This window comes from Nonomuraea cypriaca, from assembly GCF_015645445.1.
Taxonomy (GTDB): Bacteria; Actinomycetota; Actinomycetes; order Streptosporangiales; family Streptosporangiaceae; genus Nonomuraea; species Nonomuraea cypriaca.
In genome coordinates, this window is sequence record NZ_JADOGI010000039.1 from 1 (window position 1) to 56781 (window position 56781).

The window sequence follows — 56781 nt, forward strand, 5'->3', positions numbered from 1 at the left end:
GCCCGCGACCGGGATGCTCTTCTCCGGCGCCGAGTTGTTCTCGCCCGCGGCGCAGCAGCAGCCGGGCTCCAGCAGGCCCTCACCGAACATCTACGGCCTCCTGACCGTCTTCACGATCATGGACGGCGCGGGCGACGCGTTCGACCGGCTGGCCGAGGCCACCGTCGAGGCCGTACGCCGCGGCGAGCCCGACACCCTCGTGTACGCCTGCCACGCCGTCAAGTCGGCCCCCCTGCAGCGCATCGTCTACGAGCTCTACCGCGACGAGGTGGCCTACCGCGACCACCAGCGCCAGCCGCACGTCGAGCGATTCGTCAACGAGCGGCAGACCATGGTGCTGGCCACCAACGTGATCGAGCTCAACGTCAACGCCGCGAAGGTCGTGCCGCTGCCCTCGGCCGTTTTCTAGCGGCCAGTCGTGCCGGCTAGTCCTGCGGGCCGCTCAGCGCGGCGCGCAGGCGGCTCTCGTCCACCCGCCAGAAGTCGTGCTGCACACCGTCGATCAACGTCACCGGGATCATCTCCCAGTATTTCTCCGTGAGCTCCGCGGAGGACTCGATGCTGATCTCCTCCCACGGCACGCCCAGCTCGCCCGCGACCCTGGCGACGACCTCGCGCGCGTCCTCACACAAGTGACAGCCGGGCTTGCCGAGCAAGGTGATGCGATGCATACGACAACCGTACCGGCCGAGACTTTGTGCATCGGTTCACAAAGGGATTAACCTGAAAGGCGGTTCGATTCCGTTCACGCGGTTCCCAAGCCGCCCGTCCCCTGGAGCACCGGCACGTGAAGAGCCCGTCCCATCCCCGTGACCGCGGCATCCCCGAGGCGACGGTCGCCAGGCTTCCGTTGTACCTCAGGGCGCTGCACGGGATGGCCGAGCGGGGCGTCGCGACCGTGAGCTCGGAGGACCTGGCCACCGCCGCCGGAGTCAACTCCGCCAAACTCCGCAAGGATCTTTCGCACCTCGGCTCCTACGGCACACGCGGCGTAGGCTATGAGGTGGAGTATCTCGTCTATCAAATCTCCCGAGAGCTCGGTCTGACCCAAGACTGGGCGGTGGCGATCGTCGGAGTCGGTAACCTCGGCAGGGCGCTGGCCAACTACGGCGGCTTCGTCTCCAGGGGCTTCCGCGTGGCGGCCCTCGTCGACGCCGACCCCGAAGTCGTGGGCGACACCATCGCGGGGTTGAATGTGGAGCACATCGACGAACTGGAAGCCGTCATCAAGCGGCGTGGAGTCTCGATCGTGGTGCTGGCGACACCGGCGGCCGCGGCGCAGAAGGTCTGCGATCGCGTCATGGCGGTCGGCGTGACCAGCATCCTGAACTTCGCCCCGGTTGTGCTTTCCGTGCCGGACGGTGTCGATGTCCGTAAAGTCGACCTATCAATCGAACTGCAGATTCTCGCGTTCCACGAGCAACGCAAGGCTGGGGGGCCACTCATGGCGGTGGACGGTCAATGAGTGTTCTGGCTATCGGACTGAGCCACCGGACGGCGCCGGTGGCGCTGCTGGAGCGCGTTTCCGTGGCCGGCGACGCGCTGGCCAAACTACTGCACGACGTTCATGACGATCCCTGCGTGGCCGAGGCCATGGTGGTCTCGACGTGCAACAGGGTCGAGGTCTACGTCACCGTCGACCGCTTCCACGCCGCCGTCACCGCCATCAGCAGGCTCCTCGGCGTCCACTCGGGCGTCCCGGTGGAGGAGCTCACGCCGCACCTCTACGTGCACTACGAGGAGCGCGCCGTCGAGCACCTGTTCTCCGTGGTGTGCGGCCTCGACTCCATGGTCGTCGGCGAGGGCCAGATCCTCGGCCAGGTCCGCCAGGCGCTCAGGCTGGCGCAGCGCCAGGGCACGGTCGGCGCCACCCTCAACGACCTCGTCCAGCAGGCGCTGCGGGTCGGCAAGCGGGCCCACCACGAGACCGGCATCGACAAGGCCGGCCCCTCCCTCGTCTCCGCCGGGCTCGCCCTGGCGGGTGACCTCGCCGGGCGGCGGGCGCTGGTGATCGGCGCCGGCTCCATGAGCTCGCTGGCCGCCGCCACGCTGCGGCGCGCGGGCGTCACCGACATCGTCGTGGCCAACCGCACCTACGACCGCGGCGCCCGGCTGGCGGAGTCCGTCGGCGGGCGGGCGGTGGAGTTCTCCGCCGTGGCGGACGAGCTGGCCGGCGCGGACATCGTCATCACCTGCACGGGCGCGGGCCGTCACCTCATCACCCCTGAGATGATCACCAGGGGCGCGTTCCTGCTGGACCTGGCGTTGCCACATGACGTCGACCCTGAGGTACGCTCCGTGCCCGGGGTCACGCTGGTCGACCTGGAGACGATCCAGGAGTCCGGCATCGGCTCGCGCGAGGGTGACGGAACACGCGCGGTCGAGTCCGTACGCGCTCTGGTCGCCGGGGAGTTGCGCGCGTACCTCGACGCCGAACGTGCCGCCAAGGTCACTCCGACCGTGGTGGCGTTGCGCAGCAAGGCCGCGGGCGTGGTCGAGTCAGAGCTCGGCCGGCTCCTGATGAGGGTGCCCGACCTGGATGAGAAGGCGAGGGACGAGGTCGCCATGACCGTACAGCGGGTGGTGGACAAACTGCTTCACGAGCCGACTGTGCGTGTCAAGCAGCTCGCCACCTGCCCAGGAGGCGATCATTATGCGGAGGCGCTGCGCGAGTTGTTCAATCTTGATCCGACGATACCCGAGGCCGTGAGGGAGGTGGAGCTGTGAGGTTGGGAACCCGCCGCAGCCTGATGGCGACCACGCAGTCCCAGATGGTGGCCGACGCCTACACCAGGCGCACCGGGCGCGCGATCGAGCTCGTGGGCGTCACGACGTTCGGCGACGTGACCAAGGCTCACCTCGCCCAGCTCGGCGGCACGGGCGTGTTCGTCAGCGCGTTGCGCGACAAGCTCATCGAGGACGAGGTCGACTTCGCCGTACATTCGCTGAAGGACCTGCCGACCAAGCAGGACCCGCGTTTCACGCTCGCCGCCATCCCCGCACGGCACGACCACCGCGACGCGCTGGTCGGCCCGCACAAGTTCGCCGACCTGGCGCCGGGCGCCAGGGTCGGCACCGGCTCGCCGCGCCGGGTGGCCATGCTCAGCGCGCTGCGGCCCGACCTCGAATACGTCCCGATCCGCGGCAACGCGGACACCCGCATCGGCAAGGTCGCCTCAGGCGAGCTCGACGCGGTCGTGCTCGCCGCCGCCGGCCTGACCAGGATCGGCCGCGGCGCCGACGTCGCGCAGATCTTCGAGGTCGAGGAGCTGCTGCCCGCGCCCGGCCAGGGCGCACTCGCCGTGGAGTGCCGCGCCGACCGCGCCGACCTGATCGAGTTCCTCGGCGTGCTCGACGACCCGCGCACACGCGCCGCGGTCACCGCCGAGCGCGCCGTGCTCGCCGCGCTCGAGGCAGGTTGTGCCGCCCCCGTGGGTGCGTACGCGGCCGATGACGGGCACACTTTGGGGCACACTCTGAACCTGACCGCCGCTGTCGTCTCGATCGACGGACGCGAAGCGGTCCGCAAGTCCGCCGCCGGCTCTCCTTCGGAGGCTGCTAACCTGGGCCGCCTCCTAGCGGCCGAGATGATCGCCGAAGGAGCCGACAGATTGATGGGGGAGCATTCCCATTGAGCTCCGATAGTCCGACCTCCGGTTTCGTCGCGTTCGTGGGCGCGGGGCCCGGCGATCCCAACCTGCTCACCCTCCGCGCCGCCGAGCTGCTGGCCAAGGCCGACGCGGTGGTGCTCGGCGAGGCACCGCACGACTCGCCGCCGAGCCAATGCCGCGAAGGCGTCGAGGTCGTCGAGGGCGGCTTCGCGAGCGTCGTCAAGCGCGCGAAACGGGGTCAGCTCGTGGTGCGCCTGTGCGAGGGCGACCCCATGCTGTTCTCCTCGATCACCGAGGAGGTCGCGGCCTGCACCGCGGCGGAGGTGGACTTCGAGATCGTGCCCGGTGTGCCGCCCGCGACCGCCGTGCTCACCTACGCGGGCATCCCGCCTGCGGTGGGCGTGCCCGAGTTCAGGATCGTCGACGCCGCCCAGGACCAGGACTGGGCCGCCCACGCCGCCTGCCGCGGCACGCTGGTGATCTACCACGGCATCGGCGACGCCGTGGCCATCGGCAAGGCCCTCATCGCCGGCGGCAAGCCCGACACCACGCCCGTCGCGGTCAGCAGCGGTGGCACCACCACCGAGCAGTACACCGTCGTGTCCTCGCTGGGCAGGCTGCAGGCCGACCTGAAGCACGCGGGGTTCACCGAGCCCGCGCTGATCGTGGTCGGCGAGGCCGTGGGGATGCGCGACAAGCTGTCGTGGTTCGAGACCAAGCCGCTGTTCGGGTGGCGGGTGCTGGTGCCGCGTACCAAGGAGCAGTCGCGCAGTCTGTCCGAGCAGCTCATCGCGTACGGCGCGGTGCCCGAGGAGGTGCCGACCATCTCGGTCGAGCCGCCCCGCACCCCGCAGCAGATGGATCGCGCGATCAAGGGCCTGGTCACAGGGCGCTACGAGTGGGTGGCCTTCACCAGCGCCAACGCGGTCAAGGCGGTGCGCGAGAAGTTCGAGGAATACGGCCTCGACGCGCGGGCCTTCGCCGGGCTCAAGGTGGCGGCCGTGGGCGACGCGACCGCGCGGGCCCTGGTCGAGTTCGGGGTCAAGCCCGATCTGCTGCCCTCGGGCGAGCAGTCGTCCGAGGGGCTGGTGGCTGAGTGGCCGCCTTACGACTCGATGCTCGACCCGATCAACCGGGTGCTGCTGCCGCGGGCCGACATCTCCACCGACACGCTGGTGGCCGGGCTCACCGAGCTGGGCTGGGAGTGCGACGACGTCACCGCCTACCGCACCGTGCGGGCCGCGCCGCCGCCCGCGCCCATCCGCGAGGCGATCAAGGGCGGCGGGTTCGACGCGGTGCTCTTCACGTCGTCGTCGACCGTGCGCAACCTCGTGGGCATCGCGGGCAAGCCGCACAACGTCACCGTGATCGCGGTCATCGGGCCGCAGACGGCCAAGACGGCCGAGGAGTTCGGGCTCCGGGTCGACGTCATGGCCGACAAGCCGTCCGCGTCGGCCCTGGCCGCCGCGGTGGCCGAATACGGAGCCAAGCAGCGCCAGGCGGCCCTGGCGGCGGGCGACACCCCGCGCCGGCCCTCGCAGAACCGCCGGGGCGCCAGAAGAAGAGTCAGATGAGCGCCCGGCCGAGGACAGTCAGATGGGCTCGGCCGAAGGCATGTCGATGAGCACCGCACAGAGCCGTGCGGGTGCTCGGTTGAGGAGAGGCTGATGAGCGCGCGATTTCCCGTCGCCCGGCCCCGGCGGCTGCGCCGCGCCCCTGCCCTGCGGCGGATGGTCGCGGGCACCCGGCTGCACGCGGCCGACCTGATCCTGCCGATGTTCGTCAAGGAAGGCATCGGCGAGCCTCAGCCGGTCGTCTCGATGCCGGGTGTCGTCCAGCACACCCGCGACTCGCTGCGCAAGGCCGCGCACGAGGCGGCTGAGGCCGGTGTGGGCGGGCTGATACTGTTCGGCATCCCCGCCGTGAAGGACGCGCGCGGGTCGGCCGCCGACGATCCCGACGGGATTCTGCAGGTGGCGCTGCGCGACGTGAACGCCGAGGTCGGCGACTCCATCGTGGTGATGGCCGACACCTGCCTCGACGAGTTCACCGACAACGGGCACTGCGGCATCCTCACGCCGTCCGGCGACGTGGACAACGACGCCACCCTGGAGCGGTACGCCTCGATCGCGGTGGCCCAGGCCGCGGCGGGATCGCAGATGGTGGCCCCGAGCGGAATGATGGACGGCCAGGTCGGCGCGATCCGCGCCGCACTGGACGGCGCCGGTCACGGAGACGTCCCGATCCTGGCCTACTCCGCGAAGTACGCGTCCGCCTTCTACGGGCCGTTCCGCGACGCCGCCGAGTGCGCGCCGCAGTTCGGCGACCGCAGCACCCACCAGCAGGACCCCGCGGGGCCGCTGGAGGAGGCGCTGCGCGAGGTGCGCCTGGACCTGGCGGAGGGCGCCGACGCGGTCATGGTCAAGCCCGCGCTGGCCTACCTCGACGTCATCACCCGCTTCCGCGCAGAGGTGGACGTGCCGGTGGCCGCCTACCAGGTGAGCGGCGAATACGCCATGATCGAGGCCGCCGCGGCCAACGGCTGGGTGGACCGCGAGCGAATGATCATGGAATCGCTGGTCGCGATCAAGCGGGCAGGGGCCGACCTGATCCTCACGTACTGGGCCACCGAGGTGGCGCGAGGGCTCTAACCAAGGGGTTTCCCGTCAACTCATGTGACCGGTGCGTTAGAGTGCGATGAGAAGTGCTGGTGTGTCCCGCGTGTGCGACGGTGCAGACTCCGCTACCTGCCAGTGAGCCGCTGAACGCGGCCCACCGCAGGTGCCCGGAGCCGGGACCTCCTCAGGCGCGGACTCGACGGGAGACACCACATGGTGGGGGTACCACTGGCTCGGCGTACCAAAAAGCGGGCACAGAAGCGGCCGGCGCGCATCGGCTCCGTGCTGGAATACGCCGCGCTGGGCTGGCCTGTCGTGCCGGGGGCGTATGCACTGCCGCACGGGCCGAGGGCGTGCTCCTGTGACCGCGTCGGCTGTCCCGACCCCGGCGCCCATCCGCTCTCTCCCGCCTGGCACATGCAGGCCACGACCGACCCGGCGCTGCTCACCCGCTGGTGGCAGGCCGAGCCTGAGGCCAACGTGATCCTGCCCACGGGGCGCGTGTTCGACGTCTTCGACGTACCGCTCGCCGCCGGATTGGCGGCCCTCACCCGAATCGACGCCGCGGGAGCCCATCCCGGCCCGGTCGCCGCTCATGGCGACCGGGTCTTGTTTTATGTGGCGACGCGGGGCAACCCGGAGGACGAGGACGAGTGGTGGTCCTGTCATCTGGACTGCGATCCCGAGGCCATCGACGACACGCCGGGCCTGCGGTGGCACTGCCGTGACAGCTACGTACTCGCGCCGCCCTCGACCCTTCCAGGTGCCCGGACCGTCTCCTGGCTGCGGCCCCCGGACGGTCGGCCGCTGCCCGACCCGCTCCGCATCCTGGAGTGGCTCGCCGACTGACGGTGATGATGTGGATGAGCGCTTCCCGCCAGGGTCTGATCCACCGGCTGACCGTGCCGCCGGGGCCGGGGAGCGCCGGGGCTAACCTGGTCGGGTGAGCCGTACACAGAACTCCGAGGACCTGTTCGCCCGCGCCCGCGACATCGTGCCCGGGGGCGTCAACTCTCCCGTGCGCGCGTTCGGCGCGGTCGGCGGGACACCCCGCTTCATGGTCTCCGGCCAGGGCCCCTACATCACCGACGTGGACGGCAACCGCTACGTCGACCTGGTCTGCTCGTGGGGCCCCATGATCCTCGGGCATCGGCACCCCGCGGTCGTCGAGGCCGTGTCGGCGGCCGTCGCCAACGGGTTCTCCTACGGCACCGCGACCCCGGGCGAGGTCGAGCTGGCCGAGGAGATCGTCGCCAGGGTGGCGCCGGTCGAGAAGGTGCGGCTGGTCAGCTCGGGCACCGAGGCGACGATGAGCGCGGTACGGCTGGCCAGGGGGTTCACCGGGCGGTCCAAGGTGATCAAGTTCGCCGGGTGCTACCACGGGCACGTCGACGCGCTGCTGGCCTCGGCCGGGTCCGGGGTGGCGACGTTCGGGCTGCCTGACACGCCGGGCGTGACGGGGGCTGCGGCGGCGGACACGATCGTGTTGCCGTACAACTCGGTCGAGGCCGTCGAAGCGGCGTTCGCGGCGGCGGAGATCGCCTGCGTGATCATCGAGGCGTGCCCGGCCAACATGGGCGTGGTCCCGCCGCGCGAGGGGTTCAACGCACGGCTGCGGGAGCTGTGCACGGCCAACGGGGCGCTGCTCATCGTCGACGAGGTGCTGACGGGTTTCCGTGTCTCGCCCGCCGGCTGGTACGGCCTCGACCCCGTGGAGGCCGACCTCATGACGTTCGGGAAGGTCATGGGCGGCGGGATGCCGGCGGCGGCCTTCGGCGGCCGGGCCGACGTCATGGCCCGGCTCGCGCCCGAAGGACCCGTCTACCAGGCGGGCACCCTGTCCGGCAATCCGCTCGCGTGCGCGGCAGGACTGGCCACGCTGCGGGCCCTCGACGCCGACGCCTACGAGCGCGTGGACGCCGCCGCGCTCGCGGTGGGGCGGGCCGCCTCCGAAGCGCTGGCCGCGGCCGGGGTGCCGCACCGCCTGCAGCGGGCGGGGAGCCTGTTCTCGATCTTCTTCACGGAGGTCGAGGTGACGAGCTTCGCCGAGGCCAAGACGCAGAACACGACGGCGTTCACCGCGTTCTTCCACTCGATGCTCGACCAGGGCGTCTACCTGCCGCCTTCGGCGTACGAGGCGTGGTTCCTGTCGGCCGCGCACGACGACGAGGCGCTGAGCCGCGTCGCCGACGCCCTGCCGGCGGCGGCGAAGGCGGCCGCCGCCGTCCTCTAGCGACCCCGCTCGCCTGCTGCTCGCCGACCTGGCCGTGCTGGCGCTCGTCACGGCCACGGCGGCCGCTCACCTCGCGGGGTAGGCCGGGCACGAGGTGGCGGGGCTCACTCAGCGAGTGGGCTTGTCGTAACGGATGCGCAGCTCGCGAGTCTGCTCGGCCAGCACCTTGAGGTAGGAGATCGCGTCCGGCTGCTGCTTCTTCGTCTTACGGATTCTCATGCATCTATTTTCATTCACTACACAGTCAACGACAAGCGAGACTTCCTACGCTAAATGATTTAGTATGGCTTACATGTTGGACTTGAACCGGCTCAAGGCTCTTCACGCCGTTCACCTCTACGGTTCGGTCGGCGCGGCGGCCGAGGTCCTCATGGTCACGCCCTCGGCGGTGTCGCAGCAGATCGCGAAGCTGGAGCGGGAGACCGGGGCCAGGCTCATGGAGCGCAGCGGGCGCGGCGTCCGGCTGACCGACGCGGCCGGGCTGCTCGCCGAGCACGCCGAGCGCATCCTCTCCCTGGTCGAGACCGCGGAGGCGGACTTCGAGGCGCTGCGCGGCGAGGTCGTCGGCCGGATGACCGTCGCCGCCTTCCCCACCGCCGCCCGCGGCATCATGCCCGACGCGCTCGCCGCGCTCCACGATCGCTACCCCGACCTGAGGATCCAGCTCAACGAGCGCGAGCCTGAACGGGTGCTGCGCGAGGTCACCAGGGGCCAGCTGGACCTGGGCGTGATCCAGGACTGGCTCAACCGGCCCATGGCCATGCCCGAGGGCCTGTCCAGGGCCACGCTGATCGACGACATCGCCGACGTGGCGGTGCCGGCGAGCCATCCGCTGGCCGGCGACAAGGAGCTGGAGCTGGCCGACCTGCACGGCGAGCGCTGGATCAGCTCCTCGCCTGGCACCGTCTGCCACGACTGGCTGGTGTTCACGCTGCGCAACGCCTCGGTCGAGCCGGTGATCGGCTGCATGGCCGACGAGTACCCGACCCAGCTCGCCCTGGTGGCGGCCGGGCTGGGCTGCGCGATCGTGCCGCGGCTCGGCCGCGACTGCGTGCCGGACGGCGTACGGCTGGTGCCGATCAGGCCGCGCCAGTCGCGCCGGATCTACGCGGTGTGGCGTACGGACGAGGGGCGCCGACCCGCGATCAAGGCCATGGTCGACGCGCTGGCGGAGGCCAGCCGCAAGCAGGAGAACGCCTGGGCCGTCAACTGAGCGCGATGGCCACCACGCCGCCCAGGATCACGCCCGCCGCCAGCAGCCGGCGTAGCAGGTCGCCCTCGGCCAGCAGCCGGCCGCCCAGCACGACCGCGATCAGCACGCTGATCTCGCGCGCCGGCGCCACCACGCTCACCGGCGCCATCGTGAACGCGATCAGCACCAGCAGGTACGACACGAAGATCAGCACCGCGGCCCCCAGGACACGGAACCGGTGCTCGCGCCAGACCACCGCCACCAGCTCGCGCCGCGTCCCGAGCACGAACGGCGTGAGCGCGAGGGCCCGCCCGACCTCGCCGAGGTAGTTGAGCATGATCGGAGCCACCGCGAACGCGCTCACCACCCGCGAGTCCCAGACCGTGTACGCGGCGATGAACACCCCCACGAGCAGCCCCGGACCGAGTGCGCGCAGATCGCCGCGCCCGCCGCTCATCAGGAACACCCCTGTCCCGACCAGGACGATCCCCGCCACGCCCGCCGGAGACGGGTGCTCGTCCAGGAACAGCACGGCGACCAGGCTGGCCAGCATCGGCCCGGTGCCGCGCGCGACCGGGTAGACGACGGACAGGTCGCCGGTGCCGTAGCCGCGCTGGAGCAGCACGAAGTAGCCGAGGTGCAGCGCCGTGCTCCCGCCGATCATCGCGAGGTCGAGCCAGGTCGGGCCGTCGCCCGTGACCAGCAGGAACCCGGCGAACACCGGGCTCCAGACGACGGTGGCCGCGACCGCGACGAGCCAGATGAAGACGACGCCGTCGGCCTGCGAGGCCTTCTTGCTCAGCAGGTTCCAGGAGGCATGGGCGACGGCGGCGACCAGGATGAGGGCAAGGGCCCATGGGCTCACGCGGCGCCTCCTTCCGGTGACGACCTTACTTCGCGTGCCCGCGTGGGCCCTGGCCGAGTGGCTCATCCGAGCGGATAGGCTGTGCCACACCATGGCTGAAACCACCGTCGTACACCTTCTGCGCCACGGTGAGGTGCACAATCCCGGGGGCATCCTGTACGGCAGGCTGCCCGGCTACCACCTGTCCGAGACAGGGCACCTCATGGCCGAGACGGTCGCCAAGGCGGTCGGCGGCCGTGACATCGTCGCCCTCTACAGCTCGCCGCTCGAACGCGCGCTGGAGACCGCGGCCCCGCTCGCCGACAAGCTGGGCCTGGACATCGTCCAGGACGACCGGCTGGTCGAGGCGGGCAATCTCCTTGAGGGCCGCGTCTCGGGTCAGGGTCTCGCCCTGCTGCGCGACCTGCGCAACTACCGCTATTTCTGGAACCCGCTGCGCCCGTCGTGGGGCGAGGCGTACCCGGCCATCGTGGCGCGGATGCGTTCCATCATCGACGTGGCCAGGCCGGCCGCGCGCGGCCACGAGGCGGTGCTCGTCAGCCACCAGCTGCCGATCTGGGCGATCAGGATGGCCGGCGAGGGGCGCAGGCTCTGGCACGATCCCCGGCGCAGGCAGTGCGCGCTGGCCAGCCTCACCACGTTCACGTTCGACGGCGACCGCTTGATCAGCATCGGCTACAGCGAGCCCGCCGGGTCGCTGCAGACAGGCCCCTCCATCCCCGGCGCCTGACCGGCTCCCCGATGTCCGGGGCGCGTGACCCCGACTGTAGAGTTGCAAGCTCTACCGCTTGTAGTACAAGGAGATCTTCCTCCGTGCGCGCCACATCCATCTCCCTCCTCCTCCTGTCCGTACTGGTCGCCGGCTGTGCCGGCAACCAGAGCGCGCAGCAGGCCGGCGACACCAGGTTCGTCGCGGGCGACGGGAAGATGGAGGTGTTCGCCGCGGGCGAGCGCGAGCCGGCCCCCGCCATCCAGGGGCCGACCCTCGAAGGCGACACCGCCTCGCTGGCCGCGCACAAGGGCAAGGTCGTGGTGCTCAACTTCTGGGCGTCGTGGTGCGGCCCGTGCCGGGCGGAGGCGCCGGTGCTCAAGGAGGTCGCGGCCAAGACCAAGGACGGTGGCGTCGCGTTCCTCGGCGTCGACTTCAAGGACCGCCAGGCCGACGCGCTGGCGTTCGAGCGCACCGAGCAGACCGGCTATCCCAGCATCTTCGACCAGCCGGGCAAGGTGGCGCTGGCCTTCCAGGGCACGGTGCCGCCGGCCGCCATCCCGTCCACGCTGATCATCGACAAGCAGGGCAGGGTCGCCGGCCGGGCGCTCGGCGCGGTCAAGTACACCGACCTGATGAACGCCGTGACCAAGGTGCGCGATGAGTGACGTCGTCGCCTCAGGATCGCTGCTGCTGGCGGTGCCGATCGCGGTGCTGGCCGGGGTGGTGTCGTTCCTGTCGCCGTGCGTGCTGCCGCTGGTGCCCGGCTACCTCTCCTACGTCACCGGCATGAGCTCCGACCCGGGGCGGGGGCGGCTGGTGCTCGGGACCGGGCTGTTCGTGGCCGGGTTCGGGCTGGTGTTCGTGCTCAGCGGCGCGCTGTTCGGCGGGCTGGGCGCCGCGCTGCTGGGCAACGCGGAGGTCATCACGCGGGTGCTCGGGGTGCTGACCATCGTGCTCGGGCTGGCGTTCCTCGGCCTGCTGCCGGGGCTGATGCGCGACGTCCGCATCCACCGGCGGCCGGCTGCGGGGCTGGCGGGGGCGCCGCTGCTCGGGGTGGTGTTCGGGCTGGGGTGGACGCCGTGCATCGGGCCCACGCTCGCCGTGGTGCTGACGCTCGGACTCAACGAGGGCAGCGCCGGTCGCGGGGCTCTGCTGGCCGTCGCGTACGCGCTGGGCCTCGGGCTGCCGTTCGTGGGCGCGGCGCTGGCCTACAGCAGGGCCCTGCGCACGTTCCAGGCCATCCGCAAGCACTCGCGCCTGATCACCAGGGTCGGCGGCGGCATGATGGTGGCCGTCGGAGTCCTGCTGGTGACCGGGCTCTGGGGAGAGATGATCGCGACCATGCAGGGCCTGATCGGCGCGTTCGAGCCGGTGATCTGATGGGCGTTCAGGAGCGGGCGAGGAAGGACGTGCCCAGGAAGGCCCGGTTCGGGCCGGTCGGCTGGCTGCGGTGGGGCTGGCGCACGCTCACCTCGATGCGCACGGCGCTGATCCTGCTGTTCCTGCTCGCGCTCGGCTCGGTGCCCGGCTCGCTGGTGCCGCAGCGCGGCGTCGACCCCGACAAGGTGGCCAGACTCTACGAGCAGAGCCCCACCCTCGCCGAGTGGTACGACAGGTTCCAGCTCTTCGAGGTGTTCACCTCCGCCTGGTTCGCGGCGGTCTACCTGCTGCTGTTCACCTCACTGATCGGCTGCGTCGTCCCGCGCACCGCGACCTACCTGCGCGAGCTGCGCCGCAAGCCGCCCGCCGCCCCGAAGAACCTCGCCCGCCTGCCCCACTCGGCCGCGTTCGAGGGCGACCTGGAGGTCGAGGAGGCCGCGCGGCGGCTGCGCGGACTGCGCTTCCGCGTCGTCACCGGCGACGGCTGGGTGTCGGCGGAGAAGGGCTACCTACGCGAAGTCGGCAACCTGTTCTTCCACGTCGCCCTGCTCGGCATCCTGCTCGCGATCGGCGCCGGCTCTCTTTTCGGCTACCGCGGCAACGTCCTGGTCGTCGAGGGCGACGGGTTCGCCAACACGGTGGCCGCCTATGACCGCTACATCCCGGGCAGCCAGGTCTCGGCCGAGTCGCTGGAGCCGTTCAGCCTCCAGTTGAGCGACTTCCAGGTCAGCTACCAGGTCGAGGGCGACAAGAGGGGTCAGGCGCTCGACTACACGGCCCACCTCAAGGTCAACGACTCGCCCACGGCCCTCGCCCGCGACTACGCGCTCAAGGTCAACGATCCGCTCGAGGTCAACGGCACGCAGACCTACCTGATCGGCAACGGCTACGCCCCCGTCTTCAAGGTCACCGACGGCGACGGGCAGGTGGCCTTCGACGGTCCCGTGCCGTGCCTGATCGAGCAGAAGACCACGATGACCTCGGGTTGCGTGGTCAAGGCGCCCGACGCGCGGCCTTCCCAGCTGGGGTTCCTGCTGCGTTTCCTGCCCACCAGCGTGCCGCTGACCGACGGCACCCACGTGTCCGCCTTCCCCGGTCAGGTCAACCCGGAGGTGCAGCTCATCGGCGCCTTCACCGGCGACCTCGGGGTGCGCTCAGGCAAGCCGCAGTCCGTCTACGAGCTCGCGCCGCCCGAGGTCATGAAGAAGCTCACCCCGCTCGTCATGGGCTCCAACGTGCCCAAGCCGCTCGCGGTCGGGCAGTCGCTCGACCTGCCGAAGGGGACGGGCAAGCTGGAGTTCACCGGGGTCAGGGAGTGGATGACGCTCCAGATCGCCTACGACCCCGGGCGGGTGCCCGCCCTGCTGTCCGCGGGCGTCGCCGTGGTCGCCATCGCGGCCTCGCTGCTGATCCGCCGCCGCCGCGTGTTCGTACGGATCCGCGAAGGCCGGGTCGACGTGGGCGGCCTCACCCGTACAGAAGGCTCCGCGGCGGGCTTCGCCGAGGAGTTCACCGAGATCGTCAAGGCTCTATCAGCAGGAGAAAAGGATGTCCGCTGAGCAACTCGCAGGGCTGAGCGACCTTTTCGTCGTCGCCGCCGTCCTGCTCTACATCTTCGGCATGATCGGTTTCGCGATCGAGCTGGCCTTCGGGCGCGCCCGCGCCGACAAGGCGGCGGTCGCGGCCAAGCAACCCGTCCTGGTCGGCGCGTCCGGCGAAGCCCCCTCCTCCGAGGCCGCGTCCGGTGAAGGCGCCCTCGCCGAGGCTGCCCCCGCCGTGGGCGACTCGGGGAGTCCGGGCTGGGCGGTCCGGGCCGGGCAGGTGGCGCTCGGGCTCGCCTGGCTCGGGTGGGCGGCCAACCTGACGGCCATCGTCACCCGCGGCCTGGCGGCGGACCGGTGGCCGTGGGGCAACATGTACGAGTTCGTCGTGGCCATCAGCTTCGCCGCCGTGACCGCGTTCCTCGGCACCCAGGTCCGCCACAACGTGCGCTTTCTCGGCCCCTTCGTCATGGTCACGGCCGCGCTCGGGCTCGGGCTGGCCGTCCGGGTCTTCTACACCGCCGCGGGGCCGGTGGTGCCCGCGCTGAACTCGTACTGGATCGCCATCCACGTCACCGCGGCCATCCTCGCCAGCGGGCTGATGACGCTGGCGGGTGTGTCCGGCGTGCTCTACCTGATGCGCGGCGACGGGGTGTCCCGGCTGCCGGCCCGCGCCGACCTGGAGCGGGTGGCGCACCGGGCGATCGTGTTCGCCTTCCCGGTGTGGACGTTCGCGGTGATCGCGGGTGCGCTCTGGGCGGACCGGGCGTGGGGGCGTTACTGGGGCTGGGACCCCAAGGAGGTCTGGTCGTTCATCACCTGGGTGGCCTACGCCGCCTACCTGCACGCCAGGGCCACCGCCGGGTGGCGGGGCAAGTCCACGACCATCGTGCAGCTCGTGGCGTTCGGCTGTCTGCTGTTCAACCTGATCGGCGTCAACATCTTCATCGACGGTCTGCACAGCTATGCCGACGTGGACTAACCCACGTCGTCACCGCGCATTCGGCGATCGAGGTCACGCAGGAAGTCGGGGTCGTCGTCGGGTCCCTTCGGCATGCCAGGGCCCGGGGGCACCGGCGACGGCTGACGGGGTGCCCGCGGACGGCCACGCGCCATCCACACCAGACCGCCCAGCAGCGGAATCAGCACCACTATCAGGATCCACAGTGCTTTTGGTACGTTCCTAACCTCATCCTCGGGCGTGGTCACCACGTCGAACAGGGAGAAGAGCCAGAAGGCCAGCAGCGCCAGGCCGAGTACAACACCTGCCATGCCCGAACTGTAAGCCATTCGCGACGTGCTCGTGCCGTTCGATGTCCCATTTCGGGTGACTAGGGGAAGATCGGCGTCGTACGGTGGAACCCGATGTGGCGGTGTCCACGGGGCTCCACGGGTGTTGAGAGGTGCGATGGCCTTTTCTAACGACAAGGGCCGGCATCGGCGCGGTCGTTGGTGGCGGCGCGGCTCCTACCTCTTCTCCCGCCGCGCCGAGGCGCCCCCGGACGCGGACAGGTCATTCTGGTCCAACGTCCGTGAGACGCCCCAGGAGGCCCCGACAGGCCGATCCGAGGGCAAAGGACTCAACGGGGGCGCCCGGCGCCGCTGGCCGGGCGCTGAGAAGCGCGCCGAGCGCCTTCCCCGGACGGTCGGCGACGCCACGCGGCCGGGCGCGGGCCGGACCTCCCACCCGGAGCGCCATTCTCACCCGGGTGCGGATCGGACTTCCCGGCCGGACGCGGGTTCCCCCTCGGGTGCGGAGCGGGTGATGTGGCCGGGCACGAGAGAGCCCGAGTGGCCGAAGCCGGCCTGGGACGCCTTCGCCGTACGCGAGCGCGCGGAGCGACTGCCCGCCGCCGTGGCCGAGCGGCCCCGCTACACCTGGTACGACTTCGAACTCGACGACCAGCCGCCCCGAGCCCAGCCGAACCGGCCCGACGCGCCCTTTATGGACGACGGCCTGCGGCACTGCGGCAAACTGGAGCCGATCCTGCACCGCCAGTGGGACGCCAGGAACGGCCCGCCGTCGGCGGAGGTCGTGCGCGCGGTCGAGAGCCTGGCCAGGCTGCCCGACCGGCTGAAGGAGCAGCTCGCGGCCGGGCTCGAAGGCGTCTACGTCGGCCCTGGGGGCGTGCCCGATCTCGACGACATGGGCTACTTACGCGGCGCCCCGTTACCGGCGGGCCGCGCCACCTGGGACATCTGCGCGGGCGCGTACGGCGACCGCAAGATCGTCGTCGGGGACCGCCCCTCGCCCACGCCCGACGTGATGATGCACGAGGTCGGCCACGCCATCGACGACATCGACGCGCCGCACGGCGGCTGGGTGTCGGACTCGCCGGAGTTCGTGCTCCTCTACGAGAAGGCCATGCCGCTGCTGGCCTCGTCCTTCCATCGCCAGGGAGGCGGGCTCGGCCGCAAGGAGTTCTTCGCCGACGCCTTCGCCGCCATCGCCTCCCGCCAGCGGCCGGCCCTCGTGGACATGCTCGGGGGCGACACGCGGATGGCGCTCAACGTCATGCTGTTCTACAACCGGCGCTACGGAATCTAGGTGATCGGCCATGTACGTCATCCGGCTCGCGGACGGGACCCTGCGCGTGCCGCAGAGCCTGACCAGCGAAGACGGGCGTCTGATCGGCAACGCGTACGTGGAAGTGCAGCCTGGTGACCCCGACTACGACCAGTGGCTTCGCGAGTCGCTGACGGAAGAGGAGGCGGCGGAGCGCCGCCGGCGCTGGGAGGCGGAGAACGACGACCTCGAGCGCGAGTTCCTGGCCTTCAAGGCACGGCAGGACGACACCTGACGGTCGTGCCGCCTGATCGGGCGAGCGGTGCAGGAGAACGCCGGATCAGGGTGAACGGACAGGCGCCAGCCACGGTCTGCGGTTGGCGCCGCCCTGTGCTCACCGTACGAAAGTGTGGCCGGGAAGCACACGAAACAGTGGGTTCCGCCGACGGTGATCCTGGCGATAGGTGCGAACCCCGCCACCTGCGGTGAACCGCTCAACGCGGGCCACCGTGCAGGATCACCGACTGGACGGAACGTCAGACGCGCGGGGACTCACCTGCCGGCCGGTCGGCCGTAAGAACGTCCTCGCCTCGGAGAAGGGCATGAACTTCCGACTCGCGGAAGCGCCGGTGCCCTCCGGGGGTGCGGATACTGCTGATGCGGCCTGCCGCAGCCCAGCGCGTAACCGTCTTTGGGTCTACCCGGAAGAGGGCGGCAACCTCTCCTGGGGTCAGCAGACGCTCGCTGCTACTCTCCACCAATCTCTCCCCCTCGCATCCCGCTTCCTGCCAGCGGGCGGACAGGCAACCAGTGTGTCGAGCGAAGCCTGATTTATCCGTGGTTTTCTACAAAGATCACGGGTTGTTATCAGCTGACTGCCCGATTGTTATATGATAGAGCCTCTTTGGGGCTCTCGTGGGTGTTTCTTTACGAAACTCCCTGACTGGGAACAGTAGCAGCGCTCGCGTCCGATGCGAAGAGCGGCTCCTCCACAGGCCGAGTAACCTCGAACCCGTGCGTCCCGTTCTCGTTTACACCGCGTCGCGGATCGGCCTGTTTCTCGTAACCCTCGGTGTCCTGCTCCTGGCAGGTCTGCATAACCCGCTGTTGCTGATCGGAGCTTCTTTCATCGTCAGCGGGGTAGCCAGCTATGTCCTGCTGTCGAAGCAGCGCGACGCCGTGAGCCAACGAATCAGCGACAAGATCGACCGGCCGAAGCCACAGGACGACTAGGGCAGGGGGAACATGCCAATCCGGGCATGGTACTCCCGTCCGAGCCGCGCTGTGTCGCTACCGACAAGTAGCCCGCCGGCGTGCGCGTGGAAGGCCTTCACGCCGATGCCGCGCTCCCGTGTGGGGTTCCAGCCGAGGGCCTTTCCCGTGCGCGGGTGGATGGCCCCGATGCCGGGGCGGGCGACCGCTCCCTTGCCGGCCGAGTCGCGGCCGCGCGGGTTGTCCAGCCAGCGCTGATGCCCGCCGACATAGACCGCCGCCCCCGTCACGGACACGGCGTAGAGCGAGTCGCCGCCGGTGGCGTTGACCCAGGTCGGCTTGATACGGGAGCCCTTGGCATAGGTCTCGAACCTGGCGGCCGTGTCGCACATCCCGGCCCTGGGCCCGCCGGTCGTCACGACCACGAAATAGCGTCCGTCGGGCGAGAAGTCCAGGCCGCGGACATATGAGGGGAACGTGTCCTTGCACTTGCCCGCGTAAGCGTCCGTCCGCCAGGCGGCGACCGCGGCGACCGGCTTGCCGACGTCGATCAGGCCGAGCTGGGGCCTTGCGTGCCCGTTGAGCGTGGTGAACGAGCCGTCCACGGCGAGCCTGCCGCGCGAGACGGCCAGCGCGTGGACCTTGACCGTGGGCGTGAGCGGCGCTCCCGGCGTGATGTCGAAGGCCGGATCCGCCGCTCCTGTGGTGGCGTCGAGCCTGGCCAGCGCGGTGCGGGGGCTGATGAAGTCGCCGCCTACGTAGAGTTTCGAGCCCTGTCTGGCCAGCGTGTTCACCGAGCCGCCGCGGATGCGCGGCGCGAAGCCGGGCACGAGGGCGCCGTCGGAGAGCCTCAGTTGGGCCAGCGCCCTGGCGCCGGTGTGGTTGACGCCGTAGAACTCGCCGCCGACGTAGACGGTGCCGCGGTCGCCCGCGGCCAGGCCGTGAACCGGGCCCGTGACGCTCGGCCGGAAGTCCGGCAGGATGCGGCCGGTCGCCAGGTCGTAGGCGAACAGGTTGTCGCGGGCGAGGACGGTCGTGCGGGCGGCATCGCTCACCTCGCTGAACGAGCCGCCGACGACGACCGTGCCGCCGACGAGCGCTATGGCGTTGACGATGCCGTCGAGCACATGAGGGGTGTTGTCAATCGGGTCGGCCGAAACGACGCGAGGGTGCGCGGCGGGGGCCGAGGCAAGGATCGCCGCAAGGGCGACTTTGGCCAGCATTCCCCAACTTCTAGCAGACGAAGGGTGACGCTGCGGATACTTTCCGTTGATTGTCCTGATAGCCATAGGCTGTCGGCATGACGCGCGCGCAGTTGGACAAACAGCCGGGCGAGGTAGCCGCGATGTTCGATCGCACCGCCCGGCGCTACGACCTGGTCAACGATGTGGTCTCCCTGGGGCAGGTCAGGCTCTGGCGGAAGGCGGTGGCCGCCGCAGTGGACGCCGGACCCGGCGAGGTCGTGCTCGACCTGGGCGCGGGCACCGGCACGTCCACCGACGCGTTCACCGCGCTCGGGGCCCGCGCCATCGCCTCGGACTTCTCGCTCGGCATGCTGCGCACAGGCGTGCGCAGGCACGGCGGCAACGCGCTGGCCGGGGCGGGGGTGCCGTTCATCGCGGGTGACGCGCTGCGGTTGCCGTTCGCCGACGACTCCTTCGACGCGGTGACGATCTCGGTGGCGCTGCGCAACGTCCACGACACGGCGCAGGCGCTGGGCGAGATGCTGCGCGTGACGAGGCCGGGCGGGCGGCTGGTCGTCCTGGAGTTCTCACACGTGACTTTCGGGCCGTTCGACCTCGTCTATCGCGAATATCTGATGCGGCTGCTGCCGAAGGTGGCCACGGTGTTCGGGTCCAACGACGAGTCGTACGAATATCTCGCCGAGTCGATCAGGGACTGGCCGGATCAGGCCGCGCTGGCCAGGATCATCCAGGACGCCGGATGGAGCCGGGTGGCGTGGCGCAATCTCACGATGGGGATCGTCGCCATGCACAGGGGGTTCAAGCCTGCCTGAGCCGAAACGCGTCAAGTCCGTCCGGCGACGATTGTCTAAATCATCTTGAAGTCACATTCAGTAAATACTGTGTTGGCGCATCGCATGGTGTCGGTTCGGTTCTGCCGTGCCGTGAAGATGGCATGCCTGCGCGAGTGGGACCCGCTTATCGAGTTTCATATTCCCGCGATTTTCATCGGTTCGCCGGCGTCGGGGCGGCGGTCGCGCATTCAAGATCATCGAGGGCTCGCCGCCAGCGGAATGATCATGGTACGCGGCCCCAGACGACACGCCGTTCTACTTGGATCACAGAACAGCACCCCGACTGCCACTATGTACAGGAAAAGCAGTAGACTGCGGGCCGACAAGTTTGTGAAGGGGTTCACAAAGGAACGAAGGCGCCACTCCACCCCAAGGCCTTCGAGCGTGTAGGACAGGACTGGTCCAGTGACCGTGCCAACAGCCACCGTGCAAGCGCAAGAGCTCGCCGCGACAGATCGAGTGGCGAAGAGGGCGCGACCATGAACACCGCTGACGCCGATGTCATCGTCGTGGGCGCCGGCCCCGCCGGCTCCGCCACCGCCTTCTACCTCGCTCAGGCCGGGCTCGACGTGCTGGTGCTGGAGAAGACCACGTTCCCCAGGGAGAAGGTCTGCGGTGACGGCCTGACCCCGCGGGCGGTCAAGCAACTGCTCAACATGGGCGTCGACATCGACGCGCCAGGCTGGGTCAGGAACAAGGGCCTGCGCGTCGTCGGCGGCGGCCACCGCTTCGACCTCGACTGGCCGCGGCTCGAGCGGTTCCCGGACTTCGGGCTCGTACGCACCCGCCAGGACTTCGACGAGATCGTCGCCGCCAACGCCGTCAAGAACGGCGTGCGGATGATGGAGGGCGTCAACGTCACGGGGCCCGTGCTCGACGACCGCAGCGGCCACATCGTCGGCGTGACGACCAAGGACGGGCGCACGTTCCGCAGCCGCCTGGTCGTGGCCGCCGACGGCAACAGCACCCGGCTGGCCGTCGGCATGGGGCTGCACAAGCGGGAAGACCGGCCGATGGGCGTGGCCGTACGCACCTACTTCGAGAGCCCGCGGCACGACGACGACTACCTGGAGATCTGGCTGGAGCTGTGGGACGGCGACATGTTGCTGCCCGGCTACGGCTGGGTCTTCGGCGTCGGCGACGGCACCGCCAACGTGGGGCTCGGGTTGCTCAACACCAGCGAGCAGTTTAAGAACATCGACTATCGCGACCTGCTCAGGCGCTGGTGCCGGTCGATGCCGCCCGAGTGGGGCTTCACCGAGGAGAACATGACGGCCCCCATCCGCGGCGCCGCGCTCCCGATGGCCTTCAACAGGCAGCCCCACTACACACGCGGCCTGATGCTCGTGGGTGACTCCGGCGGGTCGATCAACCCGTTCAACGGCGAGGGCATCGCCTACGCCATGGAGACCGGCGAGATCGCCGCCGAGATCATCGCGAAGGCCCTCAAGGGCACCACTCCCGCGCAGCGCGAGCGGACCCTGCGGACCTATCCCCAGGTGCTCAAGGACGCCTACGGCGGTTATTTCACGCTAGGAAGGTGGTTCGTGGACGCCATCGGGATGCCGGGGGTGATGAGCTTCGGCACCAGGCACGGGCTCCCTCACCCGAGGCTGATGCGCTTCGCGCTCAAACTCCTTGGTAATCTCACCGACCGGCGAGGCGATGCGTCGGACAGGATCATCAACGCTCTCTCAAAGGTCGCCCCACCAGCATGAATCTCCGACTCACCAGGCAAACTCACAGATCCGGCTGCGCGCCCGCGCGCGCGGCGACTCCAGAGGAGGCGTAGCGATGGACCTTTACGTGCCCATCCTGGTGCTCGCCGTTCTCGCGGGGGGCTTCGCGATCTTCTCGGTCACGATCGCTCCCTTCACCGGTCCCAAGCGCTGGAACCGCGCCAAGCTTGACGCATACGAATGCGGCATCGAGCCGACGCCCCAGCCTGTCGGTGGTGGACGGTTCCCGCTCAAATACATGATCACCGCGATGCTCTTCATCGTGTTCGACATCGAGATCATCTTCCTCTACCCGTGGGCGGTCTCGTTCGCCCCGCAGACCAACGACGCGGGCCAGGTGCTCACGTCCGGCCTCGGACTGTTCGCGCTCGTGGAGATGCTGCTGTTCATCGTCACCGTGCTCGTGGCCTACGCGTACGTGTGGCGCCGCAAGGGTCTGGACTGGGACTGAAAATGGGACTTGAAGAGAAACTCCCCAGCGGCTTCATCCTCAGCACGGTCGAAGCGGCCGCCGGATGGGCCCGCAAGAACTCCGTCTGGCCGGCGACGTTCGGCCTCGCCTGCTGCGCCATCGAGTTGATGGCCACCGGCGGCCCGCACTACGACCTGGCGCGCTTCGGCATGGAGCGCGCTTCGGCGTCTCCCCGCCAGGCGGACCTGATGATCGTGGCCGGGCGCGTCTCGCAGAAGATGGCCCCCGTGCTGCGGCAGATCTACGACCAGATGGCCGAGCCGAAGTGGGTCATCTCGATGGGCGTGTGCGCCTCCAGCGGCGGCATGTTCAACAACTACGCGATCGTGCAGGGCGTCGACCACATCGTGCCCGTCGACATCTACCTGCCCGGCTGCCCGCCGCGGCCCGAGATGCTCATCGACTCCATCGTGAAGCTGCACGACAAGATCCAGAACATGAAGTTCGGCGCGCACCGCGCCAAGCAGATCGAGGACCTCGAACTGCAGGCGCTGCGCACGCTGCCACTGATCGACCAGGGGGCTCCGAAGTGACCTCGCCCGACAACCTTCCCGGGAGCCCGAGCGGCGGGGGGACCCCCGAGGTCCCCGTCCCCGCGGTGCCCGAGTCGCCCGTCGCCAGGCGCGGCATGTTCGGCGCGCAGGACACCGGCGACACCTCCGGCTACGGCGGTCTCGTCGTACGCCGGGCGCCCCAGATCTCGACGCCCCGCCCGTACGGCGGCTACTTCGACGAGGTCGTCGACGCCCTCGCGCTCGACGACGCCATCGAACGCGTGGTCGTGGACCGAGGTGAGCTGACGCTGCACGTCAAGCGGGAGCGCCTGGTCGAGGTGTGCGAGAAGCTGCGCGACGACCCGGCCCTGCGCTTCGAGCTCTCGCTGGGCGTGTCCGGCGTGCACTACCCGCACCTGGCGGGTGAGGAGCTGCGCGCGGTCATCCACCTGTGCTCGATCACTTTCAACCGGCGCGTACGCGTCGAGGCGAGCGCCCCTGACGCCGACCCGCACATTCCATCCACTGTCAGCGTTTACCCTGGTCACGACTGGCATGAGCGGGAGACGTACGACTTCTTCGGGATCGTCTTCGACGGTCACCCGGCCCTCACCCGGATCATGATGCCGGACGACTGGGACGGTCACCCGCAGCGCAAGGACTACCCGCTCGGCGGCATCCCGGTCGAATACCGGGGCGCCACCGTTCCCTCGCCGGACCAGAGGAGGAGCTACTCGTGAGCACCGCTTATGACGAGGCGACCGAGGGCAAGGTCTATTCGGTCACCGGCGCCGACTGGGACGAGGTCGTCACCGGCGTGCGCGACTCGGAAGAGGAGCGCCTGGTCGTCAACATGGGCCCGCAGCACCCGTCCACGCACGGCGTGCTCCGCCTGGTCCTGACGCTCGACGGCGAGACGGTCACCGAGGCGCGCGGCGTCATCGGCTACCTGCACACCGGCATCGAGAAGAACACCGAGTTCAGGACGTGGACCCAGGGGACCACGTTCGTGACCCGGATGGACTACCTCGCGCCGATCTTCAACGAGACCGCCTACTGCATGGCCGTCGAGAAGCTGCTCGGCATCGAGGACCGCGTGCCCGACCGGGCGCAGGCCATCCGCGTGATGATGATGGAGCTCAACCGCATCGCCTCGCACCTGGTCGCGATGGGCACGTTCGGCATGGAGCTGGGCGCGACGACGCCGTTCCTGTTCGGCTACCGCGACCGCGAGCTGGTCATGGACCTGTTCGAGTACATCACCGGCCTGCGCATGAACCACGCTTATGTCCGCCCAGGCGGCGTGAGCGTCGATCTGCCCGCGGGCGCGGTCGACAAGGTCGGCGAGTTCCTCAAGGAGATGCCCAAGCGGATCAAGGACATCCGCAAGCTCCTCGACGCCAACCCGGTCTACGTACGCCGCACCCAGGACGTGGCCTACCTCGACCTGACCGGCTGCATGGCGCTCGGCGTCACGGGCCCGATCCTGCGGGCCGCGGGCCTGCCGTGGGACCTGCGCAAGTCGCAGCCCTACTGCGGCTACGAGACCTACGACTTCGAGGTGCCCACCGAGCGTGGCTGCGACGTCTACTCGCGCTACCTCGTGCGCATGAGCGAGATGGAGGAGTCGCTCAAGATCGTCGAGCAGGCTCTCGACCGCATCGCGGGACCGCTCAAGGGCGACCCGGTGATGATCGAGGACAAGAAGATCGGCTGGCCCGCGCAGCTCGCGCTCGGCCCCGACGGGTTCGGCAACTCGCCCGACCACATCGCCCACATCATGGGCACCTCGATGGAGGCGCTCATCCACCACTTCAAGCTGGTGACCGAGGGCTTCAGGGTGCCGGCCGGGCAGGCGTACGCCGCCATCGAGTCGCCGAGGGGCGAGCTCGGCGCCCACGTCGTCAGCGACGGCGGCACCCGCCCCTACCGCGTGCACTTCCGCGAGCCGTCCTTCTGCAACCTGCAGAGCTTCCCCGCGATGGCGGAAGGCGGCCAGGTCGCCGACGTGATCGCCGCGGTGGCATCTATCGACCCCGTCATGGGAGGTGTGGACAGGTGAGCGAGCAGAGCGAGCGAGCAATGGGGCACAGCACGTATTCGCCGGAGGTCCGGGATCGTCTGGAACGAGACGCCAAGGAGATCATCGGCCGCTACCCGAAGACGCGTTCGGCGCTGCTGCCGCTCCTGCACCTCGTGCAGTCGGAGGACGGCTACGTCTCCGACGCTGGCCAGGAGTTCTGCGCCGAGATGCTGGGCCTGAGCAAGGCCGAGGTCACGGGCGTGGTGACCTTCTACACGATGTACAAGCGCAAGCCGGTCGGCGACTACCACGTCGGCGTGTGCATCAACGCGCTGTGCGCGGTCATGGGCGGCGACCAGATCTGGGACGAGCTGACGGAGCACGCCGGCGTCGGCCACGACGAGGCCACGCCCGACGGCAAGGTCTCGCTGGAGCGCATCGAGTGCAACGCGGCCTGCGACTTCGCGCCGGTCATGATGGTCAACTGGGAGTTCTTCGACAACCAGACGCCGGAGTCGGCCAAGCAACTCGTCGACGACCTGCGTGACGGCAAGGACGTGCGGCCCACGCGCGGCCCGAAGAAGCTCTGCACCTTCAAGGAGGCCTCGCGCGTGCTCGCGGGCCTGCCCGACGACCTGGCGGGCGAAGGCCCGTCGGCCGCGGGCCCCTCGCTGGAGGGCCTGAAGGTCGCCAAGGCCAACGGATGGAAGGCCCCCGAGGCATGACGACCACCTTGACACCGATCCTGACCGCGAACTGGGGCCAGGCCAACTCCTTCACCCTCGACGGCTACGGCGAGTATGAAGCGGCCAGGAAGGCGCTGGGCATGGACCCCGACGCCGTCATCCAGGCCGTCAAGGACTCGGGCCTGCGCGGCCGCGGCGGCGCGGGTTTCCCGACCGGCATGAAGTGGGGTTTCATCCCGCAGGGTGACGGGAAGCCGCACTATCTCGTCGTCAACGCCGACGAATCGGAGCCGGGGACCTGCAAGGACATCCCGATGATGATGGCCAACCCGCACGCGCTGGTCGAGGGCATCATCATCACCTCCTACGCGATCCGGGCCAACCACGCCTTCATCTACGTGCGTGGCGAGGTGCTGCACGTGATCCGGCGGCTGCACGCGGCGGTGCGGGAGGCGTACGAGAAGGGTTATCTCGGGAAGGACGTCTTCGGCTCGGGCTACGACCTGGAGCTGGTCGTGCACAGCGGGGCGGGGGCGTACATCTGCGGCGAGGAGACGGCGCTGCTCGACTCGCTGGAAGGCTTCAGGGGTCAACCGCGGCTCAAGCCTCCGTTCCCGGCCGTGGCGGGCCTGTACGCCTCGCCTACTGTCGTGAACAACGTGGAGTCGATCGCCAGTGTTCCCTCGATCATCGGCAACGGCGCCGACTGGTTCGCCGGGATGGGCACCGAGAAGTCCAAGGGCTTCGGCATCTTCTCGCTGAGCGGCCACGTCACCAGGCCCGGCCAGTACGAGGCGCCGCTCGGCATCACCCTGCGCGAGCTGCTCGACATGGCGGGCGGCGTCCGCGCGGGGCACCAGGTCAAGTTCTGGACCCCGGGCGGCTCGTCCACGCCGATCTTCACCGACGAGCACCTCGACGTGCCGCTCGACTTCGAGGCGGTCGGGGCCAAGGGCTCGATGCTCGGCACGCGCGCGCTGCAGATCTTCGACGAGACCACCTGCGTGGTCCGCACGGTGCTGCGCTGGACCGAGTTCTACGCCCACGAGTCGTGCGGCAAGTGCACGCCGTGCCGCGAGGGGACGTACTGGCTCAAGCTGGTGCTCAAGCGCCTGGAGAAGGGCCAGGGCACCGAAGAGGACCTGTCCACGATCACCGACCTCGCGGACAACATCCTGGGCCGCTCGTTCTGCGCGCTGGGCGACGGCGCGACCAGCCCGATCCACTCCTCGGTGAAGTACTTCCGCGAGGAGTACCTCAAGCACTTCGAGATCGGCGGCTGCCCGTTCGACCCGAAGAAGTCCACTCTCTGGGGTGAGCAGTGACCGTCGTAGAGACAGAAACGAACCTGGTGACCCTGACGATCGACGGGTTCCAGGTCAGTGTCCCCAAGGGCACTCTGATCATCAGGGCCGCCGAGCTCCTGGGCATCCAGATCCCCAGGTTCTGCGACCACCCGCTGCTCGACCCGGCGGCCAACTGCCGGCAGTGCCTGGTCGACATCCCCGACGCGGGCAACGGCCGCGGCTTCCCCAAGCCGCAGCCGTCGTGCGCGATCGACGTCGCGGAGGGCATGGTCGTGCAGACCCAGCTCACCTCGCCGGTCGCCGAGAAGGCGCAGCGGGCGGCGATGGAGTTCCTGCTGATGAACCACCCGCTCGACTGCCCGGTCTGCGACAAGGGCGGCGAGTGCCCCCTGCAGAACCAGGCCATGTCGAACGGCCGGGGCGAGTCCAGGTTCCAGGAGCAGAAGCGGACCTTCCCGAAGCCGCTGCCGCTGTCCACGCAGGTGCTGCTCGACCGCGAGCGCTGCGTCCAGTGCGCGCGCTGCATCCGCTTCTCCGACCAGATCGCCGGTGACCCGCTCATCGAGTTCTTCGAGCGCGGGGCCAAGGAGCAGGTCCGCACGGCCGACGGCAAGCCGTTCAACTCCTACTTCTCCGGCAACACGGTGCAGATCTGCCCGGTCGGCGCGCTGACCGGCGCCGCCTACCGGTTCCGGGCCCGCCCGTTCGACCTGGTGTCCACGCCGAGCGCGTGCGAGCACTGCGCCTCCGGCTGCGCCCAGCGCACCGACCACCGGCGCGGCCGGGTCACCCGTCGCCTGGCGGGCAACGACCCGCAGGTCAACGAGGAGTGGAACTGCGACAAGGGCCGCTGGGCGTTCAGCTACGCCACGCAGCCCGACCGGCTCAAGACGCCGCTGGTCCGCAACGAGGAGGGCGTGCTCGTGCCCGCCTCGTGGCCGGAGGCGCTGATGGTGGCCGCCGAGGGGCTCGCCCAGGCCCGCGGCAAGGCGGGCGTGCTGGTCGGCGGCCGGGTCACGGTCGAGGACTCCTACGCGTACGCCAAGTTCGCCAGGCTCGCGCTCGGCACGAACGACATCGACTTCCGCGCCAGGCCGCACTCCGCCGAGGAGGCGCAGTTCCTGGCCCACACGGTGGCCGGCAAGGGCATCGAGATCAGCTACGCCGACCTCGAGAACGCCCCGCACGTGCTGCTCGCCGGTTTCGAGCCCGAGGACGAGTCGCCGATCGTCTTCCTGCGCCTGCGCAAGGCGTGGATGAAGAAGGGCCTCAAGGTCAGCTCGATCGCCCCGTTCGCCTCTCCTGGCCTGGCCAAGATGGGCGGCACGCTCATCCGCACCGCGCCAGGCGCCGAGGCCGACGCGATAGGCGAGCTGGTCGGCACGCTGGCCGAGGGCACGATCGTGCTCGCCGGCGAGCGCCTCGCGACCGTGCCCGGCGCCCTGTCGGCCCTCGTACGGCTCGCCGCCGCCTCCGACGCCAGGCTGGCCTGGATCCCGCGCAGGGCGGGCGAGCGTGGCGCGGTCGAGGCCGGCGCGCTGCCCAACCTGCTGCCGATCGGCCGCCCGGTCGACGACGAGACCGCCAGGGCCGAGGTGGCCAGGGCGTGGAACGTCTCCTCGCTGCCCGCCACGCCGGGCCGCGACACCGCAGGCATCCTCGCCGCCGCCCGCGACGGCGACCTGGACGCGCTGGTCGTCGCCGGGGTCGACCCCTATGACCTGACCGACCCGGTGGCGGCGCTCGAAGCACTCGAGCACACGCCGTTTATCGTCAGCCTGGAGATCCGCGCCAGCGCCGTCACCGACCGCGCCGACGTGGTCCTGCCCGTCGCCGCCGTGCAGGAGAAGGGCGGCACGTTCGTCAACTGGGAGGGCCGGGGCCGCTCGTTCGGGGCGCCGATCAAGGTGCCGGGACTGCGGAGCGACCTGGCCGTGATCGGCGACCTGGCCGACCGGATGGACGTCCACCTGGGCCTGCCGGACGCCAAGGCGGCCAGGCGCGAGCTGTCCGGCATGGGCGCCTGGCGCGGCAGCCGCGTCACCGCGCCCCACGCCGCCACCCGCGCCCAGGTCGCCCCGGCGGCCGGGGAGGCGTTGCTGGCGACGTGGCACCTACTGCTCGACGAGGGCAGGCTGCAGGACGGCGAGCCGTACCTCGCGGGCACCGCCCGCACCGCCGAAGCACTGATCTCCGAGAGCACGGCCGCCGAGCTCGGCGTCGCGGACGGCGACAAGCTCGTCGTCGGCGGTAACGTGACGCTGCCGGTGCGCGTCGCCGGCCTGCCGGACCGCGTGGTCTGGGTGCCGGCCAACTCCGGCGGCTGCTCGGTCACGCGCGACCTGCGCGCGGTGGCCGGCGACATTGTCACCATCGGGAGCGCCTCATGACCATCGTTCTCGCGGCCGATCCCACAGTTGCCGACTTCGGCAAGGACCCGCTGTGGATCACCATCATCAAGGCCGTGATGCTGTTCGTCTTCCTGATGCTGGGCGTGCTGTTCGGCGTCTGGTTCGAGCGGAAGCTGATCTCGCGGATGCAGAACCGCTACGGCCCCAACCGGGCCGGCAAGTTCGGTCTGCTGCAATCCGTGGCCGACGGCCTGAAGATGGGGCTGAAGGAGGACATCTTCCCGCGGACCGTGGACAAGGTGCTCTACCTGCTGGCCCCGGTGATCATGGTGGTCCCGGCGTTCCTGGCCTTCTCGATCGTGCCGTTCGCGCCGATGGTCAACCTGTTCGGCGTGCAGACGCCGCTGCAGCTGGTGGACCTGCCGGTGGCGGTGCTGTTCATGCTCGCCATGGGCGCCGTGTCGGTCTACGGCGTGGTGCTGGCCGGCTGGTCGTCGCGCTCTCCGTACGCGTTGCTCGGCGGTCTGCGTTCGGCGGCGCAGGTGGTGTCGTACGAGATCGCCATGGGGCTGTCGTTCGTGGCGGTCTTCATCTTCGCCGGGACGCTGTCCACCTCGGAGATCGTCGCGGCGCAGGCGCAGACCTGGTTCGTGGTCATGCTGGCCCCGTCGTTCGTGGTCTACGTGTTCTGCATGTTCGGCGAGGCCGCGCGCATCCCGTTCGACCTGCCCGAGGGCGAGGGTGAGCTGGTCGGCGGCTTCCAGACCGAATACTCCTCGTCGCTGAAGTTCGCCCTGATCATGATGGGCGAGTACCTGCACACCTTCACCGCCTCCGCGATCGCGGTCACGCTGTTCCTCGGCGGCTGGCGGGCGCCGATCCCGATCTCGTGGTGGGAGGGCGCCAACACGGGCTATTGGCCGGTCCTGTGGTTCTTCATCAAGTTCGTACTGACCTTCTGCTTCGTCGTCTGGGTGCGGGCCTCGCTGCCCCGAGTGCGCTACGACCAGCTCATGTCCCTGGGCTGGAAGGTGCTGATCCCGTTCAACCTGGCCTGGATCCTGCTCGTCGCGGCCGTCCGCAACGTGATGATCTACGAGGAGAACAGGATGATCTCGATCGCGCTCGGCGTGGTCGTCATCATCGGCGCACTGGCCATCTGGCTGCGGTTCGACACCGTCAACCAGCGGCGCAAGGAAACCAGGAAGGAACAGGTCGCGGCCGAGTTCGAGGAACTGTCCAACGAGCCGGCGGCGGGCGGCTTCCCTGTGCCGCCGCTCGATCTGCCGCACTACCACGGGGTGCAGCACAAGGAGATTCCCAGTGGGACTAACTGATTGGCTGAACCCCGTCAAGGGCTTCGGGGTCACCTTCCACACCATGTTCAAAAAGCCCGTCACGACGAACTACCCGGAGGAGAAGAGGCCGACGGCTCCTCGCTTCCACGGGCGTCACCAGCTCAACCGCTGGCCTGACGGGCTGGAGAAGTGCATCGGGTGCGAGTTGTGCGCCTGGGCGTGTCCGGCCGACGCGATCTACGTCGAGGGCGCGGACAACACCGACGAGGAGCGCTTCTCGCCGGGCGAGCGTTACGGGCGCACGTACCAGATCAACTATCTGCGGTGCATCCTGTGCGGCCTGTGCATCGAGGCCTGCCCGACCCGCGCGCTCACCATGACCAACGAGTACGAACTCGCCGACACCACCCGCGAGAGCCTCATCTACACCAAGGAGATGCTCCTCGCGCCGCTGACCCAGGGCATGGAACAGCCGCCGCACCCCATGCGGCTCGGTGAGACCGAAGAGGACTACTACCGGCTGGGGCGGAACAATGGGTGAGACCATCACGTTCTGGGTGCTTGCCGTCGTGTCCGTCGGCGCCGCGCTCGGCATGGTCTTCAACCGGAAGGCCGTCTACAGCGCGCTGATGCTCGGCACCGTGATGCTCAGCCTCGCGGTCCTGTACGCCGTGCAGGACGCGCCCTTCCTGGCCGCGGTGCAGATCATCGTCTACACCGGCGCGATCATGATGCTGTTCCTGTTCGTGCTCATGCTGGTCGGCGTCGACTCCTCGGACTCCCTCGTCGAGACGCTGAGGGGCCAGCGGTTCTGGGCGGCCATCGCCGGCGTCGGCTTCCTGGCGCTGGTCATCCTGGCCTTCGGCAACGTGGTGTTCGCGCCCGAGGCCGGGCTGACGGCGGCCACGCAACAGGGCGGCTACATCCGCTCGATCGCGCTGCTGCTCTTCACCAAGTACGTGTTCGCGTTCGAGATCACCTCGGCGCTTCTGATCACCGCCGCGCTGGGCGCGATGGTGCTGGCGCACCGGGAGCGAGCGACCGCGAAGGCCACGCAGAAGGAGCTGGCCCGCGCCAGGTTCCGCAGCGACCGCCCGTTGGCGCTGCCCGGCCCCGGCACCTACGCCAGGAGCAATGCCATCGACATGCCGGCGCTGCTGCCCGACGGGTCGGTCGCGGAGTCGTCGGTCAACCGCTATATCGCGCGCTACGACGTCGAGCACGACCACCTGCCCGAGGATCCGAAGCTCGCCGAGGCGATCAAGCACACGGCTGAGGAGGACACCGAGGAGCGCGACATCGAGGAGACACACATCGAGGCGCGGGACTCCGAGGAGACCACCAACGAGGTGACCAAATGACGACGCACTACCTCGTACTTTCCGGCCTGCTCTTCGCCATCGGCGCGATGGGCGTGCTGATCAGGCGTAACGCGATCGTGGTGTTCATGTGCGTGGAGCTCATGCTCAACGCCTGCAACCTCGCGTTCGTCACCTTCTCCAGGCAGGTCGGCAACCTGGAGGGCCAGATCATCGCGTTCTTCGTGATGGTGGTGGCCGCGGCCGAGGTCGTGGTCGGACTGGCCATCATCGTGACGATCTTCCGAACCCGCAGGTCCGCGTCGGTCGACGACGCCAACCTGCTGAAGTACTAAGAGGTGACTGGTGGAATCTCAAATCGCTGAGATCGCCCAGCACACCGGCGGCGTGATCGGCGTCTCCTGGCTGTTGATCGCCTTCCCCCTGGTGGGGGCGGTCATCCTGCTGGTGTTCGGCCGGTCCACGAACCGCTGGGGCCATCTGCTGGGCGTGGCCATGTCCCTCGCCTCGTTCGTCGTGGCCGTGCTGGCGTTCTTCGAGCTGATCGGGTTCGGAGAGGAGGAGCGCCGGCGGGCCGTCCATCTTTATGAGTTCATTCCCGGCATGGTCGACATGGGGCTCCTGATCGACCCCTTGTCGATCAGCTTCGCGCTGCTGATCACCGGTGTGGGCTCGCTGATCCACATCTACTCGATCGGCTACATGTCGCACGACGAGCACCGGCGCAGGTTCTTCGCCTACCTGAACCTGTTCGTGGCCGCGATGCTCCTGCTGGTGCTGGCCGACAACTTCGTCGGTCTGTTCATCGGCTGGGAGGGCGTGGGTCTGGCGTCGTACCTGCTGATCGGGTTCTGGCAGTTCAAGCCGTCGGCGGCGGTCGCGGCGAAGAAGGCGTTCGTCGTCAACCGCGTCGGCGACTTCGGCCTGCTGGTCGGCATGTTCCTCATCTGGACCACGTTCGGCTCGCTCGCCTTCCAGGACCTGAAGCCGATCACGTCGGAGAACCCGACCACGCTGGCCATCGGCCTGTTGCTGCTCCTCGGCGCGTGCGGCAAGTCGGCGCAGCTGCCGCTGCAGTCCTGGCTGCTGGACGCCATGGAGGGCCCGACCCCCGTGTCGGCCCTGATCCACGCCGCGACCATGGTGACCGCCGGCGTCTACCTCGTGGTCCGCTCCGGCGCGTTCTTCTTCCCCGAGGGCTCGGGCGCCGCGCTCGCCGTCGCCATCGTCGGCGCGGCCACGCTGCTGGCCGGTGCCATCATCGGTTGCGCGAAGGACGACATCAAGAAGGGCCTGGCCGGTTCGACGATGTCGCAGATCGGCTACATGATGCTCGGCGCGGGCCTCGGCCCTGCGGGCTACGCCTTCGCGATCGGCCACCTGATCACGCACGGCTTCTTCAAGGCCGACCTGTTCCTCGGCGCCGGCTCGGTCATGCACGGCATGAACGACGAAGTGGACATGCGGAAGTACGGCGGCCTGCGCAAGTTCATGCCGCTCACCTTCGCGACCTTCTTCATCGGCTACCTGGCGATCATCGGGTTCCCGCTGCTGTCCGGCTACTTCACCAAGGACGGCATCATCGAGACCGCGGTGCACCACCAGCCGATCCTGGGCTGGCTGGCCGTGCTGGGCGCGGGCATCACCGGCTTCTACATGTCGCGGATGGTCTTCATGACCTTCTTCGGCGAGAAGCGCTGGGCCGACGACGCGCACCCGCACGAGTCGCCCTCCGTCATGACGGTGCCGCTGATGATCCTCTCGCTCGGGGCACTGGGCCTGGGCGCGTGGCTCGTCCTCAGCAACACGCTGATGAGGTTCCTCGGCCCGGCCGTCGGGCTCCCCGCGGAGCTGCCCGAGTTCAACCCCACCAGCACGCCCGGTCTCGCCACCCTCGCGCTCGTCGCCGTCGGCGTGGTCATCGCCTGGATGCGGTACGGCCGGGTCGAGGTGCCGTCCGTGCAGCCGCGCGGGTCGTTCCTGACCACGTTCGCCCGGCGCGACCTCTACGGTGACGCGCTCAACGAGTCGCTCGTCATGCGCCCGGGCCAGTGGCTGACCCGCATCGCGGTGTTCTTCGACAACCGCGGCATCGACGGGCTGGTCAACGGCCTGGCGGCGGGCATCGGCGGCAGTTCGGGGCGCCTGCGGCGACTCCAGACGGGCTTCGCCAGAACGTACGCGCTGTCCATCCTGATCGGCGCCGCCCTGCTGACCGGCGCCCTGCTCCTCGTTGGGAACATCTGATGTCACCCTGGCTTCCGATACTCATGGCGGTGCCCGTGGTGGGCGCCATCGTGGTGGCCCTGCTTCCCAAGGGCAGTGACAAGCTGGCCAAGCAGGTCACACTGGCGGTATCGCTGCTGGTGCTGGTCCTGACGGGCGTCATGGCCGCCGGGTTCAGGCCGAACGGCGACCGGTTCCAGTTCACGGCCGAGTACGACTGGATCCCGAGCTTCGGCGTGAAGTTCGGGGTCGGCGTGGACGGCGTCGCGCTCGTGCTGATCGCGCTCTCGGTGGTGCTGGTGCCGATCGTGGTGCTGGCCTCCTGGCACGACGCGGACGGCGTCAAGACCGCGGACGGCACGCTCATCACGCCCAAGCGGTCGGTGAAGACGTACTTCTCGCTGCTGCTGGTGCTGGAGACGATGATGATCGGCGTCTTCGCGGCGACCGACATCTTCCTCTTCTACGTCTTCTTCGAAGCCATGCTGATCCCGATGTACTTCATGATCGGGTCGTACGGCGGCGCCCAGCGGTCGTACGCGGCCGTGAAGTTCCTGCTGTACTCCCTGTTCGGCGGCCTGCTCATGCTGGTCGCGGTCATCGGGCTCTACGTGGTCGCGGGCAGCAAGACGTTCATGTTCCCCGAACTCGTCGGGGTCATCCAGGACCCGACGATGCAGAAGTGGCTGTTCGGCGGCTTCTTCATCGCCTTCGCGATCAAGGCGCCGCTGTGGCCGGTGCACACCTGGCTGCCCGACGCGGCCGCGCAGGCCCCGGCCGGGGCCGCCGTGCTGCTGGTGGGCGTGCTGGACAAGGTCGGCACGTTCGGCATGCTGCGCTTCTGCCTGGAGCTCTTCCCCGACGCGGCCAAGGCGTTCACGATGCCGATCGTCGTGCTGGCGGTCATCAGCATCATCTACGGCGCCATCGTGGCCATCGGGCAGACCGACATGAAGCGGCTCATCGCGTACACGTCGATCTCGCACTTCGGCTTCATCGTGCTCGGCGTGTTCGCCATGTCGTCGGTCGCGCAGTCCGGCGCCGCCCTCTACATGGTCAACCACGGCTTCGCGACCGGCGCGCTGTTCCTGGCCGCCGGGTTCCTGATCGCCAGGCGCGGCTCGCCGTTCATCGGCGACTACGGAGGCGTGCAGAAGGTCGCACCGGTGCTCGCGGGCTTCTTCCTGGTCGCCGGTCTGGCCGGGCTCTCGCTGCCTGGCCTGTCGTCCTTCGTGAGCGAGTTCATGGTCATGGTCGGGACGTACTCCAGCGAGGCGCACGGTTCCGGCGCGCTCACCGCGGCCGCGATCGTCTCGGCGGTCGCCGTGATCCTTGCGGCCGTCTACATCCTGTGGATGGTGCAGCGGGCCATGAACGGGCCGACGGCCGAGCCGGTCAAGGCGTTCAAGGACCTGAACGTCCGTGAGGTCTGGGTGCTGGCCCCGCTGGTCGCCCTGATCATCGGCTTCGGGATCTTCCCCAAGCCGCTGCTCGACGTGATCAACCCGTCAGTGCAACAAACGCTGACCAACGTGCAGGTACCCACCTCCACCATCGCTGAGAAGGGGACAGGTCAGTGAACCCCGCCATCGAAGCGCCGACCATCGAATACGGCACACTGGCGCCGTTGCTGGTGGTCTTCGGCGCGGCCGTCATCGGCGTACTCATCGAGGCGTTCGCGCCGCGCTACCTGCGCAAGGCGATGCACGTGCCGCTCACCCTGCTGAGCCTGTTCGGCGCGTTCGCGCTGGTCCTCGTACAGGTGCTGCGCGGCCAGGTGTCCACGACGCCGTCCGCCATGGGCGCGGTCGCGGTGGACGGCCCCTCGCTGTTCATCTGGGGCGTCATCCTCGTCCTGTCGTTCGTCTGCGTGCTGCTGATCAATGACGAGGGCCACTTCGTCGCCTCGGCCGCGGCCGTGCCCGGCAGCGCCGACGAGGAGGAGGCCGAGGCCGAGAGCGGCGGGACCGGCCACACCGAGGTCTATCCGCTGGTGCTGTTCGCGGTCGGCGGCATGCTGCTGTTCCCGGCCTCGCACGACCTGCTGATGATGTTCGTGGCACTCGAGGTCATGTCGCTGCCGCTCTACCTGCTGTGCGGCCTGGCCCGCCGGCGCCGCCTGCTGTCGCAGGAGGCGTCGATGAAGTACTTCCTGCTGGGCGCGTTCTCCTCGGCCTTCTTCCTGTACGGCATCGCGATGATCTACGGCTACGCGGGCACCGTCTCGCTGCCGGGCATCAACGCCGCCATGGCCGGGGGCGCGGAGCTCGACCCGCTGCTGATGATCGGGCTGGCGCTGATCGGCGTGGGCCTGATGTTCAAGATCGGCGCGGCGCCGTTCCACGTGTGGAAGCCGGACGTCTACCAGGGCGCCCCGACGCCCATCACCGCGCTCATGGCCTCGGGCACGTTGGTCGCGGCCGTGGGGGCCGTGCTGAGGGTGTTCTGGGTCGGTCTGGGCAACCTGGACTGGAACTGGCGGCCGGTCATCTGGGGCGTCGCCGCCCTCACGATGATCGTGGGCTCGATCCTGGCGATCACCCAGACCGACATCAAGCGGATGCTCGCCTACTCGTCCATCGCGCACGCGGGCTTCCTGCTCGTGGGCGTGATGGCCACGTTCGGCACCGCCGAGCAGAACGCCGTCTCGCTCAAGGCGATCCTGTTCTACCTGGCCGTCTACAGCATCACGACGGTGGGCGCGTTCGCCGTGGTCACGCTCATCCGCGACCCTGGCGGCGAGGCGGGGCACCTGTCGCGCTGGGCCGGGCTGGGCAAGCGCGCGCCGGTGCTCGCCGGGGTGTTCGCCTTCTTCCTGCTGGCCTTCGCCGGCATCCCGCTGACCAGCGGTTTCTTCGGCAAGTACGCCATCTTCGCTGCCGCGCTGGACAGCGGCACGCAGGTCGGCGACTCGATGGGCGGCTGGATGGCCGGCCTGGTCGTCGTGGGTGTCGTCGCGTCCGCGATCGCGGCGTTCTTCTACGTGCGTGTGATCGTGCTGATGTTCTTCAGCGAGCCCGCGGCCGACGGCCCGGCGATCGCGGTGCCCAGTATGGGGACCGTGGCGGTCATCGCCGTTTCGCTGCTGATTACGGTAGGGGTGGGGCTCTATCCGGAGTCCATGCTCGGTGTTGCCAACGACGCTGCTCGCAGCCTGTTCATCAGATAAGGGGATCTCGTATGTCTGCGCCTCCCGTGGTTGACCTTCCCATCGAGGACGAGCGGTTGGCGCAGGACGTGGCCAACGGACTGGCCGCGGTCGAGAAGCTCCTGCGTTCGTCGGTGGAGAGCGAGGACGCCTTCGTCACGGAGGCGTCCAAGCACCTCATCGAGGCGGGCGGCAAGCGTTTCCGCACGTTGATGGTGCTGCTGGCGGCCCAGTTCGGCGACCCGTCGGCGCCGGGCGTGGTGCCTGGCGCGGTGGTCATCGAGCTGACCCACCTGGGCTCGCTCTACCACGACGACGTCATGGACGAGGCCCTGGTGCGCAGGGGCTCGCCGTCCGCCAACGCCCGGTGGGACAACACCGTGGCGATCCTGACCGGCGACTACCTGTTCGCTCAGGCCTCCGACATCCTGGCCGACCTCGGTCCGGGGTTGATCAGGGTGCAGGCGCAGACGTTCTCGCGCCTCGTACAGGGGCAGATCCGTGAGACCGTCGGGCCGCGCGACTGCGAGGATCCCGTCGCCCACTACCTGGGCGTCCTGGCGGACAAGACCGGCTCCCTGATCGCCGCGTCCGGGCGTTTCGGCGCGTTGCTGTCGGGGGCGCCCGCGGAGGTCGAGGAGCGCCTCAGCCGGGCGTGTGAGGCCATCGGGGTGGCCTGGCAGCTCGGGGACGACCTGCTGGACGTGGCCTCCAGCGGGGCTCAGTCGGGCAAGACGCCAGGGACCGACCTGCGCGAGGGCATCAAGACCCTGCCCGTCCTGTACGTGCTGGAGTCCGAGGGGGACACGCGACTGGCGTCGTTGTTGTCGGGGCCGGTGGCGGAGCAGGATGTGGAGGAGGCGTTGACGCTGCTGCGCGCGCATCCCGGCATGGCGAAGGCGCGGGCCGAGCTGGACGCCTGGGTGGACCGGGCCCGTTCCGACATTTCCAGCCTGCCCAACATCCCCGCCAAGTCCGCTTTTTTGGCGCTATGTGACTACGTTGTCGAGCGTTCTGGCTGATTTCCTGCTTCGGGCGGCGGCGCGTGCCGTGCGGAAGCTGTCGTACGTGAAGATCGCCAGGGCCAGCCAGACGATCGAGAAGCCGATCCACCTGCTGGGCGGCATGGTCTCCTTGGCGATCAGCACGCCCACCGCGAACTGCAGGACGGGCGCGATGTACTGCAGAAGCCCGACGGTGCTGAGCGGCACCCGGATCGCGGCAGCCCCGAAGCAGAGCAGCGGGAGCGCCGTGATGACCCCCGCGCCGACGAGCAGCACCGCGTGCCACACCCCGCCGTCCCCGAACGTGCCGTCGCCCGAGCCCTCCAGGAAGAGGAGATAGCCGAGGGCGGGGAGCAGCAGGACCAGCGTCTCCACGGCCAGGCTCTCCGTCGCGGCCACGTTGGCCCGCTTCTTCACCAGTCCGTACACGCCGAAGCTCACGGCCAGCGTGAGGGCGATCCACGGCGGCCGCCCGTAGTCGAGCGCCAGCACCACCACCGCCAGCGCCCCGAACCCGACCGCGGCCCATTGCAGTGGCCGCAGCCGCTCCCGCAGCAGTACCACCCCGAAGAGCACGCTCACCAGGGGGTTGATGAAGTAGCCCAGGGCGCTCTCGACCACGTGACCGGTGTTGACCGCGTAGATGTAGACGCCCCAGTTGACGGTGACGACCACGGCCGCCACCGTCAGCAACGCCAGCTTGGCCGGCTGCCTGACCAGCCGGCGGAACCACGACCAGTGCCTGCGCACGGCCAGGACCGCCAGCACGGCGAGCAGCGACCACACCATCCGATGCGCGAGGATCTCGACGGCTCCGGCCGGCTTGAGCAGCGGCCAGTAGAGGGGGAACAACCCCCACATCGCATAGGCGGCGATCCCGAACAACACACCACGCCGAGAGTCAGGCATGTCCCCCATCTTCAGCCATTACCACCTTTAAACACAAATTCCGGTCGCTGTACGGAAATGTGTAGTTCTACTTAAGTGTTAGGGGGTGAGTAGGCTGGAAGAGACCCATGGAGGTTAGTGCTATGGGCTGGCTGTTCGGCGGCAACAAGACATCGATGGTCCGTCCCGGGGACGCCCTTCCCGGACGCGCGGAGACCATGCCCGTGCCGGCGCGGCACGCGGTCCTGGACGCCCCTCTGGCCCCGCCGTACCCGCCGGGGATGGAGGTCGCGGACTTCGGCCTGGGCTGCTTCTGGGGCGCCGAGCGCATCTTCTGGCAGACGCCGGGGGTCTTCACGACGGCGGTCGGGTATCAGGGCGGCCACACGCCCAACCCGACGTACGAGGAGGTCTGCAGCGGGCTCACGGGGCACACCGAGGCTGTCAGAGTCGTGTTCGACCCGGCGAAGGTGTCGTACGAGGAGCTCCTGAGGATCTTCTGGGAGGCCCACGACCCGACCCAGGGGATGCGGCAGGGCAACGACGTGGGGACGCAGTACCGGTCCGCCATCTACTACCACTCACCCGAGCAGCGCAAGGCCGCGGAGACGACAAGGGACGCGTACCAGCGGGTGCTGCGGGGGTCGGGCTACGGCGAGATCACCACGGAGATCGCCGAGGCGGGCCCGTTCCACTTCGCGGAGGACTATCACCAGCAGTATTTGTTTAAAGTTCCGAACGGATACTGCGGCATCGGCGGGACGGGCGTTGCCTGCCCTGTGGGCCTGACCTCCGGCGAGGCGTAGAGCAGTGGCCGGAGCGGTTCGGTGGGTAGCTGGGGCATGACAATGGGTGGGCAACCTTCGGAATCACGGGACGGCGAGCTCTCGCGGCCATAGCATCGTTGCTATGGCCTGGGGTACTGTGGAGCTCGAACCGGAGGTTCGGGAGTGGCTTGAGAAGCTCTCGGCGGAGTCGTTCGCGCGAGCGGCCTTTTATATCGAGCTGTTGGCGGCGGAGGGCCCGCTCCTTGGGGATCCGTACACGCGACAGCTTGATGGCAAGCTGCGCGAGCTCCGGTTCTACCTTGATGATCTGACAATGCGGATCAGTTACTGGATCGCTCCGCAATGGCGGATCACCCTTCTGACCGTTTTCCACAAAACGCGAATGAGGGAAGATCGAGAAGTGGACCGGGCGCGCCGGGCGTTGTACCGCTGTAGGGACGAGGCGCACTCGGTGGACGAGGAGTGGTGATGACCGAGCGGACCGACTGGGCCGAGCTCCGGGATCGACGGCTGTCCGAGCCGGGGGCGGCCGAGGCTTACGATGCGACTCGTCTTGCCTTCGAACTCGGTCGGGCGGTACGGCAGATGAGGGAATCCCATGGGTGGAGCCAGAGTGAGTTGGCCCGTGCTGCGGACATGACACAGTCGGCAGTAGCCCGCTTCGAAGCGGGAGGCACCGTCCCGACGTTGCCAGTCCTCGAGCGCTTGGCTAGGGCTCTGGACGCCGATCTGGAAGTACGAATCAGTCCGCGTGCTCCCGCAGCCTGAGTTTGATCTATGGCGCGAGATGAACCGCTACCACCAGCAATATTTGTACAAAGTGCCCAATGGGTACTGTGGGATCGGCGCACTGGAGTCTCGTGCTCTGTGGGTGTGGCGTCTTCCGGAGAGTGATCTGACGGCTGGCAGTCTCCGAGCGAGATCGTGAGTTGTTGCCCCTTGTGTAACTCGCGAGGGGCAACGGCCGTGTTTTGGCACTCGTCCTGGCTGGCTGCCCAGGTCTTGGAGGCGGTCGTCACCTGTACGCCCGTAGTCGCCGCCGCCAGCGGCCGACGTTGGCGTGCGCAGTCGACCAGGTTGCCGAGGAAATCGCCGAGGAACGGCTTTTGATCAGACGTCCCAAGGTTTGGCAGAAGTGGCGCGATGTTCCTCTTGGGGAGATCGATACCTGTCGCGCTCGCGAGGCCAAGGACTCAGTGCGATCGTCAGTCCGGCGTACATGGACCATCTCCTCTCCGATGCGCGTTGCGCGTGGCAATCGCGCCTTCTGTCCATCATTGACGGCCGCATCGGAGCGCTTCTAGACAAACTTGCCCGAATTAGGCGATATGATGCACGCCCCATTCTCGGCCGTGACCGGACGTTTACGATGGCGGCCCGATCCATCCGCCGCCGGATTGCCTCTGACTCAGGAATTCGTGAGACGCGGCAACAATGGAATTGAACCTCCGCTGCCGAGTCCGACCAAATGGACGGCGAGCTAGCCTGTCCAGCGTGCTGAAGAGGTGGATCGTCCGTTCGGCGAATCCTGGCCCACGCCCATCCTGCACCGCATGACACTCTCGTTGACGCTGGCCCCACCAGAGTCGCACCTATAAATGCCGTCCATGTAAATCAAAGAAAGGCAAGATATGGGGGGCGTGAATTTATGACGCCGCTCGGTGTGCAGGGCGGGGGCCTGGTAATAATGGGTCGGGTCAGGAGAATTCCACCCGAGCAGACTCAGGGGGTAGTTATGTACGGATACCTGCCAGACGCTGCCTACAGGCCGGCTCCGCGTACGGGTGTGCGCCGCTGGTACGAGGCCATCGTGCTCGGCGAGCGGGCCTGAGTGATACGGGTGCTGCGGTCGGACTCCGACCGCAGCACTCCATGTCAGGAGCCGGATGACGGTACCCGGGAAGGGGTTTCCCAATGGCACGACCTCCTTATCCCCAAGCTCAGCGCCACGACGTGGTGGAAAGTCTGGGCGGATTTTCAATTTCGGACCCTTATCGCTGGCTGGAAGTCAGTGCTGACCCGCGTGTGCGGGCGTGGGCGGCCCAGCAGGACGAGTTGTTTTCTGCGCATCGTGCTGAATGGTCCGAAACCGAGAGCTGGAGGTCCATGATCGAGAATTTCTCCACCTTCGGGGTCTCCGATCCGCCACTGGTGCGGGGATCGCTGATGTTCATCGCCGAGCAACTGTGTGACGACGAACAACGCCGCCTGGTCGTGGTCGACGGCGCGGGGGACCGGCGCGTGCTGGTGGATCCGGTGCAGCTGGACCCATCCGGCCAAACGCGGCTGTACACATGGTGGCCGTCGCGTGAGGGCGAGCGGGTAGCGGTTCAACTGGAGGTCGCCGAACAGCCTGCGAGCGACATCGTGGTGCTGGATGTCCGTACCGGTGAGGTGCTGGACGGGCCTCTGCCGCGCGCGTGCAACACCTCGCTCGCCTGGCTGCCGGGAGGAGAGGCCTTCTACTACGTCAGCCGGGTGCCCGATGAGGAACTGGCTCCGGGAGACCGGCGGTTGCACCGGCGAGTTCGGCTGCATCGCATCGGATCCCCGCCCGAGACCGACCTCATGGTGTTCGGCGGAGTCGATGCCCCTGACTGCTACTACGGGCTCACCGTGAGCGCCGATGGCCGCCACATCGCGATGACGGTGTCGGACGGGCCCGTCCCCCACAATGACGTGTTGATCGCCGAGTTGACCGATCCGCAGGCTCTTCGCTTCGTGAAGACGGTGGACGGACACGCCACGGGCGCCCGCGTCCTGCCGCGTTTTCTGCCTGACGGCAAGCTGCTGCTGGTCACCGATTACCAGGCTCCGTGTGGTCGCATCTGCACGACGCCCAGGCACGAGACGGACCCGTCAGCATGGCGCACGCTGGTGCCCGAAGACCCCCAGGCCCCCTTGGACGACTGTCTGATCCTGGACGATCCGATGCTGCCGCGTCCTTTGCTGCTGGTGGCGCGCGCCCGCCACGGTGTCTCCACCTTGACGGTGCACGATCTGGACGATGGCCGACAGTTCACCACGGTGCCACTGCCCGGTATAGGCGTGGCGTCATCCCTGCAGACCGAGGTCCCTCACGGACGTCACTTGTGGTTCAGTTACTGCGACGCCACCAGACCGGCGGCCGTCTATCGCTATCACGCCGTCACAGGGGAGGTGGCCTCTGAGGTCGCCGGTGCTGCGAGCACGCCTCACTCGACCATCTGCAGCTGCACCGTTCGTTACCCGGCTGGCGATGGCACCGAGGTCACGCTGTTCCTCTTCACGCCGTCCGAGGAGCTCGACGGCCCTCGCCCGACTCTCCTGCACGGCTACGGAAGCTTTGGCCTGGCGATGCGTCCGCTGTTCTCTCCGATGGCGGCCGCGTGGGTCCACGCCGGCGGTGTTCACGCGGTCGCCTGTGTGCGCGGTGGCGGTGAAGAAGGTCAGCACTGGCACGATGCCGGTCGCGGACCGCACAAGCAGCGGACGATCAGCGATTTCAACGACGCCGCGGCCTGGCTCATCCGTACCGGCTACACCACCCCCGACCAACTGGCGATCTATGGGATGTCCGGGGGTGGACTGCTGGTCACCGCCGCCGCCACGCAGCGCCCCGATCTGTACGCCGCGGTCATCGCTGACGGCCCGCTGTGCGACATGGTTCGCTACGAGCGCTTCGGCCTGGGTGGCACCTGGAGCGAGGAATTCGGCTCCTCCGCGCAGCCAGAGCAACTCCCGTGGCTGCTCGCCTACTCCCCCTACCACCACGTCTCTTCGGGAACCGCCTACCCCGCCTTCCTGCTCGCAGGCGCGGTCACTGACCTGCTGACCGGTGAGGCCCACGTCAGCAAAATGTGCGCGGCCCTTCAGTACGCCACCAGCAGCGATCGCCCTGTTCTGATGCGCCGCGAACCCGACAGCGCTCACGCCGGGTCGTGCGCGAGCAAGGAACGCGCCCTGGCCGCCGACATGCTCGCCTTCGCCGCAAAATACACAGGTCTTTCACTCAGCGGGTGACCGCGCTCGTACGGGAGGGGCAGCAGGGTGGCCTGGCCTCCATCGGATCTCCAGTCCCTTGGCGTTCGGGAAAAACCTCGCCTCCGTCGCGTACGGACTGCTGGTATTTCCCGAACAACACGTTCAAGGGCGAGTCGCCTGCGGCGGCCGGCCGCGCGTCGGGCGGTCGCTGGACCGCGCTGCGGCCTGGGAGTCGGTCGCGGCCAGCACCGCCAACGCGCGTCCTGCGCTCAGTGTGACTTAACGGTAAGGGATGAGCACACGGACCAGGTGGCAGATGTGCTGATCTCCTTCGAAGCGCGATCTCCGGTAAGCGGTCCCGTCCATGGGCAGAGCTTACGGTCGGCTAAAGATATGCGATCTTGTGGCCTCGAGTATGGTCCATTGCTCCCCTGTCAGCCTGTAGGGCGGAGTGAGAGCCTTGAGATCGCTTGCGTTGGGAATAACCTGCGCTCGCTCAAACCCCTCAAGTGCCCATGTGGTTATTCCCGTTCGCGCACTAACCTCTTTTATCGACAGCCCGCTTTTTAGTCGAGCGTTGCGAAGCGCCTCCGCGAGTTGCCCCTTGGGGCCTGGTGGGAGCGTGACCGGAGAGGAGGCACTCGGGCGGGGCGCCCTGTCCGCCTCCCCCTCTGAGCGGGAGGAGCCCGCGACGGCCGCAACGCCGCCTGATAGGAGGCCAAAGCCGATGATCAAAGCTACTATGGGCACGATCGCGCCTGAGGGGTCGGAGTCGGTAGTGTTGGAGGTTGTGGAGTTACGATTGTGAGCCCTGACTCGTATCCGCTTGCCGCTCTTGAGATATCGCCAATGCGATCTGATGGGAACCATGGAGCGAGGTTAAACGGCGGCGCCGACAAATTAGCCAGCAGGTAGCGGGGCTAGCAAAATGACGCTTGGCGGATACGCTCGCCTTGCTTTACGGAGACCGTACCTAGTGTTATAGGTCAGCCTCTTTGGCTGTTTACGAGTGGCGATTATGGGGCGATTGAGGTACTGGTGATCTAATGCGGGCTGAGGATCGTATTCCGTCCTGATGCTGCACTGTTCGTATCTTCGGCCGAGGCCAAGTCCACCTACGAACCTGGTGGGGTACACGAGTGAAGCCGTAGGTGTCACGCTCAAGAGGCTGCCGCCCCACTTCAGGTGCTCGGGCCTTACAGCCCTGTGCTCCGGGTCGGGTTGCCATCGAATCACCTGCCTACCGCAGGTTGCCCTGACTTCTGGTGTCGGACCTCGGCGTGTAGATTCCTGGCCAGCTCCTCCAAGGTCTCTCCGCAACGCACGTTGGAGAGGCCGCTGTTCTTGGGCATGAAGTTGACTCGCATGGCCACCCAGCCTCCAGACATGTCGGTGATCTGCCATCCGGGGAATCTGCTGAGCACTTGCTGCACGGTCAGAGACACGGCTGCGCTCCGGCGATCAGGGACGAGAGCGGATGTGTCATGCGCAGTTCGGTGTAGCGAAGGGCGACTCGGTGGGCGGCGCGGCTCGGCTGGGTGAAGGGATGCCCTGCGTAGATCGCTCGGTGTCGGCGTGGGTTCCAGCCAGTGCGCCACCAGTACGTGCCGTCCGCGCACCATACGATCAAGCCGACCCAGACCGACACCATGGGCGTGCCGTAGTCGTGATGGACGTCGGTAGTGATTCCCTTCTCCGCAAGAGCAGTGGCCAGCCCTTGCGCGGCGGCCAGGGGTTGAGGCGGTAGTGCGTTCATGTACTGAGCGTCGCCGTCACATAACTACAGGTGAACGGCCTAGCGCTGCTGGTGGTACGTCTATTCCCGTCACGAATATCGGTACGGCCAAGGTCAGCGGCTTAACCTAGCGTTGTGACCCAGATACCGCCGCAGTTCTGGTCCGGGCCAGTCGTCGCCGCCGCTCTCGCCGAGTGCGATCTACCGACCATCCTTGAAGAGGTACGGCGGGCGCACGGTTGGACGCAGGGCCAGCTTGCTGAGGCGGTCGGCTACTCCCAGAGCTGGGTCTAAGGTGTTGCGTGGCCGTCAGCCGCTCACCGTAGACCAGGTTCGGGAGATATCCATCCAGATCGGGGTGCCGCTTCACTTGCTCCGATTTGGAGCCCGAGGGGATGACGATCTGACGAAGCGCAGAGATTTCGGCAAGGCGCTGGCGTTGACCGCTCTGGCGGGTGTGGCACTGCCCAAGCGGCCGGATGTGGACGAGACGACGGCCGCCACGCTGACCAGCATTACCCGTGCCCAGCGCCGGTTGGAGGCTGTCACGCCTGCGCGTGAACTCGCTCGTTCGGCGGTGGCGCAGGTCGATCTCGCGCGCCGCGTTCTCGGCCGCGCGTCGCGGTCTGCGCATGCTGACGGGGTCCGGGCCGGCCTCAGCGAGGCGGCAGGCTTCGCGGCCTGGGTGCATGCCGACATGCAGGACACCGGCTCGGCGCGCTTCTACTATCGTCGCGCGATCGACAGCGCGCGGCAGGCCAACAACTCGCTGCTGGGTGCGTACATGATCGGCAGTCTGGCCGCGTTCGAGATTGACGCCGATGACCCGCTGATCGGACTGAATCTCTTGGCGAGGGCACGGAGGGAGATCGGAGAGCGGCCACCGGCCACCGGCCGTGCGTGGCTGTCGAGTCTCGAAGCGCTTGGTCATGCGACCGCACGAGACGAGGCGGCAGCGCTTCAGGCGTTGAAGGCGGCTGAGTCAGCGGTACGGGCTGGTGAACGGGCCGTTGCGCCGCCTTGGCCCTGGGTGTTCCCGTTCGATCACGCGAAGCTGGCGGGCTATCGCGCCCTGGTGATGGTACGGCTCAAGCGGCCGGCCGAAGCCGTTGCCGCCTTCAACGAGTCGCTCTCGTCGGCCCAGCCCGGCGCGAAGCAGCGGGGCGTGCTCATGACTGAGGTAGCGACCGCTGAGGCCATGTCGGGGCACTACGACGAGGCGCTGTATCTGGCGTCCAACGCGCTTACTGTGGGGACGGCGTATGGCTCCGAGCGTGTCCTGCACCGGGTCAAGAACTTCCGCCGAGCGTATGCCGGGCCGTCGTCCGGCGCCCTGCGCTCGTTCGACGAACGTCTTCACGCCACTCTGCTCTAGGGGAATCATGGTCCGCATCGCTGTTTCCGGCCACCGGGGTCTTCCGGAGGAGACTGCCGTACTGATCGATCGGGCGATACGGAAGGCGCTCTCGGACTACCTGCCTGACGTCTGCGGGTTGTCCTGTCTGGCGGACGGAGCCGATCAGATCTTCGCCCGTGGAGTGCTGAATGTTGGTGGGGTGCTGGAGGCAGTCATACCAGCCAAGGAGTACCGAGACGGGCTGCCGAGTGAGTGCCATGCTGCGTATGACGAGTTGCTGGGCCGGGCGATCCGGACTCACAGGCTGGAGTTTGTGGAGTCCACCTCGGAGTCGCACATGACGGCCAGTGCACGGATGCTGGACGACGCTGATGTGTTGTTCGCCGTGTGGGACGGGCAGCCCGCCCGAGGCTATGGCGGTACTGCCGATGTGGTGGCCGAGGCCCGACGGCGGGAGGTCCCCGTCCGGGTGATCTGGCCCGAAGGAGCCCAGCGAGATTAGGGGACTGCAGGCGCTGGATGCCTGGTCGGGCGGCTGAGCCGATGCTCGGACAGCACTGAGCTCGGTGTGCCCTGCCATCGTTCTGACATCTGACGAGGACGACATGAGCGAACTGTGTGGGAAAGCAGTGCAGGTGGTCCCTGCCTGAGACTGTTCGGCCGAGCGGGGAGTCTCCGGAACTACCACGGGAGACGAACCGCTAGTCCCCAGTGGGTACTGCGGGATCGGCGGCACCAACGTCAAGCTGGGTGACCCTTCCGAGTGGTCCTGTCCGACGGGGCTGACTACCTCAGAGGAGTAAGTCTCCGGGCGGTACGGCGAGCACGCCGTCTCGGGGGTCTCAGTCGTTCTTCTGGCTCCTCTCGGACGCCATCTCACAGAATGTAGGGGTACAGTTAAGGTAACTGTAGTTCTCTTTCGGAGGTTGTCGATGGACAAGCCGGCCGAGATGTTCGACCGAGAGTACGAGTGGTCTGCACTGACCCGGTTCATCATCGACCCGCAGCCCGGTGCCACCTTGGGTGTGGTCTCCGGACGCCGACGCCAGGGGAAGACCTTCCTGCTCGACGCCGCTTGCCGGGCAGCCGGAGGCTTCTACTTCGGTGCCACCGAGGCCGCTGACGCCGAGTCGCTTCGCCGGTTCAGCGCCGCGCTCACCGAACATTCGCGACCTGCGACCCCTTACCATTTCGCCCATTGGTCCGAAGCCATTGACGCGCTCCTCGCGCTCGGCTCCGAGCGCCCGCTGCCCGTGGTGATCGACGAGTTCCCGTACCTAGTCAAAGCCAACCCTGAGCTACCGTCAGTGATTCAGGAAGCTTTCAGGCCTTTGCGTGATCAGCGAACCGCCTCCCAGACCAGACTCCTGCTCTGCGGCTCCGCCCTGTCCTTCATGGGCAAGCTTCTGGCGGGCAACGCGCCACTGCGCGGTCGGTCCGGCCTTGAACTGCTCGTTCGCCCACTCGACCACCGCCTTGCCGCCGAGTTCTGGGACATCACCGATCCGCGCCTGGCTCTCATGGTCAACTCGATCGTCGGCGGCACACCCGCCTACCGGCGTGAGTTCGCCCGCGGCGACTCCCCGGCGGACATGGCGGACTTCGATGATTGGGTCGTCCGTACGGTCCTCAATCCGGAGACACCTCTCTTCCGAGAGGCCCGCTATCTCCTCGCTGAGGAACCCGACCTACGCGACACCACCCTGTATCTGTCCGTCCTGGGTGCAGTCGCCGACGGGAACGCCACTCGCGGCGGCATGGCCGGCTATCTGGAACGCAAGGCCACTGATATCGCGCACCCGATCAACGTCCTCGAAGACGCTGGACTGCTGCACCGAGACGCCGACGTCTTCCGAGAGAACCGGCCGACCTACCGCATCGCGGAACCGCTGATCGGCTTCTACCACGCGATCATGCGCCCCGTCTGGGACCAACTGGAACGCCCCGGCAGCGCGAACCGAGTCTGGCAGGCCAGCCGCCGCCGTTTCGTCAGCAATGTCCTCGGCCCCCACTTCGAACAGGTCTGCCGCGACTGGGCCTTGCACCATGCCGAACCCGATCTCCTTGGCGGGCTGCCCGCCCGCGTGGGGCACGGCACCGTCCACGACCCCACCACCCGCACTGGCCACGAGATCGACGTGGCCGTCATCGGCATCGCCGACAGCGGCAAAGCCCCCTTGCTGGCGATCGGGGAAGCCAAATGGAACGACACCATGGGCGCCGCACACATCGACCGTCTCCGGCACATCCGTGACCTCATCACTCGGGCCGGTCGCTACGACACCTCACACACGAAGATGATCTGTTTCAGCGGAGCAGGCTTCAACGACAAAGCGCACCGAGCAGCAACATCGTCACCCGACCTCCACCTCGTCGACCTACCCGCCCTCTACGGCCAGAACTGACGCGACCATCCAGCAGTCATCGCCAGTGCTGCCGGCCGGGGACTGTTACCTTCAGGCATGGAATCCAGGCGGTTACTGCGGGATCGGCGGGACGGGCGTCGCCTGCCCGGTCGGTCTGACCTCCGGTGAGGCGTGACCGGTTGGACTTGATCCACGCAGGGTGGATCAAGGAAGAGAACGCGAGGGTCTTGTGTGAGATCCTCGCGTCGCTCGTCGGGTACGAGTTCGACGGCCTTGACTGGCAGGCCGTTGAGAGTGCGCTGCCTGACACCGACGATGAGCAGGAAGAACGCTGGTACGAGTACCCCTTGGTCGGTGCGGCGACGGGGCTCGATCTCAGGGTTCGCTCAGGCGGTGGGTGGGAGTGTGATCTCGGTCGAGGTGTACGGCGACGTGGACGACGTCTTTCGGGGCCGTGTGGAGCTTGCCTGCGACGTGGCCGCCGCGTACGACGTGCGCCGCGCGTGACCGTGCCTTCAGCTTTGCGTAGGAGAGATCACGGCGTTCCGCCGCCTGGACGGCGGGACGATAGCGGACCACTACATGTCATCGTTCGAACGCATCTGGGCCGGAGCAGTGCCGTGGTCCGGCGAGCCTTGCCTCCATCGGATCTCCAGTCCCTTGCGTTCGGGAAAGAACCCGACCTCCGTCGCGTACGGAGTGCTGTTATTTCCCGAACAACACGCTACGGCTTGGCCGTTGTGCGGGCGTACCTCTGGACTCCCAGCCACCTGCGCTGGAGGAGTAGTTGCCTGAGAAGAAGCGCTACCACCAGCAATACCTGTACAAAGTGCCCAATGGGTACTGCGGGATCGGCGGCACGGGCGTCTCCTGCCCGGTCGGCCTGATCTCTGGCGAGGCTTGCGTTCATACCAGCCAAGGAGTACCGAGACGGGCTGCCGAGTGAGTGCCATGCTGCGTATGACGAGTTGCTGGGCCGGGCGATCCGGACTCACAGGCTGGAGTTTGTGGAGTCCACCTCGGAGTCGCACATGGCGGCCAGTGCACGGATGCTGGACGACGCTGATGTGTTGTTCGCCGTGTGGGACGGGCAGCCCGCCCGAGGCTATGGCGGTACTGCCGATGTGGTGGCCGAGGCCCGACGGCGGGAGGTCCCCGTCCGGGTGATCTGGCCCGAAGGAGCCCAGCGAGATTAGGGGACTGCAGGCGCTAGATGCCTGGTCGGGCGGCTGGGCCGATGCTTGGGCAGGGTCGCTGCGGTTCTATACAGAAAGATGTACAGTTGATGCATGACTGTTCTGCACGACGCTACTGAGCTGAGCGTCACAGAGGCGGCCCAGCGGGGCGTTGCCCGTCTGGTGGCTGATGCGGAGCAGGGGACCGATCTGGTGGTCACCCGCCGGCATCAGCCAGTGGCGGCGGTAGTGAGCGTCCGTCGGCTCAATGAGTTGGAGGAAGCGGCGGCTGATCTGCGTGATCTGGCGCTTGTGCTCGCCCGGTCGGTCACGGACACGGGGGAGCGGGTCTCGCTCGATGAGGTGCTTGCCGCTTTCGGGCATACTCGCGAGTCGCTGTCCGTCATCCCGGACGATGAGTGAATCGTGTCCGACGTCGTCTTCACGGCGGCGGCGGTCGACGACCTCCGGCGCATTGGCCCAGACGCGGTGCCAAAGGTACTCAAGAAGATCCTTCTCCTGCTAGAAAACCCTGAGGCTGGTTACCCGCTTGGCGGGGAACTGACCGGTTTCCGGAAGCTGGTGGTCGGTCGCAACACCTGGCGTGTCGTCTACCGCATCACCGAGGACAAGTCGGTGGAGATCTGCGAGGTATGGGGAGTCGGAGAGCGAGCCGATGCGGAGGTGTACGCGGAGGCGACGGCGAGGGTTCGCGAGGCTGGTGCCGACCGTCCCGAGATCGTCCAGCTCGGCCAGGTGATCGAGCGCCTCGGCGCGCTGACCGCTCACCTCCAGGTGGAGAAGGCGCCCCCTAGAGAACCGGTTCCTGATTGGCTCGCGGACAGGTTGATCTACACGGTCGGGATGACGCGTGAGGACGTCGCCGCTCTTGATCTTCAAGAGGCGGTCGACGCGTGGGCTGAGTACCGGTCCAAGTCTCACTAGGTCGCGCTTTTGCTACTTCGAGTAGTAAACTAAGCCGGTGAGCATGCCTGAGCGAGACTTCTCCCCGGGAGACGGCCCGGCCGCCAAGGTCAGTGTGTCTTTGAGAACGGGCAACATTCGCGCCGTCCGGGAGCGAGTGGGGGCCCGCGGGTTTTCCGCCTACGTCGATGCCGCTGTGGAGCGCCAGATCGAGCGGGATCTCTTGGAGGAGGCCCTGCAGGCGAACGAGGCCGCTTCCGGACCGATCCCACAGTCTTTGCGTGATGAGGCGGCGGAGTTGTTCCGCCGCGTCAAGTCCGCGCCCGAACTCCACGAGGAGGACGGATGGCGCGTGCACGAAGCAGGTTGAGCGCGGGCACTGTCGTTCTCGATTGCGAGGGGCTCGTGAAGTGGTGCGAGGCCGACCAGCGGGTGACCGCGTTCGTACGGGAGGCGCAGGACAACGACTTCCGGGTTGTTGTCAGCGCCATGACACCGATCGAGGCGCAAGACGTCCGCGTCAAGGGCGATCGTCTCAGGTGGCACCTTTCCCGGCTGAAGATCGAGCCGGTGACCGAGGACATTTCGTCGCGAGCGATCGAGCTTCTTCGAGATGCCCGCCTGCACGGTCACAAGTACGCCATCGATGCTGTCGTCGCGGCCACTGCACTGGGCTCCGTGCGCCCTGCCATCGTTCTGACATCTGACGAGGACGACATGAGCGAACTGTGCGGGAAAGCAGTGCAGGTGGTCCCTGTCTGATCGGTCGAGCGGGGAGTCTCCGGCCCGGGCATGCGCCCCACGCAAGCGAGAGACGCATGACCGAAACCTCATCGTGACGAGAAGGCCGGTCTCTGGTCTGGGGCCCTTCCTCAGAGCGAGCTGGTGGGCTGTGCGCGGGGGTTCAAGCCCAGACCGAACTGTGTCAATCGCGTGCCGCGGGGACGTGGTCCCGCCCGGCTGACGGTGTCGGATGGCACCACCGCGGCGGCACCGTGGTCGGCGTCGAGGGTGCCGATGCGGGTCCGGGGGGCCGTCAGGCGGGCGGGACGTTCTCGGGGAGGGAAGTAGGGCGTGCGGTGGGCTGGTTCGCCGGAGGTCTCGTGGTCCTGCGGCGACTCGTACTGCACACGCCGCTCCTCGATTAGTTTGCGTAGCTGTCCGAATTAAAGACGGCAACTCCAGGAAGACACAAGGGTGGGACCGGTCGCAGATTGCGTAACGGTCCGGTAACCGCGCTTCCTGTGAGCCTTGAGCTGGACGGATGCGCCCGATGCCAACTCGTTACGCGGCTCGGGGCTATGCGGCTTGAGATCTTCGTGTTACAACCGGGTTAATTGATCTCATATACAAACAAAGGGGACATGGGTGACGAAGGAGCCGCGCCTCACCCGTGCCCTGGGCGGTGCCGCTCCACCGGCGGGTCCCGCCGCACTGCGCAGAGCGAACCTCTCGCAGGTGCTGCGCAAGCTGCGCGACCACCCCTCCCTGTCCCGCGCCGACATCGCGGAGGCGACCGGGCTGCACCGGGCCACCGTCTCCAGCCTGATGGCCGAACTCCTGGAGCGGCGATTGGCACGGGAGGTCGGCGTCGAGCACGTGGGTGCGATCGGGCGTCCCCGACGGGCAGTGACGCTGTACGGGGCGCACGTCGGCGCCCTGGGCCTGGAGATCAACGTCGACTACATCGCGGTCCACGGCATCGACCTCAGCGGCCGGGTCCTGGTCGAGCGCCGGGAGGTCTTCGACGCGATGGGCAGCGGTCCTGACAGAGCCGTGCGCCGGCTGGGGCTCGCGGCCAAGGGGGCCGTGGAGGTGATGCGGCGGGCCGGAGCCGTTCCCGCCGGCATCGCGGTGGCCGTACCCGGGCTCGTGGACGTGGCGCGCGGTGTCGTAACGCTCGCGCCGAACCTGTACTGGCACGACCTGCCGCTGGCGGAGCAGTTGTCCGCCATGCTCGGGCCGCTGCGCGTGCCGGTGCGGGTGGACAACGACGCCAACCTCGCCGCCCTGGCGGAGTACACCTCGGGCGTCGCCGCGGGCACGCCCCACCTCGTCTACCTCACCGGCGAGGTCGGCGTCGGCGGCGGCATCATCTGCGGCGGCGAACTGCTGCGCGGAGCGGACGGATTCTCCGGTGAGGTCGGACACCTGAGCGTGGACCCGAACGGCGACCAGTGCGGCTGCGGCCGCATCGGCTGCTGGGAGACCAAGGTCGGCCTGGCCGCGCTGGTCCGCGCGGCCATGCCCGAGCAGGCGTACGGACTGCCGGGCATGCCGGTGCCCGACCCCGACGAACGTGTGGCCGACATCGCCAGGGGCCTGTCCGCCGGCGACCGGCGGATGACGGAGGCGGTCGCGCAGGTCGGCCAGTGGCTCGGGCTCGGCGGCTCGATCGTGGCCAACCTGTTCAACCCACGGGTGATCGTCATCGGGGGCTATTTCGCCTCACTGGCCCAGTGGCTGCTGCCGCACGCCCAAGAGCAGCTGCAGCGGCTGGTCCTGGCCGGTCCCACCGCCCGATGCCGATTCGTCGCCTCCACGCACGGCTTCGGCGCAGCGTCACGCGGCGCCGCGAGCATGGTGATCAACCAGATCATCGACGACCCGATCACGATCCTGGAGCAACGACCCCACCCGGCACCTTACTGACGCCCCCCAAGAACCTGGAGACGGCACCCTCCAGCAACCGCACCATCAGTCCCAACCAAGCGGCAACAAGCGCGGCGGCGCGCGCCTTGCCTGACGTCCCCCCCTCGGTCAGGAAAGGGTTTTTCATGTCACCACGGTCCCGAACACCGGCTGCGGTCCAGCCCGTCCGTGAACATCGCACCCTGCGATTAACGGCGGCGGCGGCGGTCCTCGCCCTCGTCCTTCCCATCCTGTCGGTCCTGACGCTCCTGCCGTCGGCGGCGAGCGCGGCCACCGCCGCGGCACCCGCCTTCAAGGTGCTCGTCTTCTCAAAGACCACCGGATTCCGGCACGACTCGATCCCTGAGGGCATCGCGGCCATCCAGAAGCTCGGCCAGGAGAACAACTTCGCGGTCGACGCGACCGAGGACAGCACGCAGTTCACCGATGAGAACCTGGCGCAGTACCAGGCAGTGATCTTCCTGTCCACGACCGGCGATCCGCTGGGCACGCAGGACCAGAAGGACGCCTTCCAGCGCTACATCCAGGTCGGCGGCGGCTTCGCGGGCATCCACGCGGCCTCGGACGGCGGTTACGAATGGCCGTGGTTCGGCAAGCTGGTCGGCGGGTACTTCAAGTCGCACCCGGCGATCCAGCAGGCCACCGTCAAGGTCGAGGACCCGGCGCATCCCTCGACCGAGGGTCTGCCGACGTCGTGGGTCCGTACCGATGAGTGGTACGACTACCGGGCCAACCCCCGCGACGACGTGCACGTGCTGGCGTCGATGGACGAGACGTCGTACTCCGGCGCGACCATGGGCATCGACCATCCGACCGCGTGGTGCCAGGACTACGACGGCGGCCGTTCGTGGTACACCGGCCTCGGCCACACGAAGGAGAGCTTCGTCGAGCCGAGCTTCCTGAGCATGCTCCTCGGCGGCATCCGGACCGCCGCGGGCGCCGTGGAGGCCGACTGCTCGGCCTCGCAGAGCGAGAGCTTCGAGAAGGTCACCCTCGACGACAACACGTCGAACCCGATGATGCTGGACGTCGCGAAGGACGGCCGGGTTTTCTACATCGACCGGCTGGGTGACGTCAAGATCGCCAAAACCACCGGTGGCAGCGTCACGGCCGCTCACCTGAACGTCTTCACCGCCAACGAGAGCGGCCTGCTCGGGCTGGCGCTGGACCCCGGCTTCGACTCCAACCACCAGCTGTACCTGTACTACTCGCCGGCGGGTGAGAACGTCGACCGGCTGAGCCGGTTCACGGTCACCGGGGACTCGCTCGACCTCTCCAGCGAGCAGAAGATCCTCGACGTGCCGGTGCAGCGGGCCGAGTGCTGTCACCACGGTGGCGGCATGATCATTGATCCCAAGACCGGCGACCTGTGGCTGGCCACCGGCGACAACACCAACCCGTTCGCCTCGGACGGGTATGCGCCGATCGACGAGCGGGAGGGCCGGGCCTCGTGGGACGCGCAGCGCACCTCGGCCAACACCAACAGCCTGAGCGGCAAGCTGCTGCGGATCCACCCCGAGGCCGACGGCACCTACACCGTCCCGTCAGGGAACCTGTTCCCGCCGGGCACGCAGAAGACCAAGCCCGAAATCTACGGCATGGGCTTCCGCAACCCCTTCCGAATGGGCCTCGACCCCAAGACGGGCCGTCCCATGCTCGCCGAGTACGGCCCCGACGCCGGGTCCGCGAGCCCGGCCAGGGGCCCGGAGAACACGGTCGAGTGGAACCTCATCGCCGAGCCGGGCAACTACGGCTGGCCCTACTGCGTCGGCGACAACAAGCCGTTCATCGACTACGACTTCGCCACCAAGGAGTCGGGATCGGCATTCGACTGTGACGCGCCGGTCAACAACTCGCCCAACAACGACGGCCTGACCGACCTGCCTCAGGTGACCCCGGCGACGGTCTGGTACCACTACAACACCGACCCGCAGAACTTCCCCGAGTTGAACGGCGGCGCGCCGATGGCGGGCCCGGTCTACCGGTACGACGCCGGCCTGCAGTCGCCCGTCAAGTGGCCGGCGTACTGGGACGGCAAGGCGATCTTCGGTGAGTGGAACAACAACGAGGTGTTCTCGTTCCAGCTCAACGAGGACACCTCCGGGCTCGTCAAGATCAACCAAATTCTCAAGTCCCTGAGCTTCAAGAAGCCCATGGACATGAAGTTCGGCCCCGACGGGGCGCTGTACATGATCGAATGGGGCTCCGGATTCGGCGGCGACAACGCCGACTCGGGCATCTACCGCATCGAGTACACCAAGGGCGACCGGCCACCGGTCGCCCGAATCACGGCCGACAAGACCGACGGCCCGGTGCCGCTGACCGTGCAGTTCTCCAGCGAGGGCACACGCGATCCGGACAACAAGCCGCTCACGTACGCGTGGGACTTCGACGACGACGGCACCGCCGACTCGAGCGACCCCAGCCCGTCGCACACCTACACCACGGCAGGCGAGTACAACGCCGTCCTCACGGTCACCAACACCGACGGCGTCACCGCGACGGCCGGCGTGCCGATCGTCGCGGGCAACACCAAGCCGACGATCACCCTCCTGCCGCCGCCGCACGGCGGATTCTTCGAGTTCGGCGACCAGGTGCGGTACAAGGTCGTCGTCACCGACCCCGAGGACGGCACGATCGACTGTGCCGAGGTCCAGGTCCAGGCGCTGCTCGGGCATGAGGGCCACGGACACCCCCTCGACCAGGACACCGGGTGCGAGGGCGTCCTGCAGACGCTCACGGACGGCGGTCACGGCACGGACGACAACCTCTTCTACATCATCGAGGCCACCTACGCCGACCACGGCGCCGGCGACGCCCCGTCGCTCACCGGACGCGGACAGGTCATCCTGCAGCCCAAGCGCAAGCAGGCTGAGCACTTCACCGAGACCGGCCGGGTGGCGGACGGCACGGGCACCGACACCCCGGGCGTCCAGGTGGAGACCACGACCGACCCGC

Annotated in this window: 57 protein-coding genes (1 of these 57 only partly in view); 48 read left to right on the forward strand and 9 right to left on the reverse strand. The window is 68.2% G+C overall.

Translation table 11 applies throughout. The features are described 5' to 3' along the window. Nucleotides 1-409: putative quinol monooxygenase (locus ITP53_RS15300; RefSeq protein ID WP_195896051.1), on the forward strand; the 409-nt coding region annotated here is incomplete at its 5' end. 16 nt (nt 410-425) lie between these two features. On the opposite strand, the gene ITP53_RS15305 is transcribed toward ITP53_RS15300, so the two are convergent. Continuing rightward, nucleotides 426-671 (reverse strand): glutaredoxin family protein, encoded by a 246-nt coding sequence (locus tag ITP53_RS15305; RefSeq protein ID WP_195896052.1) that lies wholly within the window; start codon nt 669-671, stop codon nt 426-428. Between the two features lie 116 nt (nt 672-787). On the opposite strand from ITP53_RS15305, the gene ITP53_RS15310 reads away from it, so the two are divergent. From ITP53_RS15310 to ITP53_RS15345, 8 genes are all read left to right on the forward strand, one after another. Continuing rightward, a complete protein-coding gene (locus ITP53_RS15310; RefSeq protein ID WP_195896053.1) occupies nt 788-1465 on the forward strand; it encodes a redox-sensing transcriptional repressor Rex in 678 nt (225 codons plus the stop codon). Further along, on the forward strand, nt 1462-2727 hold the full coding sequence (locus ITP53_RS15315) for a glutamyl-tRNA reductase (protein WP_195896054.1): 1266 nt from the start codon (nt 1462-1464) through the stop codon (nt 2725-2727). Before ITP53_RS15310 ends, ITP53_RS15315 begins: the two co-directional genes overlap by 4 nt. 23 nt (nt 2728-2750) lie before the next feature. Next, nucleotides 2751-3635, forward strand: coding sequence for a hydroxymethylbilane synthase (gene hemC, locus ITP53_RS15320; protein ID WP_195896104.1), 885 nt, complete (start codon nt 2751-2753; stop codon nt 3633-3635). Further along, the gene (locus tag ITP53_RS15325; protein ID WP_207755994.1) at nt 3632-5185 is read left to right on the forward strand and encodes a bifunctional uroporphyrinogen-III C-methyltransferase/uroporphyrinogen-III synthase; all 1554 of its coding nucleotides are present in this window, start codon (nt 3632-3634) and stop codon (nt 5183-5185) included. Before hemC ends, ITP53_RS15325 begins: the two co-directional genes overlap by 4 nt. Nucleotides 5186-5278: 93 nt before the next feature. Continuing rightward, nucleotides 5279-6262 carry a porphobilinogen synthase gene (hemB, locus tag ITP53_RS15330; RefSeq protein ID WP_195896055.1) on the forward strand — a complete coding sequence of 328 codons (984 nt, stop codon included), beginning with the start codon at nt 5279-5281 and terminating at the stop codon, nt 6260-6262. 180 nt (nt 6263-6442) lie between these two features. After that, the gene (locus ITP53_RS15335) at nt 6443-7078 is read left to right on the forward strand and encodes a bifunctional DNA primase/polymerase (RefSeq protein WP_195896056.1); all 636 of its coding nucleotides are present in this window, start codon (nt 6443-6445) and stop codon (nt 7076-7078) included. A 94-nt stretch (nt 7079-7172) separates the two neighbouring features. Further along, nucleotides 7173-8462, forward strand: a complete 1290-nt coding sequence (gene hemL / locus ITP53_RS15340) for a glutamate-1-semialdehyde 2,1-aminomutase (protein ID WP_195896057.1) — start codon at nt 7173-7175, stop codon at nt 8460-8462. Nucleotides 8463-8754: 292 nt separating this feature from the next. Continuing rightward, nucleotides 8755-9675: a LysR family transcriptional regulator gene (locus ITP53_RS15345; protein WP_195896058.1), complete on the forward strand. Its 921-nt coding sequence runs from the start codon at nt 8755-8757 to the stop codon at nt 9673-9675. Here the strand turns inward: ITP53_RS15345 and ITP53_RS15350 are convergent. Then, nucleotides 9668-10519, reverse strand: coding sequence for an EamA family transporter (locus ITP53_RS15350; RefSeq protein WP_195896059.1), 852 nt, complete (start codon nt 10517-10519; stop codon nt 9668-9670). The two genes, ITP53_RS15345 and ITP53_RS15350, sit on opposite strands and share 8 nt — an antisense overlap. A gap of 91 nt (nt 10520-10610) precedes the next feature. Between ITP53_RS15350 and ITP53_RS15355 the strand changes: the two genes are divergently transcribed. From ITP53_RS15355 to ccsB, 5 genes are all read left to right on the forward strand, one after another. Then, nucleotides 10611-11249, forward strand: a complete 639-nt coding sequence (locus ITP53_RS15355; protein WP_195896060.1) for a histidine phosphatase family protein — start codon at nt 10611-10613, stop codon at nt 11247-11249. Between the two features lie 83 nt (nt 11250-11332). Further along, entirely contained in the window at nt 11333-11896 is a 564-nt protein-coding gene (locus ITP53_RS15360) for a TlpA family protein disulfide reductase (RefSeq protein ID WP_328814581.1), read from the forward strand. Further along, nucleotides 11889-12611, forward strand: a complete 723-nt coding sequence (locus ITP53_RS15365; RefSeq protein ID WP_195896062.1) for a cytochrome c biogenesis CcdA family protein — start codon at nt 11889-11891, stop codon at nt 12609-12611. Before ITP53_RS15360 ends, ITP53_RS15365 begins: the two co-directional genes overlap by 8 nt. Continuing rightward, complete coding sequence (gene resB, locus ITP53_RS15370) at nt 12611-14170, forward strand: cytochrome c biogenesis protein ResB (protein WP_195896063.1); 1560 nt, start codon at nt 12611-12613, stop codon at nt 14168-14170. The genes ITP53_RS15365 and resB overlap by 1 nt, the downstream gene beginning before the upstream one ends. Continuing rightward, nucleotides 14160-15134 (forward strand): c-type cytochrome biogenesis protein CcsB, encoded by a 975-nt coding sequence (gene ccsB, locus ITP53_RS15375; RefSeq protein WP_195896064.1) that lies wholly within the window; start codon nt 14160-14162, stop codon nt 15132-15134. The genes resB and ccsB overlap by 11 nt, the downstream gene beginning before the upstream one ends. Here ccsB and ITP53_RS15380 read toward each other — a convergent pair. Then, entirely contained in the window at nt 15131-15424 is a 294-nt protein-coding gene (locus ITP53_RS15380) for a PLD nuclease N-terminal domain-containing protein (RefSeq protein ID WP_195896065.1), read from the reverse strand. The genes ccsB and ITP53_RS15380 overlap by 4 nt on opposite strands. A gap of 136 nt (nt 15425-15560) precedes the next feature. Here ITP53_RS15380 and ITP53_RS15385 point away from each other — a divergent pair, with 136 nt between their 5' ends. Next, nucleotides 15561-16700 (forward strand): hypothetical protein, encoded by a 1140-nt coding sequence (locus ITP53_RS15385; RefSeq protein ID WP_195896066.1) that lies wholly within the window; start codon nt 15561-15563, stop codon nt 16698-16700. 10 nt (nt 16701-16710) lie between these two features. Beyond that, the gene (locus ITP53_RS15390; RefSeq protein WP_195896067.1) at nt 16711-16953 is read left to right on the forward strand and encodes a hypothetical protein; all 243 of its coding nucleotides are present in this window, start codon (nt 16711-16713) and stop codon (nt 16951-16953) included. Nucleotides 16954-17194: 241 nt separating this feature from the next. Here ITP53_RS15390 and ITP53_RS15395 read toward each other — a convergent pair whose 3' ends face one another. Then, complete coding sequence (locus ITP53_RS15395; protein ID WP_026214226.1) at nt 17195-17416, reverse strand: BldC family transcriptional regulator; 222 nt, start codon at nt 17414-17416, stop codon at nt 17195-17197. Between the two features lie 256 nt (nt 17417-17672). On the opposite strand from ITP53_RS15395, the gene ITP53_RS59245 reads away from it, so the two are divergent. Further along, nucleotides 17673-17891, forward strand: a complete 219-nt coding sequence (locus ITP53_RS59245; RefSeq protein ID WP_195896068.1) for a DUF4229 domain-containing protein — start codon at nt 17673-17675, stop codon at nt 17889-17891. Here the strand turns inward: ITP53_RS59245 and ITP53_RS15405 are convergent. Next, nucleotides 17888-19093, reverse strand: a complete 1206-nt coding sequence (locus ITP53_RS15405; protein ID WP_195896069.1) for a hypothetical protein — start codon at nt 19091-19093, stop codon at nt 17888-17890. The two genes, ITP53_RS59245 and ITP53_RS15405, sit on opposite strands and share 4 nt — an antisense overlap. A gap of 77 nt (nt 19094-19170) precedes the next feature. On the opposite strand from ITP53_RS15405, the gene ITP53_RS15410 reads away from it, so the two are divergent. The 17 genes from ITP53_RS15410 (at nt 19171) to ITP53_RS15490 (ending at nt 37993) form a co-directional block, all read left to right on the forward strand. Further along, nucleotides 19171-19887, forward strand: coding sequence for a demethylmenaquinone methyltransferase (locus ITP53_RS15410; RefSeq protein ID WP_195896070.1), 717 nt, complete (start codon nt 19171-19173; stop codon nt 19885-19887). Nucleotides 19888-20387: 500 nt separating this feature from the next. Further along, nucleotides 20388-21626: a geranylgeranyl reductase family protein gene (locus ITP53_RS15415; RefSeq protein WP_195896071.1), complete on the forward strand. Its 1239-nt coding sequence runs from the start codon at nt 20388-20390 to the stop codon at nt 21624-21626. A gap of 76 nt (nt 21627-21702) precedes the next feature. After that, nucleotides 21703-22098 carry an NADH-quinone oxidoreductase subunit A gene (locus ITP53_RS15420; RefSeq protein ID WP_195896072.1) on the forward strand — a complete coding sequence of 132 codons (396 nt, stop codon included), beginning with the start codon at nt 21703-21705 and terminating at the stop codon, nt 22096-22098. A 2-nt stretch (nt 22099-22100) separates the two neighbouring features. After that, nucleotides 22101-22652, forward strand: a complete 552-nt coding sequence (locus ITP53_RS15425) for a NuoB/complex I 20 kDa subunit family protein (RefSeq protein WP_195896073.1) — start codon at nt 22101-22103, stop codon at nt 22650-22652. Next, on the forward strand, nt 22649-23353 hold the full coding sequence (locus ITP53_RS15430; protein WP_195896074.1) for an NADH-quinone oxidoreductase subunit C: 705 nt from the start codon (nt 22649-22651) through the stop codon (nt 23351-23353). The genes ITP53_RS15425 and ITP53_RS15430 overlap by 4 nt, the downstream gene beginning before the upstream one ends. Continuing rightward, nucleotides 23350-24675: an NADH-quinone oxidoreductase subunit D gene (locus ITP53_RS15435; protein WP_195896075.1), complete on the forward strand. Its 1326-nt coding sequence runs from the start codon at nt 23350-23352 to the stop codon at nt 24673-24675. Before ITP53_RS15430 ends, ITP53_RS15435 begins: the two co-directional genes overlap by 4 nt. Continuing rightward, nucleotides 24672-25361, forward strand: coding sequence for an NADH-quinone oxidoreductase subunit NuoE (nuoE, locus tag ITP53_RS15440; RefSeq protein WP_328814591.1), 690 nt, complete (start codon nt 24672-24674; stop codon nt 25359-25361). Before ITP53_RS15435 ends, nuoE begins: the two co-directional genes overlap by 4 nt. Beyond that, nucleotides 25358-26647 carry an NADH-quinone oxidoreductase subunit NuoF gene (gene nuoF / locus ITP53_RS15445; RefSeq protein WP_195896076.1) on the forward strand — a complete coding sequence of 430 codons (1290 nt, stop codon included), beginning with the start codon at nt 25358-25360 and terminating at the stop codon, nt 26645-26647. Before nuoE ends, nuoF begins: the two co-directional genes overlap by 4 nt. Then, nucleotides 26644-29019, forward strand: a complete 2376-nt coding sequence (locus ITP53_RS15450; protein WP_195896077.1) for an NADH-quinone oxidoreductase subunit G — start codon at nt 26644-26646, stop codon at nt 29017-29019. The genes nuoF and ITP53_RS15450 overlap by 4 nt, the downstream gene beginning before the upstream one ends. Then, entirely contained in the window at nt 29016-30317 is a 1302-nt protein-coding gene (gene nuoH / locus ITP53_RS15455; RefSeq protein WP_195896078.1) for an NADH-quinone oxidoreductase subunit NuoH, read from the forward strand. Before ITP53_RS15450 ends, nuoH begins: the two co-directional genes overlap by 4 nt. Further along, on the forward strand, nt 30304-30819 hold the full coding sequence (gene nuoI / locus ITP53_RS15460; protein WP_195896079.1) for an NADH-quinone oxidoreductase subunit NuoI: 516 nt from the start codon (nt 30304-30306) through the stop codon (nt 30817-30819). Before nuoH ends, nuoI begins: the two co-directional genes overlap by 14 nt. Then, nucleotides 30812-31639: an NADH-quinone oxidoreductase subunit J gene (locus ITP53_RS15465; protein ID WP_195896080.1), complete on the forward strand. Its 828-nt coding sequence runs from the start codon at nt 30812-30814 to the stop codon at nt 31637-31639. The genes nuoI and ITP53_RS15465 overlap by 8 nt, the downstream gene beginning before the upstream one ends. After that, nucleotides 31636-31932: an NADH-quinone oxidoreductase subunit NuoK gene (nuoK, locus tag ITP53_RS15470; protein ID WP_020542667.1), complete on the forward strand. Its 297-nt coding sequence runs from the start codon at nt 31636-31638 to the stop codon at nt 31930-31932. The genes ITP53_RS15465 and nuoK overlap by 4 nt, the downstream gene beginning before the upstream one ends. A 10-nt stretch (nt 31933-31942) precedes the next feature. Beyond that, nucleotides 31943-33844 carry an NADH-quinone oxidoreductase subunit L gene (gene nuoL / locus ITP53_RS15475; protein WP_195896081.1) on the forward strand — a complete coding sequence of 634 codons (1902 nt, stop codon included), beginning with the start codon at nt 31943-31945 and terminating at the stop codon, nt 33842-33844. Then, nucleotides 33844-35403 (forward strand): NADH-quinone oxidoreductase subunit M, encoded by a 1560-nt coding sequence (locus ITP53_RS15480; protein ID WP_195896082.1) that lies wholly within the window; start codon nt 33844-33846, stop codon nt 35401-35403. The genes nuoL and ITP53_RS15480 overlap by 1 nt, the downstream gene beginning before the upstream one ends. Further along, nucleotides 35400-36992: an NADH-quinone oxidoreductase subunit NuoN gene (gene nuoN / locus ITP53_RS15485; RefSeq protein WP_195896083.1), complete on the forward strand. Its 1593-nt coding sequence runs from the start codon at nt 35400-35402 to the stop codon at nt 36990-36992. Before ITP53_RS15480 ends, nuoN begins: the two co-directional genes overlap by 4 nt. Nucleotides 36993-37003: 11 nt before the next feature. Further along, a complete protein-coding gene (locus tag ITP53_RS15490; RefSeq protein WP_195896084.1) occupies nt 37004-37993 on the forward strand; it encodes a polyprenyl synthetase family protein in 990 nt (329 codons plus the stop codon). On the opposite strand, the gene rarD is transcribed toward ITP53_RS15490, so the two are convergent. Next, nucleotides 37961-38884 (reverse strand): EamA family transporter RarD, encoded by a 924-nt coding sequence (gene rarD, locus ITP53_RS15495; RefSeq protein ID WP_195896085.1) that lies wholly within the window; start codon nt 38882-38884, stop codon nt 37961-37963. The two genes, ITP53_RS15490 and rarD, sit on opposite strands and share 33 nt — an antisense overlap. A gap of 122 nt (nt 38885-39006) precedes the next feature. On the opposite strand from rarD, the gene msrA reads away from it, so the two are divergent. The 4 genes from msrA to ITP53_RS15515 all read left to right on the forward strand — a co-directional run bounded on the left by msrA (nt 39007) and on the right by ITP53_RS15515 (nt 43653). Further along, nucleotides 39007-39669: a peptide-methionine (S)-S-oxide reductase MsrA gene (gene msrA, locus ITP53_RS15500; RefSeq protein WP_195896107.1), complete on the forward strand. Its 663-nt coding sequence runs from the start codon at nt 39007-39009 to the stop codon at nt 39667-39669. Nucleotides 39670-39772: 103 nt separating this feature from the next. Next, entirely contained in the window at nt 39773-40120 is a 348-nt protein-coding gene (locus ITP53_RS15505; RefSeq protein ID WP_195896086.1) for a type II toxin-antitoxin system RelE/ParE family toxin, read from the forward strand. Beyond that, nucleotides 40120-40419 carry a helix-turn-helix domain-containing protein gene (locus tag ITP53_RS15510; protein ID WP_195896087.1) on the forward strand — a complete coding sequence of 100 codons (300 nt, stop codon included), beginning with the start codon at nt 40120-40122 and terminating at the stop codon, nt 40417-40419. The genes ITP53_RS15505 and ITP53_RS15510 overlap by 1 nt, the downstream gene beginning before the upstream one ends. A gap of 1146 nt (nt 40420-41565) precedes the next feature. Beyond that, nucleotides 41566-43653 carry a prolyl oligopeptidase family serine peptidase gene (locus ITP53_RS15515; protein ID WP_195896088.1) on the forward strand — a complete coding sequence of 696 codons (2088 nt, stop codon included), beginning with the start codon at nt 41566-41568 and terminating at the stop codon, nt 43651-43653. A gap of 336 nt (nt 43654-43989) precedes the next feature. On the opposite strand, the gene ITP53_RS61105 is transcribed toward ITP53_RS15515, so the two are convergent. Both ITP53_RS61105 and ITP53_RS15525 read right to left on the reverse strand, forming a co-directional pair. Beyond that, nucleotides 43990-44484 (reverse strand): helix-turn-helix domain-containing protein, encoded by a 495-nt coding sequence (locus ITP53_RS61105; protein WP_195896089.1) that lies wholly within the window; start codon nt 44482-44484, stop codon nt 43990-43992. Nucleotides 44485-45049: 565 nt separating this feature from the next. Continuing rightward, nucleotides 45050-45370 carry a hypothetical protein gene (locus ITP53_RS15525; RefSeq protein WP_195896090.1) on the reverse strand — a complete coding sequence of 107 codons (321 nt, stop codon included), beginning with the start codon at nt 45368-45370 and terminating at the stop codon, nt 45050-45052. A gap of 114 nt (nt 45371-45484) precedes the next feature. Between ITP53_RS15525 and ITP53_RS60265 the strand changes: the two genes are divergently transcribed. From ITP53_RS60265 to ITP53_RS15560, 8 genes are all read left to right on the forward strand, one after another. Next, nucleotides 45485-45643, forward strand: a complete 159-nt coding sequence (locus ITP53_RS60265; protein ID WP_328814600.1) for a helix-turn-helix domain-containing protein — start codon at nt 45485-45487, stop codon at nt 45641-45643. A gap of 145 nt (nt 45644-45788) precedes the next feature. Then, complete coding sequence (locus ITP53_RS15530; protein WP_328814602.1) at nt 45789-46724, forward strand: transcriptional regulator; 936 nt, start codon at nt 45789-45791, stop codon at nt 46722-46724. A gap of 7 nt (nt 46725-46731) precedes the next feature. Next, complete coding sequence (locus tag ITP53_RS15535) at nt 46732-47208, forward strand: hypothetical protein (protein ID WP_195896091.1); 477 nt, start codon at nt 46732-46734, stop codon at nt 47206-47208. Between the two features lie 430 nt (nt 47209-47638). Continuing rightward, nucleotides 47639-49111 carry an AAA family ATPase gene (locus tag ITP53_RS15540; RefSeq protein WP_195896092.1) on the forward strand — a complete coding sequence of 491 codons (1473 nt, stop codon included), beginning with the start codon at nt 47639-47641 and terminating at the stop codon, nt 49109-49111. 1250 nt (nt 49112-50361) lie between these two features. Further along, nucleotides 50362-50670 carry a type II toxin-antitoxin system prevent-host-death family antitoxin gene (locus ITP53_RS15545; protein WP_195896093.1) on the forward strand — a complete coding sequence of 103 codons (309 nt, stop codon included), beginning with the start codon at nt 50362-50364 and terminating at the stop codon, nt 50668-50670. A 3-nt stretch (nt 50671-50673) separates the two neighbouring features. Then, the gene (locus ITP53_RS15550; RefSeq protein WP_195896094.1) at nt 50674-51192 is read left to right on the forward strand and encodes a type II toxin-antitoxin system RelE family toxin; all 519 of its coding nucleotides are present in this window, start codon (nt 50674-50676) and stop codon (nt 51190-51192) included. Between the two features lie 37 nt (nt 51193-51229). Beyond that, a complete protein-coding gene (locus ITP53_RS15555) occupies nt 51230-51541 on the forward strand; it encodes a hypothetical protein (RefSeq protein ID WP_195896095.1) in 312 nt (103 codons plus the stop codon). Further along, a complete protein-coding gene (locus ITP53_RS15560) occupies nt 51517-51933 on the forward strand; it encodes a PIN domain-containing protein (protein ID WP_195896096.1) in 417 nt (138 codons plus the stop codon). The genes ITP53_RS15555 and ITP53_RS15560 overlap by 25 nt, the downstream gene beginning before the upstream one ends. Before the next feature lie 110 nt (nt 51934-52043). On the opposite strand, the gene ITP53_RS15565 is transcribed toward ITP53_RS15560, so the two are convergent. Continuing rightward, nucleotides 52044-52301: a hypothetical protein gene (locus ITP53_RS15565; RefSeq protein WP_195896097.1), complete on the reverse strand. Its 258-nt coding sequence runs from the start codon at nt 52299-52301 to the stop codon at nt 52044-52046. A gap of 238 nt (nt 52302-52539) precedes the next feature. On the opposite strand from ITP53_RS15565, the gene ITP53_RS15570 reads away from it, so the two are divergent. Both ITP53_RS15570 and ITP53_RS15575 read left to right on the forward strand, forming a co-directional pair. Beyond that, complete coding sequence (locus tag ITP53_RS15570; protein ID WP_195896098.1) at nt 52540-53823, forward strand: ROK family transcriptional regulator; 1284 nt, start codon at nt 52540-52542, stop codon at nt 53821-53823. Between the two features lie 125 nt (nt 53824-53948). Beyond that, nucleotides 53949-56781, forward strand: partial view of a ThuA domain-containing protein gene (locus tag ITP53_RS15575; protein WP_195896099.1) — the 5' portion only. 2936 nt of this gene lie beyond the right edge of the window; 2833 of the gene's 5769 nt are visible here — the first part of the coding sequence; the start codon lies at nt 53949-53951; the stop codon falls past the right edge of the window.

Excerpts from the sequence above, each read along its gene's own strand:
- ITP53_RS15305 (WP_195896052.1), bottom strand. The coding sequence starts at position 671 with ATGCATCGCATCACCTTGCTCGGCAAGCCCGGCTGTCACTTGTGTGAG.
- ITP53_RS15315 (WP_195896054.1), top strand. The coding sequence starts at position 1,462 with ATGAGTGTTCTGGCTATCGGACTGAGCCACCGGACGGCGCCGGTGGCG.
- hemC (WP_195896104.1), top strand. The coding sequence starts at position 2,751 with ATGGCGACCACGCAGTCCCAGATGGTGGCCGACGCCTACACCAGGCGC.
- hemB (WP_195896055.1), top strand. The coding sequence starts at position 5,279 with ATGAGCGCGCGATTTCCCGTCGCCCGGCCCCGGCGGCTGCGCCGCGCC.
- ITP53_RS15335 (WP_195896056.1), top strand. The coding sequence starts at position 6,443 with ATGGTGGGGGTACCACTGGCTCGGCGTACCAAAAAGCGGGCACAGAAG.
- ITP53_RS15345 (WP_195896058.1), top strand. The coding sequence starts at position 8,755 with ATGTTGGACTTGAACCGGCTCAAGGCTCTTCACGCCGTTCACCTCTAC.
- ITP53_RS15355 (WP_195896060.1), top strand. The coding sequence starts at position 10,611 with ATGGCTGAAACCACCGTCGTACACCTTCTGCGCCACGGTGAGGTGCAC.
- ITP53_RS15365 (WP_195896062.1), top strand. The coding sequence starts at position 11,889 with ATGAGTGACGTCGTCGCCTCAGGATCGCTGCTGCTGGCGGTGCCGATC.
- resB (WP_195896063.1), top strand. The coding sequence starts at position 12,611 with ATGGGCGTTCAGGAGCGGGCGAGGAAGGACGTGCCCAGGAAGGCCCGG.
- ccsB (WP_195896064.1), top strand. The coding sequence starts at position 14,160 with ATGTCCGCTGAGCAACTCGCAGGGCTGAGCGACCTTTTCGTCGTCGCC.
- ITP53_RS15380 (WP_195896065.1), bottom strand. The coding sequence starts at position 15,424 with ATGGCAGGTGTTGTACTCGGCCTGGCGCTGCTGGCCTTCTGGCTCTTC.
- ITP53_RS15385 (WP_195896066.1), top strand. The coding sequence starts at position 15,561 with ATGGCCTTTTCTAACGACAAGGGCCGGCATCGGCGCGGTCGTTGGTGG.
- ITP53_RS15390 (WP_195896067.1), top strand. The coding sequence starts at position 16,711 with ATGTACGTCATCCGGCTCGCGGACGGGACCCTGCGCGTGCCGCAGAGC.
- ITP53_RS15405 (WP_195896069.1), bottom strand. The coding sequence starts at position 19,093 with ATGCTGGCCAAAGTCGCCCTTGCGGCGATCCTTGCCTCGGCCCCCGCC.
- ITP53_RS15410 (WP_195896070.1), top strand. The coding sequence starts at position 19,171 with ATGACGCGCGCGCAGTTGGACAAACAGCCGGGCGAGGTAGCCGCGATG.
- ITP53_RS15415 (WP_195896071.1), top strand. The coding sequence starts at position 20,388 with ATGAACACCGCTGACGCCGATGTCATCGTCGTGGGCGCCGGCCCCGCC.
- ITP53_RS15420 (WP_195896072.1), top strand. The coding sequence starts at position 21,703 with ATGGACCTTTACGTGCCCATCCTGGTGCTCGCCGTTCTCGCGGGGGGC.
- ITP53_RS15425 (WP_195896073.1), top strand. The coding sequence starts at position 22,101 with ATGGGACTTGAAGAGAAACTCCCCAGCGGCTTCATCCTCAGCACGGTC.
- nuoF (WP_195896076.1), top strand. The coding sequence starts at position 25,358 with ATGACGACCACCTTGACACCGATCCTGACCGCGAACTGGGGCCAGGCC.
- nuoH (WP_195896078.1), top strand. The coding sequence starts at position 29,016 with ATGACCATCGTTCTCGCGGCCGATCCCACAGTTGCCGACTTCGGCAAG.
- ITP53_RS15465 (WP_195896080.1), top strand. The coding sequence starts at position 30,812 with ATGGGTGAGACCATCACGTTCTGGGTGCTTGCCGTCGTGTCCGTCGGC.
- nuoK (WP_020542667.1), top strand. The coding sequence starts at position 31,636 with ATGACGACGCACTACCTCGTACTTTCCGGCCTGCTCTTCGCCATCGGC.
- ITP53_RS15480 (WP_195896082.1), top strand. The coding sequence starts at position 33,844 with ATGTCACCCTGGCTTCCGATACTCATGGCGGTGCCCGTGGTGGGCGCC.
- ITP53_RS15490 (WP_195896084.1), top strand. The coding sequence starts at position 37,004 with ATGTCTGCGCCTCCCGTGGTTGACCTTCCCATCGAGGACGAGCGGTTG.
- rarD (WP_195896085.1), bottom strand. The coding sequence starts at position 38,884 with ATGCCTGACTCTCGGCGTGGTGTGTTGTTCGGGATCGCCGCCTATGCG.
- msrA (WP_195896107.1), top strand. The coding sequence starts at position 39,007 with ATGGGCTGGCTGTTCGGCGGCAACAAGACATCGATGGTCCGTCCCGGG.
- ITP53_RS15505 (WP_195896086.1), top strand. The coding sequence starts at position 39,773 with ATGGCCTGGGGTACTGTGGAGCTCGAACCGGAGGTTCGGGAGTGGCTT.
- ITP53_RS15510 (WP_195896087.1), top strand. The coding sequence starts at position 40,120 with ATGACCGAGCGGACCGACTGGGCCGAGCTCCGGGATCGACGGCTGTCC.
- ITP53_RS15515 (WP_195896088.1), top strand. The coding sequence starts at position 41,566 with ATGGCACGACCTCCTTATCCCCAAGCTCAGCGCCACGACGTGGTGGAA.
- ITP53_RS61105 (WP_195896089.1), bottom strand. The coding sequence starts at position 44,484 with ATGGTTCCCATCAGATCGCATTGGCGATATCTCAAGAGCGGCAAGCGG.
- ITP53_RS15525 (WP_195896090.1), bottom strand. The coding sequence starts at position 45,370 with ATGAACGCACTACCGCCTCAACCCCTGGCCGCCGCGCAAGGGCTGGCC.
- ITP53_RS15535 (WP_195896091.1), top strand. The coding sequence starts at position 46,732 with ATGGTCCGCATCGCTGTTTCCGGCCACCGGGGTCTTCCGGAGGAGACT.
- ITP53_RS15540 (WP_195896092.1), top strand. The coding sequence starts at position 47,639 with ATGGACAAGCCGGCCGAGATGTTCGACCGAGAGTACGAGTGGTCTGCA.
- ITP53_RS15545 (WP_195896093.1), top strand. The coding sequence starts at position 50,362 with ATGACTGTTCTGCACGACGCTACTGAGCTGAGCGTCACAGAGGCGGCC.
- ITP53_RS15560 (WP_195896096.1), top strand. The coding sequence starts at position 51,517 with ATGGCGCGTGCACGAAGCAGGTTGAGCGCGGGCACTGTCGTTCTCGAT.